This window comes from Streptomyces sp. NPDC038200, from assembly GCF_055600785.1.
Genome location: NZ_JBVJYH010000005.1, coordinates 1 through 57,671, shown reverse-complemented (window position 1 = coordinate 57,671; position 57,671 = coordinate 1). Strand labels below are relative to the sequence as shown.

The 57,671-nt window shown below is 73.2% G+C and carries 41 protein-coding genes and 2 pseudogenes (1 of these 43 running past the window's edge); 19 read left to right on the top strand and 24 right to left on the bottom strand.

Annotation, left to right across the window (positions count from 1 at the left end):
• On the top strand, positions 1-1,067 hold the 3' portion of the coding sequence (locus ACZ7KF_RS12455; RefSeq protein WP_471072387.1) for an SCO1417 family PLP biosynthesis transcription factor. The gene continues 442 nt to the left of window position 1, outside the view; the window shows 1,067 of its 1,509 coding nt (coding positions 443-1,509); the start codon falls outside the window, past its left edge; it ends in the stop codon at positions 1,065-1,067.
• Between the two features lie 61 nt (positions 1,068-1,128).
• Here ACZ7KF_RS12455 and ACZ7KF_RS12450 read toward each other — a convergent pair whose 3' ends face one another.
• Positions 1,129-2,781, bottom strand: a complete 1,653-nt coding sequence (locus ACZ7KF_RS12450; RefSeq protein WP_471072384.1) for a hypothetical protein — start codon at positions 2,779-2,781, stop codon at positions 1,129-1,131.
• A gap of 44 nt (positions 2,782-2,825) precedes the next feature.
• A complete protein-coding gene (locus tag ACZ7KF_RS12445; RefSeq protein ID WP_471072382.1) occupies positions 2,826-3,020 on the bottom strand; it encodes a hypothetical protein in 195 nt (64 codons plus the stop codon).
• 324 nt (positions 3,021-3,344) lie between these two features.
• Between ACZ7KF_RS12445 and ACZ7KF_RS12440 the strand changes: the two genes are divergently transcribed.
• The 5 genes and pseudogenes from ACZ7KF_RS12440 to ACZ7KF_RS12420 form a co-directional block, all read left to right on the top strand.
• A complete protein-coding gene (locus tag ACZ7KF_RS12440; RefSeq protein ID WP_471072379.1) occupies positions 3,345-3,737 on the top strand; it encodes an ankyrin repeat domain-containing protein in 393 nt (130 codons plus the stop codon).
• Positions 3,738-4,037: 300 nt separating this feature from the next.
• Positions 4,038-5,456 carry a HEAT repeat domain-containing protein gene (locus ACZ7KF_RS12435; protein ID WP_471072376.1) on the top strand — a complete coding sequence of 473 codons (1,419 nt, stop codon included), beginning with the start codon at positions 4,038-4,040 and terminating at the stop codon, positions 5,454-5,456.
• A 186-nt stretch (positions 5,457-5,642) separates the two neighbouring features.
• Positions 5,643-6,809: a glycosyltransferase family 4 protein gene (locus ACZ7KF_RS12430; protein ID WP_471072373.1), complete on the top strand. Its 1,167-nt coding sequence runs from the start codon at positions 5,643-5,645 to the stop codon at positions 6,807-6,809.
• Positions 6,806-7,981 (top strand): glycosyltransferase, encoded by a 1,176-nt coding sequence (locus ACZ7KF_RS12425; protein WP_471072370.1) that lies wholly within the window; start codon positions 6,806-6,808, stop codon positions 7,979-7,981. The genes ACZ7KF_RS12430 and ACZ7KF_RS12425 overlap by 4 nt, the downstream gene beginning before the upstream one ends.
• Positions 7,978-8,802 (top strand): annotated as a pseudogene (locus ACZ7KF_RS12420) (SGNH/GDSL hydrolase family protein); the annotation flags it as partial. The gene ACZ7KF_RS12425 and the pseudogene ACZ7KF_RS12420, both read left to right, overlap by 4 nt.
• Positions 8,803-8,960: 158 nt before the next feature.
• Here ACZ7KF_RS12420 and ACZ7KF_RS12415 read toward each other — a convergent pair.
• From ACZ7KF_RS12415 to ACZ7KF_RS12395, 5 genes are all read right to left on the bottom strand, one after another.
• The gene (locus ACZ7KF_RS12415) at positions 8,961-9,830 is read right to left on the bottom strand and encodes a 5-oxoprolinase subunit C family protein (protein WP_471072367.1); all 870 of its coding nucleotides are present in this window, start codon (positions 9,828-9,830) and stop codon (positions 8,961-8,963) included.
• Positions 9,831-9,921: 91 nt separating this feature from the next.
• Positions 9,922-10,539 carry a 5-oxoprolinase subunit B family protein gene (locus ACZ7KF_RS12410; RefSeq protein ID WP_471072364.1) on the bottom strand — a complete coding sequence of 206 codons (618 nt, stop codon included), beginning with the start codon at positions 10,537-10,539 and terminating at the stop codon, positions 9,922-9,924.
• Positions 10,536-11,294, bottom strand: a complete 759-nt coding sequence (locus ACZ7KF_RS12405; RefSeq protein ID WP_471072361.1) for a LamB/YcsF family protein — start codon at positions 11,292-11,294, stop codon at positions 10,536-10,538. The genes ACZ7KF_RS12410 and ACZ7KF_RS12405 overlap by 4 nt, the downstream gene beginning before the upstream one ends.
• 47 nt (positions 11,295-11,341) lie before the next feature.
• The gene (locus ACZ7KF_RS12400; RefSeq protein WP_471073387.1) at positions 11,342-12,172 is read right to left on the bottom strand and encodes a putative hydro-lyase; all 831 of its coding nucleotides are present in this window, start codon (positions 12,170-12,172) and stop codon (positions 11,342-11,344) included.
• Positions 12,173-12,177: 5 nt separating this feature from the next.
• Positions 12,178-13,515 (bottom strand): MFS transporter, encoded by a 1,338-nt coding sequence (locus ACZ7KF_RS12395; protein WP_471072358.1) that lies wholly within the window; start codon positions 13,513-13,515, stop codon positions 12,178-12,180.
• Positions 13,516-13,641: 126 nt separating this feature from the next.
• Here ACZ7KF_RS12395 and ACZ7KF_RS12390 point away from each other — a divergent pair, with 126 nt between their 5' ends.
• From ACZ7KF_RS12390 to ACZ7KF_RS12375, 4 genes are all read left to right on the top strand, one after another.
• On the top strand, positions 13,642-14,349 hold the full coding sequence (locus ACZ7KF_RS12390) for a GntR family transcriptional regulator (protein ID WP_471072356.1): 708 nt from the start codon (positions 13,642-13,644) through the stop codon (positions 14,347-14,349).
• A 69-nt stretch (positions 14,350-14,418) separates the two neighbouring features.
• On the top strand, positions 14,419-15,948 hold the full coding sequence (locus ACZ7KF_RS12385) for a hypothetical protein (protein WP_471072353.1): 1,530 nt from the start codon (positions 14,419-14,421) through the stop codon (positions 15,946-15,948).
• Between the two features lie 169 nt (positions 15,949-16,117).
• Positions 16,118-16,996, top strand: coding sequence for a hypothetical protein (locus tag ACZ7KF_RS12380; protein WP_471072350.1), 879 nt, complete (start codon positions 16,118-16,120; stop codon positions 16,994-16,996).
• 70 nt (positions 16,997-17,066) lie between these two features.
• Positions 17,067-21,719 (top strand): hypothetical protein, encoded by a 4,653-nt coding sequence (locus ACZ7KF_RS12375; RefSeq protein ID WP_471072347.1) that lies wholly within the window; start codon positions 17,067-17,069, stop codon positions 21,717-21,719.
• 67 nt (positions 21,720-21,786) lie between these two features.
• Here ACZ7KF_RS12375 and ACZ7KF_RS12370 read toward each other — a convergent pair whose 3' ends face one another.
• The 7 genes from ACZ7KF_RS12370 to ACZ7KF_RS12340 all read right to left on the bottom strand — a co-directional run bounded on the left by ACZ7KF_RS12370 (position 21,787) and on the right by ACZ7KF_RS12340 (position 32,612).
• The gene (locus ACZ7KF_RS12370; RefSeq protein WP_471072344.1) at positions 21,787-23,340 is read right to left on the bottom strand and encodes a GMC family oxidoreductase; all 1,554 of its coding nucleotides are present in this window, start codon (positions 23,338-23,340) and stop codon (positions 21,787-21,789) included.
• A gap of 32 nt (positions 23,341-23,372) precedes the next feature.
• A complete protein-coding gene (locus tag ACZ7KF_RS12365; protein ID WP_471072341.1) occupies positions 23,373-24,956 on the bottom strand; it encodes an APC family permease in 1,584 nt (527 codons plus the stop codon).
• 19 nt (positions 24,957-24,975) lie between these two features.
• Positions 24,976-26,442 (bottom strand): aldehyde dehydrogenase family protein, encoded by a 1,467-nt coding sequence (locus ACZ7KF_RS12360; RefSeq protein WP_471072338.1) that lies wholly within the window; start codon positions 26,440-26,442, stop codon positions 24,976-24,978.
• Positions 26,435-27,565 carry an aromatic ring-hydroxylating oxygenase subunit alpha gene (locus ACZ7KF_RS12355; protein WP_471072335.1) on the bottom strand — a complete coding sequence of 377 codons (1,131 nt, stop codon included), beginning with the start codon at positions 27,563-27,565 and terminating at the stop codon, positions 26,435-26,437. The genes ACZ7KF_RS12360 and ACZ7KF_RS12355 overlap by 8 nt, the downstream gene beginning before the upstream one ends.
• Before the next feature lie 10 nt (positions 27,566-27,575).
• Positions 27,576-30,164 (bottom strand): GcvT family protein, encoded by a 2,589-nt coding sequence (locus ACZ7KF_RS12350; protein WP_471072332.1) that lies wholly within the window; start codon positions 30,162-30,164, stop codon positions 27,576-27,578.
• Between the two features lie 150 nt (positions 30,165-30,314).
• Positions 30,315-31,400 carry an S-(hydroxymethyl)mycothiol dehydrogenase gene (locus tag ACZ7KF_RS12345; RefSeq protein ID WP_471072329.1) on the bottom strand — a complete coding sequence of 362 codons (1,086 nt, stop codon included), beginning with the start codon at positions 31,398-31,400 and terminating at the stop codon, positions 30,315-30,317.
• 372 nt (positions 31,401-31,772) lie between these two features.
• Positions 31,773-32,612 carry an IclR family transcriptional regulator gene (locus ACZ7KF_RS12340; protein WP_471072326.1) on the bottom strand — a complete coding sequence of 280 codons (840 nt, stop codon included), beginning with the start codon at positions 32,610-32,612 and terminating at the stop codon, positions 31,773-31,775.
• A 301-nt stretch (positions 32,613-32,913) separates the two neighbouring features.
• On the opposite strand from ACZ7KF_RS12340, the gene ACZ7KF_RS12335 reads away from it, so the two are divergent.
• Entirely contained in the window at positions 32,914-33,237 is a 324-nt protein-coding gene (locus tag ACZ7KF_RS12335) for a bifunctional 3-phenylpropionate/cinnamic acid dioxygenase ferredoxin subunit (protein WP_471072323.1), read from the top strand.
• Between the two features lie 384 nt (positions 33,238-33,621).
• On the opposite strand, the gene ACZ7KF_RS12330 is transcribed toward ACZ7KF_RS12335, so the two are convergent.
• A complete protein-coding gene (locus tag ACZ7KF_RS12330; RefSeq protein WP_471072320.1) occupies positions 33,622-34,155 on the bottom strand; it encodes a hypothetical protein in 534 nt (177 codons plus the stop codon).
• Between the two features lie 419 nt (positions 34,156-34,574).
• Between ACZ7KF_RS12330 and ACZ7KF_RS12325 the strand changes: the two genes are divergently transcribed.
• From ACZ7KF_RS12325 to ACZ7KF_RS12305, 5 genes are read left to right on the top strand one after another with little or no spacing between them, the layout of a single operon-like run.
• The gene (locus ACZ7KF_RS12325) at positions 34,575-37,388 is read left to right on the top strand and encodes a nitrate- and nitrite sensing domain-containing protein (RefSeq protein WP_471072317.1); all 2,814 of its coding nucleotides are present in this window, start codon (positions 34,575-34,577) and stop codon (positions 37,386-37,388) included.
• Entirely contained in the window at positions 37,385-37,819 is a 435-nt protein-coding gene (locus ACZ7KF_RS12320) for a roadblock/LC7 domain-containing protein (RefSeq protein ID WP_471072314.1), read from the top strand. The genes ACZ7KF_RS12325 and ACZ7KF_RS12320 overlap by 4 nt, the downstream gene beginning before the upstream one ends.
• Positions 37,820-37,828: 9 nt before the next feature.
• Entirely contained in the window at positions 37,829-38,224 is a 396-nt protein-coding gene (locus tag ACZ7KF_RS12315) for a DUF742 domain-containing protein (protein WP_225821845.1), read from the top strand.
• Positions 38,225-38,248: 24 nt separating this feature from the next.
• Positions 38,249-41,887: a hydantoinase B/oxoprolinase family protein gene (locus tag ACZ7KF_RS12310; RefSeq protein ID WP_471072310.1), complete on the top strand. Its 3,639-nt coding sequence runs from the start codon at positions 38,249-38,251 to the stop codon at positions 41,885-41,887.
• Entirely contained in the window at positions 41,868-42,473 is a 606-nt protein-coding gene (locus ACZ7KF_RS12305) for a GTP-binding protein (protein WP_471072307.1), read from the top strand. Before ACZ7KF_RS12310 ends, ACZ7KF_RS12305 begins: the two co-directional genes overlap by 20 nt.
• Before the next feature lie 242 nt (positions 42,474-42,715).
• Here ACZ7KF_RS12305 and glpK read toward each other — a convergent pair whose 3' ends face one another.
• The 6 genes and pseudogenes from glpK to ACZ7KF_RS12275 all read right to left on the bottom strand — a co-directional run bounded on the left by glpK (position 42,716) and on the right by ACZ7KF_RS12275 (position 48,506).
• A complete protein-coding gene (glpK, locus tag ACZ7KF_RS12300) occupies positions 42,716-44,245 on the bottom strand; it encodes a glycerol kinase GlpK (RefSeq protein WP_471072304.1) in 1,530 nt (509 codons plus the stop codon).
• A 123-nt stretch (positions 44,246-44,368) separates the two neighbouring features.
• Positions 44,369-44,587, bottom strand: a pseudogene (locus ACZ7KF_RS12295) (aquaporin); the annotation flags it as partial.
• Between the two features lie 17 nt (positions 44,588-44,604).
• On the bottom strand, positions 44,605-44,730 hold the full coding sequence (locus tag ACZ7KF_RS12290) for a hypothetical protein (RefSeq protein ID WP_471072301.1): 126 nt from the start codon (positions 44,728-44,730) through the stop codon (positions 44,605-44,607).
• A gap of 349 nt (positions 44,731-45,079) precedes the next feature.
• Positions 45,080-46,732 carry an EAL domain-containing protein gene (locus tag ACZ7KF_RS12285; protein WP_471072298.1) on the bottom strand — a complete coding sequence of 551 codons (1,653 nt, stop codon included), beginning with the start codon at positions 46,730-46,732 and terminating at the stop codon, positions 45,080-45,082.
• Between the two features lie 134 nt (positions 46,733-46,866).
• Positions 46,867-48,057, bottom strand: a complete 1,191-nt coding sequence (locus ACZ7KF_RS12280; RefSeq protein WP_471073384.1) for a lipid-transfer protein — start codon at positions 48,055-48,057, stop codon at positions 46,867-46,869.
• Positions 48,054-48,506, bottom strand: a complete 453-nt coding sequence (locus tag ACZ7KF_RS12275; protein ID WP_471072295.1) for a Zn-ribbon domain-containing OB-fold protein — start codon at positions 48,504-48,506, stop codon at positions 48,054-48,056. Before ACZ7KF_RS12275 ends, ACZ7KF_RS12280 begins: the two co-directional genes overlap by 4 nt.
• 224 nt (positions 48,507-48,730) lie before the next feature.
• On the opposite strand from ACZ7KF_RS12275, the gene ACZ7KF_RS12270 reads away from it, so the two are divergent.
• A complete protein-coding gene (locus tag ACZ7KF_RS12270; protein ID WP_471072292.1) occupies positions 48,731-49,267 on the top strand; it encodes an NUDIX domain-containing protein in 537 nt (178 codons plus the stop codon).
• A 10-nt stretch (positions 49,268-49,277) separates the two neighbouring features.
• Here ACZ7KF_RS12270 and ACZ7KF_RS12265 read toward each other — a convergent pair whose 3' ends face one another.
• Complete coding sequence (locus ACZ7KF_RS12265) at positions 49,278-51,638, bottom strand: glycoside hydrolase family 31 protein (protein WP_471072289.1); 2,361 nt, start codon at positions 51,636-51,638, stop codon at positions 49,278-49,280.
• Between the two features lie 213 nt (positions 51,639-51,851).
• On the opposite strand from ACZ7KF_RS12265, the gene ACZ7KF_RS12260 reads away from it, so the two are divergent.
• Both ACZ7KF_RS12260 and ACZ7KF_RS12255 read left to right on the top strand, forming a co-directional pair.
• Positions 51,852-53,819, top strand: a complete 1,968-nt coding sequence (locus ACZ7KF_RS12260) for an acetoacetate--CoA ligase (protein ID WP_471072286.1) — start codon at positions 51,852-51,854, stop codon at positions 53,817-53,819.
• 200 nt (positions 53,820-54,019) lie between these two features.
• Positions 54,020-54,913: a hypothetical protein gene (locus tag ACZ7KF_RS12255; RefSeq protein WP_471072283.1), complete on the top strand. Its 894-nt coding sequence runs from the start codon at positions 54,020-54,022 to the stop codon at positions 54,911-54,913.
• Between the two features lie 94 nt (positions 54,914-55,007).
• Here the strand turns inward: ACZ7KF_RS12255 and ptsP are convergent, their stop codons facing one another.
• Together ptsP and ACZ7KF_RS12245 are read right to left on the bottom strand one after the other, a co-directional pair.
• On the bottom strand, positions 55,008-56,678 hold the full coding sequence (ptsP, locus tag ACZ7KF_RS12250; protein WP_471072280.1) for a phosphoenolpyruvate--protein phosphotransferase: 1,671 nt from the start codon (positions 56,676-56,678) through the stop codon (positions 55,008-55,010).
• Positions 56,679-56,757: 79 nt separating this feature from the next.
• A complete protein-coding gene (locus tag ACZ7KF_RS12245; protein ID WP_471072277.1) occupies positions 56,758-57,207 on the bottom strand; it encodes a PTS sugar transporter subunit IIA in 450 nt (149 codons plus the stop codon).
• Between the last annotated feature and the right edge of the window lie 464 nt (positions 57,208-57,671).

Sequence of the window (57,671 nt, the reverse complement as noted above, 5' to 3'; positions counted from 1 at the left end):
CGCCGTACGCCCACACCCACGGTGACTATCCGGCGGGCCTCCCCGCCCTGCGCTCGATGATCGCCGAGCGCTACACCGCGCGCGGGATCAACACCATGCCGGAACAGATCATGGTGACCACCGGGGCGATGGGCGCCATCGACGCGATCTGCCATCTCTTCGCGGGCCGCGGCGAGCGGATCGCCGTGGAGTCGCCGTCCTACGCCAACATCCTCCAGCTGATGCGCGAGGCGGGCGCCCGGCTGGTCCCGGTCGCGATGGCCGAGGGCCTGTCCGGCTGGGACATGGACCGCTGGCGCCAGGTCCTGCGTGAGGCCGCGCCGCGCATCGCCTATGTGGTCGCCGACTTCCACAACCCCACCGGGGCGCTCGCCGGCGAGGACCAGCGGCGCCGCCTGGTGGACGCGGCCCGCTCGGCCGGCACGGTCCTCGTCGCCGACGAGACGATGTCCGAACTCTGGCTCGACGAGGACGTCCGGGACGGCGGCATGCCTCGCCCGGTGTGCGGGTTCGACCCGGCCGGCTCCACGGTGATCACGGTCGGCTCGGCCAGCAAGGCGTTCTGGGCGGGGATGCGCATCGGCTGGGTGCGCGCGGCGCCGGACGTCATCCGCAGCCTGGTCGCGGCGCGGGCGTACGCCGACCTGGGCACGCCGGTGCTGGAGCAGCTGGCCGTGAACTGGCTCTTCAGCACGGGTGGCTGGGAGCAGGCGGTGGAGCTGCGCCGCGCGCAGGCCCGGGAGAACCGCGACGCGCTGGTCACGGCCCTCCGCCGGGAGCTGCCCGACTGGGAGTTCGAGGTTCCGCAGGGCGGCCTGACCCTCTGGGTGCGCGCCGGTGGCCTCTCCGGCTCCCGTCTCGCGGAGGCGGGCGAGCGTGTCGGCGTCCGCGTCCCGTCCGGCCCCCGCTTCGGCGTCGACGGCGCGTTCGAGGGCTACGTGCGCCTTCCGTTCACCGTCGGGGGAGCGGTGGCGGAGGAGGCGGCGACCCGCCTCGCCGCCGCGGCCCGGCTGGTGGAGTCGGGCGCGACGGGGGCGGGGGAGTCTCCGCGGACGTTCGTGGCGTAGGGGGGCGGCGGGGCCGGGGCGTCCCGGCTGCCGTTCCGGAAGGGGTGCGCGGTCGCCGTGGCTAGGAACTCTCGGCGGCCACGGCCTCCACGGCCACCGGTGCCCTCTCCACCGCCGGCTTCGTCAGATCCGCCGAGGGCGCCGGTTCCGCGGGCTGTTCCGGGTCCGCCGGCCGGGCGGCGTCCGCGGGCGTGCTCCTGGCCGGCAGCAGCTCCAGCACCGCCTGCCGGTCGGCGTCACTCGTGGCGTCGTCGTAGGGATCAGGCGTACGCGGCACCTGGAGCCGGTGCACCGGACCGGACCCCAGCCGGGCGTACCCCCGACCGGGCGGCACGTGCGCCGGCGGTGTCGTGTGCGGCGGCACCCCCAGCACCGCCGCCACCTGCTGCGGCGCCGCGGTTCCGAGGACCACACGCGCGCGCGTGTGCTGCCGTACCGCGTCGCTCAGCGTCTCCATGCTGTCGAAGTGCTCGGCCAGCACCACGGTGACGTTCGCCGCGCGGCCGTGCCGCAACGGCACCTGGAGCAGCGACTGGGGGTCCCTGCGGCCGTCCGCCGTCGCGAGGTGCGTGAAGACGCCGGGCCGGTCCAGCAGGATCCACAGCGGGCGCCGGGTGTCCTCGGGCGGCGGGTCGCCGGCCTGCCGGGCCAGGTTGACCGCGATGAGCCGGCGCTCGGTCTCCTGCGCGGTCCACTCCATGCTGGCCAGCGCCCCGGGCAGGGCGCACTCCACGGCCAGGACGCCGTCCCGGCCGGTCAGGCAGGCGTACTCGCCGGTGCCGCCGCCGTCCACGATCAGTACATCGCCGTACTGCAGCGCCTGCAGGGCGATGGAGCGCAGCAGGGTGGACGTGCCGCCGCCCGGGTGGCCCACGGCCAGCAGGTGCGGCTCGGTGGAGCGGATGCCGGTGCGCCAGACGACCGGTGGGACGTCGATCCGTTCCTCGCCGTAGGAGAGGGGGAGCGTGCGCTGGACCTCGCTCGGGTCGGTGAAGCCGAGGACGGTCTCGCCCGGCGCGGTGACGAAGCGCTGGGCGGGGACGTCGGCGGGCAGCGGGGGGAGGACGGTGACGGTGAGCTGGTTGCCCGCCTCCTCCCAAGCGAAGTGGTACTCACGGCCGCGCCCCGCCTTCGCGGCGAGCAGCTGCTCGATCCGCGCGCGGGTCTCCGGTTCGCCGTCCGGGAAGTACGCGGGGTAGCGGAGCACGAGGTGCCCGACGCGCCCGGCGTCGTCGAACTCGTGCGCCGTGAAGGCCTTCTCCCACTCCCCGCCGTGCGCGTACAGCGGCGCCGGGTCCTCGGAGCTGGAGAAGTACGGCACCAGGGCCTCGTACAGGGTCTGGAGCCGTTCGGTCTGGGACTCGTCGGGCCCTTCGGGCGCCGACGGGGTGCGGTCGCGGCCCTGCCAGGCCGCTGCCGCCATCACCGCGATGACGGCGAGCAGCGGCCCGTACGGCACAAGGGCCACGACCAGGACCATGGAGGCCACCAGGAACAGCAGTGGCCCGCGCTTGTCCTTGGGTGTGTCCGCCCACTTGCGCCGGCCGGCCGAGGCCAGCAGGCGCAGTCCGCGCGTCACGGTGATCAGCGGGTGGAGGATGTCGGTGGCGCTGTCGGCCGCCGTCCGGGCCAGCTCCCTGCTCCGGGCGATCTGCGTCCGGGCGATCTGGGCGCTGTCCTTGCTCAGGATGCGGGGGAGAGGGCGCCGGGCCACTGCTGTCTCCTGGTGGTGCGTACGGGCGGGACGGACGGACGGGGTCAGAACTTGATGCCGCCGAGGAGGCCGGCCAGGCTCTCGCCGCCGGCCTTGATGCTGGGGGCGATGCCCGTGCTGGCGAGATAGAAGCCGAACAGCGCCGAGGTGCATGCGTGCGAGCCCTTGAGTCCGTCCTTCCGGAAGAAGAGGAAGACGATGATGCCGAGCAGCAGGACGCCTGAGAGGGAGAGGATCATTTCGGGTCTCCTGGTGTCGAAGGTGGGGGACAGTCACCATGAGTTCTTCCAGGATCACAGCATGTATCCATACGATTAAAGGTGCAACTGGGTGAAAAACGATACTTTTCCTCCACCCGGAGGAACCGGCATCGGCCCGGTTGACCAGGCGTGTTGCCTCCGACGTGGCCTGTCGCTGATCTTTACCTCGGGCACATCGGGTCATGTGCCGCAGGAGCCAGTACGCTGGCGATTCACTCGTACGGCCGCGCACCGAACGCTGCCGTACGCTCGCTCAGTTCCCGAAGCAGTCCCCCGAACGTGCAAGGAGAGGCGGTCCGGCCGATGAGTGAAGCCCCCGACCCCGAGGTCGTGGAGCTGGCGACCAAGATCTTCGATCTGGCCCGGCAGGGGCAGACCGAGGCGCTCGTGGCGTATGTCGACGCGGGTGTTCCGGCCAACCTCACCAACGACCGCGGCGACTCCCTGGTGATGCTCGCCGCCTATCACGGCCACGCCGACGCGGTGCGCGCGCTGCTCGCCCGCGGCGCGGCGGCGGACCATGTCAACGACCGGGGTCAGACCCCGCTCGCGGGTGCCGTCTTCAAGGGGGAGACGGACGTGATCAAGGCCCTCCTGGAGGGCGGAGCCGACCCTTCCGCGGGTACGCCGTCGGCCGTCGACACGGCCCGCATGTTCGCCAAGACGGAACTCCTGGAACTGTTCGGCGCACACTGAAGCGAGTGTCCTGACCAGGTACGACACGGAAAACGGGGGAGGCGGTAAAGGGCCGCCGGAAATACGGTCGCGGCAGCACACACCGCGGGTCATCATGACGTCGTGATTCACGGACGCGATGGCTGGGCAGGTGTTGCCGCACCGCGCGGACCGTGATGCGGTCCGCATGGGCCACCGACGAGAGGCAGAGAGAGATGGTCTACAGCAAGCAAGAGACGGCGGGCGCTCCGACGTTGTGTCACGTGGCCAGGTAATGCGTGTTCCCCGGTTGCGTCGACGCTTGATGTGAGGCTGTTTCCCATGTTCGATCCGGTCATAGCGCCCAGCGGTACGCTGCTCGGGCTGCTCCAGCGCGGCCGTGGCGACGGCACGCTGCACGCGCTCACGGCCCCGCGCGCCGAAGCGCTCGCGGCGCTGAACCACTGTGTGCTGCGCGACCCCCGCCACGACTGGCAGGTGGAGAACCGCTCCCTGTACTACGCCCGGCTCTACCTCGATCTGAACGGCGAGCTGGACGCCGTCCGGGCGCACCTCTTCGACCCCGAGGACATCGTCGACACCGACGAGTCCCGCACCGGCCTGGCCCTGGCCGTCCTCGGGCACCTCGCCTCCTACGGCAGGCGGGACGCCCTCGAACTGCTGCGCAGGTACGCCGCGCACGGCTCCAACTGGGCATGGGCGCTGGACGAGCTGGCCCTGCGGGACGACGACGCGGGCCTGCGTGCCCTCGCCGCCCCCGTCCTGGCCCGCTTCGCCACCGATCCCGAGGGCGAGGCCGAGCTGGCCGCCGCCGTGCGCGACGCCTTCGAGCCACGGCCCTGGCGGCTGTGGGCCGAGGATCCGCGCGAATCGATCGCCACGCGTGTGCGTGCCGCCCAGGAGGCAGGCTGCTTCGACCGCTGGCAACGACAGATGCGCCCCACCGGCCCGCGCCCCGGCTGGAGCGTGCGCGCCGTCTTCGAGTGGGCCCAGCAGGGCATGGAGCGCGGTGCCGCCCTCCATGTGCCCGCCGCCCGCTGCCTGGCCGCCGTGGCCGGCCCCGAGGACCGGCCGGAGATCCTCCAGGCCGCCCGGAACGGCACCGACGGAGCCCGCTGCACCGCCCTGCGCTACCTCGCCGACAGCAACGACCCCGACGCGCTCGACCTGGTCGAGGCCGCGGTCGTCGACGGCACGGCACCCGTGGTGGAGGCCGCCGTCGACGCCTTCGAACGGATGCGCAGCGTCGCCGCCGTCGACCGCGCCCGCCGCTGGGCCCAGCGCCCCGACGCGCTCGGCGCCGCCGCCGGCCGCGTGCTCGCCTGCCGCGGCGGCACCCGGGACCGCGACCTCGTCCTCGGCGCCCTCCGTGAAGCCGTGCGCGGCGAGGGACCGGACGCGCCCACCCTGTGGACCCTCGTCGACGGCGCCGGGCGCCTCGGCATCGCCTGCGCGGCTCCCGTCCTGCGGCACATCTACCGGGAGACGGCCTCCTCCCACCTCCGCGGTCGCGCCGCCCGCGCACTGGCCGCCACCGATCCCTCCTACGCCGCCGGCTTCGCCGTCGAATGCCTGTGGGACTGCGAGGAGACCACCCGCGAGATCGCCGCCCGGCACGCCGAGACCGGTGACGCCCGCGTCGTGGAGCGCCTGCGCCGCCTGGCCGCCGATCCGGCCGAGGAGGCCGAGGTGCAGACCGCGGTACGCAGCCGCTTCGGACCCGACGCGGCCCTCGGCTGACCCCCCCGCGCGCCATCCGCCCGGGCGGACGCCCGCCCGCCGCGTGAACACCCGGTGACTCGCAGATCAGGCGGCCATGACGGCCGCCTGACCTGCTCGGGTGTGCAGCCCAACGCTCATGGGACGTTCCCCGGGCGGAAAGATCGAAGTTGACGCGGGCACGTCCGGCGCGGCGACAACACCCGTATGCGTGTCGTCATCGTGACCGAATCCTTTCCCCCCGATGTGAACGGCGTGGCCCACTGCGCGCTCCAGACCGCCCGGCACCTCGTAGATCGCGGTCACCACCCGCTCGTCGTCGCCCCCGCCCCCTCCCCCCTGTTCTCGGCCTCGCTCGAACAGGGCGGAACCCCCACCGGCAGCGGCCCGGACACGGACGCCCCGTGCCCGGTCGTCCGGATCCCCTCCCTCCCGCTCCCCGGCTACCCCCAGGTCCGCGTCGCGCTGCCCAGCAGGCGCCTCGCCGCGGCCCTCGTCGCGCACCGTCCCGACGTGGTCCACCTGGCCAGCCCCTTCGTCCTCGGCGTCCGCGGCATGGCCGCCGCCGCCCGGCTCGGTGTCCCCGCCGTCGCCGTCTACCAGACCGACCTGGCCGGCTACGCCCGTACCTACATGGGCGCCGGTGAGGCCGCCGCCTGGCGCCGCATCCGCTCCGTGCACGGCGCCGCCGACCGCACCCTGGCTCCCTCCAGCGCCGCCCTGTCCGATCTGGAGGCGCACGGTGTTCCGCGGGTACGGCTGTGGCCGCGCGGCGTGGACACCGTACGTTTTCGGCCGGAGCGCCGTGACGAGGAGCTGCGCCGCGCACTCGCCCCGAACGGCGAACTGATCGTCGGCTACGTGGGCCGGCTCGCTCCCGAGAAGCACGTCGAACTGCTCTCCGGGGTCTGCTCGCTGCCCGGCGTCCGGCTCGTGGTCGTCGGCGACGGCCCCAGCCGGCCGCACCTCAGCGAGGCCCTGCCCGGAGCGGTCTTCCTGGGCCGCCGCACCGGCGACGAGCTGGCCCGGATCTTCGCCTCACTGGACCTGTTCGTGCACACCGGCCCCTTCGAGACCTTCTGCCAGACCGTCCAGGAGGCCATGGCCAGCGGTGTCCCGGTCGTCGCGCCCGCCGCCGGCGGACCGCTCGACCTGGTCGCCCACGGCCGCACCGGCCTGCTCGTGCCGCCGCGCGACGCCGACGCCGTGCGGAAGGCCGTCCGCGCCCTCGCCGCCGCTCCCACGCAGCGGGCCGTGTACGGCGCCACCGCCCGCTCGACGGTCGAGGGCCGCACCTGGGCCGCCGTCGGCGACCGGCTCCTCGCCCACTACGACGAGGTCCTCGCGGCCCGCAGGACGGCGGTGGCGGCATGACCGGACCGTCCCTGCGCATCGTCCGCCTCGCCAACTTCGTCGCACCCGCCTCCGGCGGCCTGCGCACCGCCCTGCGCGAACTGGGCAAGGGCTTCCGGGCCGCGGGCCACGAGCCCGTCCTGATCGTCCCCGGCGAGCGGCACACCGACCGCGACACCGAGCAGGGCCGCGTCCTCACCCTGCCCGGCCCGCTGCTGCCCGGCACCGGCGGCTACCGCGTCCTCACCGACAAGCGCCGCGTGGCCGCCCTTCTGGAGGAGCTGGCCCCGGACCGCCTGGAGATCTCGGACCGGACCACCCTGCGCTGGACCGGCCGCTGGGCCCGCCGTGCGCGCGTGCCCGCCGTGATGGTCTCCCACGAGACCGCCGACGGCGTCCTGCGCACCTGGGGCCTGCCCGATCATCTCGCCCGGCGCGCCGCCGACTCCCTCAACACCCGGACCGCGCACGTCTACTCGCGGGTGGTGTGCACCACCGAGTTCGCCGAGCGCGAGTTCGCGCGCATCGGCGCGCGCAACGTCGTACGCGCCCCCCTGGGCGTCGACCTGATGGAACGCCACCCCGCCCTGCGCGACCCCGGGCTGCGCGCCCGCCACGCGCGCGCGGACCAGGCACTGCTGGTGATGGCCTCCCGGCTCTCCGTCGAGAAGCGCCCCGGCACCGCCCTCGACGCCCTGGAGTCGCTGCTGCGCCGCGGGCGGCGCACGGCGCTCGTGGTGGCCGGGGACGGGCCGCTGCGGGCCCGGCTGGAACAGCGCGCGCGGGACCGCGGCCTCCCGGTGACCTTCCTGGGGCACGTCTCCGACCGGGCCGCCCTCGGCGCGCTCCAGGCGTCCGCCGACCTGTGCCTCGCGCCCGGACCCGCCGAGACCTTCGGCCTGGCCGCCCTGGAGGCCATGGCGTGCGGCACGCCCGTGGTGGCCAGCGCCTCCTCCGCGCTGTCCGAGGTCATCGGCTCCGCCGGGGCCACCGCGGCCGGCAGCGGGGAGGCGTTCGCGGACGCCGTGGAGCTGCTCCTGGAACGCGGCGAGCCCGAGCGCCGGGAAGCGGCACGCGCGCGTGCGGAGTGCTTCGGCTGGGGAGCGGCCGTCGAGGCCTTCCTGGCGGCCCACGACGCGGAAGTGCTGCGCCGCGCCGGCTCCCGGCCCGCCGTGCCGGAGGCCGCGGCATGAGACCCGTCCGCTTCGTCGCCCTCGGGGACTCGCTGACCGAGGGCGTGGGCGACCCGGCCGACGGCGGATGGCGGGGCTGGGCCGCCCTGCTCGCCGCCGCGCTCGCCGAGAACAGCGAGGACGTGCGGTTCACCAACCTCGCGGTCAGCGGGGCGCAGACCCGGGACGTGCTGGAGCGGCAGACGCCGGCCGCCCTGGAGCTGCGCCCCGACCTGGTGTCCGTGATCATCGGCGTCAACGACACGCTGCGCCGCACCTTCGACATCCACGCCGTGGCCGCCCGCCTCGACCAGGTCTACGCGGCCTTCACCCGCCAGGGCGCCACCGTGCTCACCGCCTGCCTGCCCGACCCCGGCGCGATGCTCCGGCTCCCGGGCGCCCTGGCCCGCCCGCTGGCCCGCCGGCAGCGGGCGGTCAACGCGGTCGTCCACGCGCTGTCCGACCGCCACGGCGCCGTCCACCTGCACGCGGCGGACGGTGGCTGGATCAGCGACCGGTCCCTGTGGAGCGCGGACCGGCTGCACCCGGGCGAGCGGGGCCACCGGCAGCTCGCCGTCCGCTGCCACGCCCTGCTCGCCGAGGCGGGCCGGGCGACCGGCGAACCGCCCTCCCCGGAGCCGGAGTCCCCCGCGCCGACCCGCACGGCCGGACTGTGGTGGCTGGCCACGGCCGGGACCGGCTGGGTCGTCCGGCGCTGCGACGACCTGCTGCCGCAGCTGCTGCGCCTCGCCGCCGACGAACTGCGCCACCGCGCCCGGGGCACCGGCGCCCGCCTGGACCTGCGCGCGTCCGCGGAGGTCTCCGCCGCCCTCGCCGCCCTGAAGGAGACCACCGGCGCCGAGGCCCGGCGGCCCCGCACCGACGCGCGCGCCGCCCTGCCGGAGGGCGCCGTGGAGGCGGTTCCGGTGCAGCGGCCCGGTACCGATGAGCGGGCGGTCCGGCCGGACGGCGCCGGCGAGACCGTCCCGGGCGGGGAGGCTCAGCGGCGCCGCACCGCCACGAACCGGACCGGGGTCCCTGGCAGCGCCTGCGCGGCGGCCGGCAGGTCGGCGGAGCGGACCACCGCGATCACCGGGTAGCCGCCGGTGGTCGGATGGTCCGCGAGGAAGACCACCGGGCGCCCGTCCGGCGGCACCTGGACCGCGCCGAGGACCATGCCCTCGCTGGGGAGTTCACCGGACCGGGCCCGCTCCAGCGCGGGCCCCTCGGTGCGCAGGCCGATGCGGTTGCTGGCCGCGGCGACCCGGTACGCGCGCGTGGTGAGGCCCCGGACCGACCCCGCCGTGAACCAGTCGGCGCGCGGACCCGGGGTCACCCGGAGCACGAGTTCGGCCGGGGGACGCGGCTGCGGCGCGCCGTCCACGCGCGCGGGCGGGCCCGCGGCGGCGCCCAGCGGCAGCACCACGCCGTCCGCGAGCGGCGCCGGGCCCAGCCCGGACAGCAGGTCGGTGGCGCGGCTGCCGAGGACCAGCTCCGTGGCGACGCCGCCGGAGACGGCCACATAGCTGCGGACGCCGGCCGTGGCCGCGCCCACCTCCAGCAGCGCGCCGGCCGGCAGCACGACCGGGGCGCCCCAGGCGGCCGGACGGCCGTCCACCGCCACCGGGCAGGGCGCGCCGCCCACCGCCACGGTCACCGCCGCACGAGGGCGCAGCGCACAGCCGTCGAGGGTGGTCTCCAGGACGGCGGCGTCCGGCGGATTGCCGACGAGCCGGTTCACCAGGGCCGCCGCGGGCGGGTCGAGCGCTCCGGAGCGCGGCACACCGAGATGCGCGTACCCCGGCCGCCCACGGTCCTGCACGGTGGTGAGTGCCCCGGCGCGCACCACGACGAGCGCACGATCGCTCATGCGCCCTCCCCGGCCCGGGCCGCCGGCCCGGCGACGCCGTCCCGTGCCGCTCCGGCGTTCCCGCGCGCGGGGGCGGGTGGCCACTCCCCGGTCACGCGTCCTCCACCGGGACGAACCGCACGCGCGTCCCCGGTGCCAGCAGAGCGGCCGGCACGCGCGCGTGGTCCCAGAGCACCGCGTCCGTCGTACCGATCAGCTGCCAGCCGCCCGGCGAGGGGCGCGGGTACACGCCCGTGTACGGCCCGGCCAGCGCCACCGCACCGGCGGGGACCGCCGTGCGCGGGGTGGCGCGGCGCGGGACGTCGTAGCGGTCCGGGAGACCGGTGAGATAGCCGAAGCCGGGGGCGAACCCGCAGAAGGCCACCGTGAACTCGGTCCCGGCGTGGATGCGGGCCGCCTCCCGCTCGGTCACCCCCCAGTGCCCGGCGACCGCCGCGAGGTCCGGGCCGTCGTAGCGGACGGGCAGTTCGATCAGCTCGCGCGCGCGTGCGGGCGCCTTCGGCACCTGCGCGACGGACAGTTCCGCCGCCCGGCGGGCCGGGTCGTCCAGCCCGTCGAGCAGGACCGTACGGGCCGCCGGGACGATCTCGCGGACGGTGAGCGTGCCCTCCGCGCGGCGGCGCAGCAGCTCCGCGTGCAGGGCCTGCGCCTCCGCCCCGGAGGACACCTCGACGAGGAGGGCGTCGTCGCCGACGGGCAGTGCCCTCACGCGAACGCCTCCACCCGCACGCCCGCCGCGACCAGGCGCTCACGCACCCGGCGGGCCAGGCCGACCGCGCCGGGCGTGTCCCCGTGCAGGCACAAGGAGCGGGCGCGCACCTGGATGCGCGTGCCGGAGTGCGCGACCACCACGCCGGAGCGTGCGAGGCTCACCGAGCGCTCCACGACGGCCTCCGGGTCGGTGACCACGGCGCCCTCCCGGCCGCGCGGCACCAGCGTGCCCTCGTCGGTGTACGCGCGGTCCGCGAACGCCTCCGTGACGGCCGGCAGCCCCGCCTCCGCGGCCAGCTCCAGCAGCCGCGAGCCGGGCAGTCCCAGCACCGGCAGCGAGGCGTCGGCCAGGTGGACGCCCTCGATCACCGCGCGGGCCTGTTCCTCGTCGCGCACGACCCGGTTGTAGAGCGCGCCGTGCGGCTTGACGTACGCCACGCGTGCGCCCGCCGCCCGCGCGAACACCTCCAGGGCGCCGATCTGGTAGGCCACTTCGGCCGCCAGTTCGGCGGGCGGCACATCCATCGCGCGCCGCCCGAAACCGGCGAGGTCCCGGTAGGAGACCTGCGCGCCGATCGTCACGCCGCGCTCGGCCGCCAGTTCGCACACCCGGCGCATGGTGGCCGCGTCCCCGGCGTGGAAGCCGCAGGCCACGTTGGCGCTGCTGACGACGGACAGCAGCTCCTCGTCGTCGGTCAGCCGCCAGCGGCCGAAGCCCTCGCCGAGGTCGGCGTTCAGATCGATCGCGGTCATGGTGTTCTCGTGTCTCCGGTTCTCGTGGGGGCGGGGGAAGGCCGGTCTCAGTCGACGCCGACCAGCCGGTACTGCTCGTCTCGGGCGTCGGTCAGGAACATCTGCCCCGGCGCGTGCGTGATCGCGAACGGCGGCCTGGAGGCCGTCACGGCGGCCTGCGGAGTCACCCCGCAGGCCCAGAACACCGGGATGTCCCCGTCGGCGGCGGTCACCGGCTCGCCGAAGTCCGGCCGGCCGAGGTCCTCGATGCCCAGGGCCGACGGATCGCCGCAGTGGACCGGACCGCCGTGCACGGCCGGCAGCAGGCTGCTCTCCCGGATCGCGGCCGCCAGGTGCTCCGGCGGCACGGGCCGCATGGACACCACCATCGGTCCGCGCAGCCGCCCCGCCTCCCGGCAGGCCCGGCCGGTCACGTACATCGGCACGTTCCGGCCCTGTTCGACGTGCCGGATGGGCACGCCCGCGCGGGCCAGCGCCCACTCGAAGGTGAAACTGCACCCGAGCAGGAACGACACCAGGTCCTCGCGCCAGTACGCGCGCACGTCCGTGGGTTCGTCGACCAGCTCGCCGTCCTGCCACACCCGGTAGCGCGGCAGATCCGTGCGCAGGTCGGCGCCCTCGGCGAGGACGGTCGCCGGGGAGCCGGCGTCCGTGACGTCGAGCACGGGACACGGCTTGGGATTGCGCTGGCAGAACAGCAGCATGTCGTAGGCCCAGTCGGCGGGCACCGCGATCAGGTTGGCCTGCGTGTGGCCCGCCGCCACGCCGGCGGTGGGGCCGGTCAGGCCCGCGCGGAAGCGCTCCCGCGCGGCTTGGGGGCTCCACGCGTGCGCGTGGGCGTCGACCGTGGTGACGGGACGGTCCTCGGTACGGTCCACCCGCCTCACGCCAGCTCCTCCCCGCGCGTCTCCGGCAGCCCCAGCAGCGCCAGCGCGGCGAGTCCGTAGCCGATCGCGCCGAAGACCAGCGCGCCGCCGACGCCCCAGCTGTCCGCCAGGAAGCCCACCAGGGTCGGGAACACCGCGCCCACCGCGCGGCCCGTGTTGTAGGTGAAGCCCTGCCCGGTGCCGCGCACCGCCGTCGGGTACAGCTCGCTCAGATAGGAGCCGAAGCCGCTGAAGATGGCCGACATGCAGAAGCCGAGCGGGAATCCGAGCACCAGCAGCAGGGTGTCGGCGCCGTGCGGGATGTTCGCGTACGCCAGGACGCACAGCGCCGACAGCAGCGCGAACAGCCAGATGTTGGTGCGCCGGCCGAGCCGGTCGGTGAGGTGGCCGCCGGTCAGGTAGCCGAGGAAGGCGCCGGAGATCAGGAACGTCAGATAGCCGCCGGTGCCGACCACCGACAGACCGCGCTCGGACTTCAGGTACGTGGGCACCCAGGTCGCCAGCGTGTAGTAGCCGCCCTGCACGCCCGTGGACAGCAGGCTCGCGAAGACCGTGGTGCGCAGCAGGCCCGGGGCGCCGTCCCGGCCGGGCCGGAAGATCGCCGCGAACGAGCCCCGCCGCGGGTCCTGCTCGCGGGCCGCGGTCGCCGTGGGGGCGTCGTGCACCCGGCGGCGCAGCCACACCACGAGCAGCGCCGGCAGCGCACCGGTCCAGAACATCACCCGCCAGGCCAGGTCGTCGTCGGCGAACGAGAAGACCAGCGTGTAGACGATCGCCGCCAGTCCCCAGCCGACCGCCCAGGAGCTCTGGACCGCGCCGAGCGTACGGCCCCGGTGGCGCGCGCTCGCGTACTCGGCGACCAGGATCGCGCCGACCGCCCACTCGCCGCCGAAGCCGAGCCCCTGGAGGGCGCGGAAGACCAGCAGGGTCTCGTAGGTGGGCGCGAAACCGCAGGCGACGGTGAACACGGCGTACGTGATCACCGTGATCATCAGGGCCCGGACCCGGCCCACCCGGTCCGCGACCACGCCCGCGGCGGCGCCGCCGACCGCCGAGACCACCAGGGTGACGGTGGTGAACAGGCCCGTCTGGCCGCTGTCGAGACGGAAGTACGCCGCGAGCGCCACCATGCTCAGCGGCAGTGTGAAGTAGTCGTAGGAATCCAGGGCATATCCGCCGAAAGCTCCGGCGAACGCGCGCCGGCCGCGCGGACCGAGGGCGTGCAGCCAGCCGAACGCGCCGTCCTCGGCGGCGTGTTCGCCGGTGCCTTCGCCGGGCGTCGGCCGAGCGGCGCCGGCAGGGGCGGCGGGCCGGGGCGGTGGTGTCGTGCTCATGGGCACCTCGCAGAGGGGGACGGAGGGTGCGGGGAAGTGAGCCGTGCGGAGCACCGTAGGGGATCGTTCAACGATCCTTCAATACCCACGTTGTTTCGTTCTGGTGTCTGCGATTGAATTCCGGGCATGGCAGAGCAGCTGACGGGACTGGCCGGCGACCGCGTCCTTCTGGGCCGCACCAGCACCGCGGAACGGGTTTCGGACATCCTCAGAAGCCGCATCGCCGAGGGGTACTTCCCGCCCGGCACCCGCCTCTCGGAGGACGGCATCGGAGGGGCGCTCGGCGTCTCCCGCAACACCCTGCGCGAGGCGTTCCGCCTGCTCACCCACGAGCGCCTGCTGATCCACGAACTCAACCGGGGCGTGTTCGTCCGGGTCCTGACCGTCGAGGACGTCGAGGACATCTACCGCACGCGCTCCCTCGTCGAGTGCGCCGTCGTCCGCGGCCTGGGCTCGCCGCCGTACCGGCTGGGAGGGCTGGTCGCGGCGGTCGAGGAAGGGCGGACGGCGGCCACGGAGCATGACTGGAAAGGGCTGGGTACGGCCAACATCCACTTCCACCGGGAACTGGTCGCCCTGGCCGGCAGCGAACGCACCGACGAACTGATGCGCAGCGTCTTCGCCGAGCTGCGCCTGGCCTTCCACGTCGTGGACGACCCGCGCCGGCTGCACGAGCCGTACCTCGCCCGCAACGGGCAGATCCTCCAGGCGCTCCAGGCCGGGAACCGGCGCGGCGCGGAACGGCTGCTGGAGACCTACCTGGCGGACTCGCTGGAGCGGGTGGTGGAGGTGTACCGGCGCCGGGTGGGCGAGGACGGCACCGGCGCGTCTTGAGGGTCTGTGACGGCCGTCGCTTCTGCGTCGTTTGGGTTGTTGTCAGACCGAGGACCTAGTCTGTGCACCGTGACTTCGCCTGCATCGACGGACAGCGTTCCGCCCCAGCTCAGCGCGGGGCCGCGCCCGGCTCCGGGTCCGGCCGCCGACGAGGGGCTGGCGCGTCGGCTGCGCGCGCTCGCCTGCACCGCGCCGCTGCACGACCTGGACGCGCGCAAGGCCAACCTGGCCGGCGAGTACTCGGTGTACGGGATGGCCGAGGTGGCGCTGGCCGCCATCGACCTGGTCACGCTGAACATGGACTTCGACACGGGCGCCGACCACGAGCAGATCGTGGCCCGGCTGGTCCCGCGCATCGCCGCCCAGGCCCCGCACCGGTCCGCCGCCGAGCACGAGCGGGTGGCCCGCTGGGTCCTGGAGAACCTGATCAACGTCGGCAGCGCGGACCGCGGCTTCCGCGCGGTCTACGGCACCTTCGCGCCGGACGGCACGTACGTCCGGCGCGACTACGACTTCAAGCTGATCGAGGAGGTCCCCGGCCCCGGCGGCACGGTGTACCTGCGGACGACGGACGAGGCGGTCAACGTCCTGGTCGGTGCCCTCGACACCGACGTCACCAGCGCCCAGATCGCCGCCGAGGTCAAGCTGGAGGTGCTGATCAACCGCGGCCGGCTCGCCGACGCCCAGCTCGCCGCCGAACAGGCCCGCTACCGCACGGTGCAGTACTCCGAGACGCTCCGCCGGGCCCTGGACGCCACCCGGCGCAACGTCCGCGCGGTCGACTGGCTCAACGCCGTCCCCGACATGATCGCCGAGGCCCTGGACCACGTGGCCGAGCGCTACCGCCACGAGAACGCCATCCTCACCAACATCCGCAAGGCACGCGACGAGACCGAGGACGTCGAGCACAAGCGCCGCGCCGCCGACCTCGTGGACATCGTCAAGGACTGCATCCGGCGCCACACCCAGCTCCAGTCGCGTCTGCTGGAGGCGGGCCCGCTGTTCCGCGCGGAACAGGACCGGCAGGCCTTCGCCACGCCGGCGTCGACGTCCGGGATAGACCTCTACGGCCACCTCGTCGCCCCGGTCCTGCCGCTGCCCCTGGAGCAGGCGATCCGGGTCACGGACGCGTTCTTCGCACGCGGCACGGGTCTGCGCACGCCGGTGTCGGTGCGGGTCGGCGACCTCGTCGACATACTGCTGACCCCGCCCGTGGAGCGGGAGCACCTGGGCGCGGAGATGCCCGAACCCGACCTGATCGCGACGCCGGACGACAGCCGGTTCAGCGAGGAGCAGCTGGCCGCGGCGACGGAGCTGCTGGATCTGCCGGCGGACGCGCCGCGCAGACTGTCGGGACTGCTCACCGAGGCCCGGCGCACCGGTGACCCGGATCTGGCGTATCTGGTGGCTCTGCTGGCCGTCCACGCGGCCAGCCCCGCCGTCGGCACCGCCTACCGGCAGGGCGAGGAGAAGCTGCTGTTCGCCGTGGACGACGGGACCGAGCTGGACGATCCCGAGTTCGGCGGGGCGGACCTGATCGTGGGGACCGCGTTGCTGGACGCGGCGGGGATGGCGGCGGACCGGACGGAGGCGGCGTGAACGCACCGCCGGGAGTGCCCGGAGCACGGGAAGCACCGGGAGTACCGGAGGCGCCGGGAGACCGTGGGGCGGCTCTCGCGTGCGGACCGTCCGTGACCGGCCGCGCGGTCACCCGCGCCCCTGGGCAGGTCGTGCCCGCCCTCAGTGTCGAGAACAAGGAGTTGCAGTCGTGAGCGAGCCCGTCGAGTGGAGCGAGGCGGAGCCGTCCGCCCCGTCGGCGTCCGCCGCCGTCACCCCCGCCGACGCCGCCGACGCGGCGCGGCTCGTCGCCTTCGGACTGCAGCCCAAGCTGGTGCCCGCGCGCGACCAGGAGTACACCGAGCTGCTGCGCCGCTACCGCGAGGACCCGGCGTTCGCCCGGCTCGCGGACGCCGTCGCCGCCGGACTGGGGCTCGTCGTGCTGGAGGTGTCCCCACGCGCGGGGATGGCGGTGACCGCCGCCGAGGACTCCGTCTTCGCCGTTCGCATGGGGGACTACGCGCGTCGCACCACCGCGGACTCCGGCGACCGGTTCCTGCACGGTCTCGCCCATCTCGCCGTCGCCGCGCTGGCGTTCCCGCGCCCCGAGGACCTGGCCGACGACTCCTACATCGGCCGGGTCACCGTCAACGGCGTCGACGCCTTCGTCCGGCAGGCCTGCCGCCGTCTGGAGGAGCGCGCCGAGGAGCAGGGCGAGAACACCGACCCGGCGACGGACGCGCCCGGCCTCGAAGCCGCCTGGCGGATCTGGGCCAGACGCAGCGCCACCGGCGCCACCAAGGACGCCCGCCGGCCGGCCGCCTCCACCACCGGCATCGTCGCGAAGGCCCTGGCCTTCCTCACCGACTCGGGTTTCCTGCAGCGCACCGGCGACGACAACGGCGGGACGTACCGCACCACCGCCCGCTACCAGCTCCAGGTCCGCGACATGGCCGGCAGCGCCGCCATGGCCGAACTGCTGGAACTGGGCGTCGTCCCGGTCACCGACGGCACGGCCAGCCTGCTGCCCGCCGAGGACACCGACGACCTGGACCTGGTGGCCGACGCCGGGCTGCCGTTCCACTCCTGACGCCGAAGCTCCCGTAGCTCCGGACACTCCCGAACCACCGCACCTTTCACCAGACTTACGAGAGTCCGCCATGTACGAGCTGTCCCGGGTCCGCCTCTACTCCATCGGTCCCGCCGGTGCGCGCTACGCCGACACCGTGCTTGACCTGCGGGGGGTCGGCGAGCCCGTGCCCGACCCGGCGCCCATGCAGGCGGAGTTCTTCGAGGAGGAGCCGTCCGGCCCGCCGCGCCGTCCCGCGCCCGCGGGCGTGCTGTTCCTGGAGAACGGCGGCGGCAAGTCCGTCCTGCTCAAGCTGATCTTCTCGGTGATGCTGCCGGGCCACCGCAACACCCTCGGCGGCGCCAGCTCCGGTGTGCTGCGCAAGTTCCTGCTCGCCGACGACTGCGGCCATGTGGCCCTGGAGTGGCAGCACGTGCAGACCGGCGAGTGCGTGGTGGTCGGCAAGGTCAGCGAGTGGCGCGGGCGCCAGGTCTCCAACGACCCGCGCAGGTTCGCCGAGGCCTGGTACTCCTTCCGGCCCGGCCCCGGCCTCAGCCTGGACAACCTGCCCGTCGCCGAGGCCACCTCCGTACGCCCGCCCGCCGAGGGCGCCTCGGGCGCGCACGGCCGCCGCCGCACCATGAAGGGCTTCCGCGACGCCCTCATGGACGCCGGCAAGGCCTACCCGCACTTGGAGGTGCACTGGGAGGAGATCCACGAGCGCTGGACCGAGCACCTCGGCGACCTCGGCCTCGACCCCGAACTCTTCCGCTACCAGCGCGAGATGAACGCCGACGAAGGCGAGGCGGCCGGTCTCTTCGCGGTCAAGAAGGACTCCGACTTCACCGACCTGCTGCTGCGCGCCGTCACCGACACCCGCGACACCGACGGCCTCGCCGACCTCGTCAGCGGCTTCGGCAACAAACTCGGCCGGCGCGCCGAACTGATCGCCGAACGGGACTTCACCGCGGGCTCGGCCGATCTCCTCGGCCGGATCGTGGAGGCGGCCGGGACACGTGCACGCGCGCGTGACGTCCACGCGGGCGCCGAGCGCCGCACCCGCACCCTGGCCCGGCGGCTGTCCGCGCGGGCCGTGCGGGAGCGGGTCCGCGCCGCCGACCTCGCCCAGCGGGTCACGGCCGCCGCGTACGCCGTCACACACTCCGAGGGCGCCCGCGAGCGCAGCTCTCTCGTCGCCGCCGAACTCGCCTACCGGCACGCCTCGCTGGCGCTGGCCGCCGCGGAGAAGTCCGCCGCCGCGCAGAAGCGCGAGCTGGCCGACGCCCGCACCCTGCACTCCGCATGGCAGGCCGCCGAAGCCGTGCTGCGCCACCGGGCCGCCGCCGACCGCGTCGCGCGGGTGTCCGCCGCCATCCAGGAGGCCGAACGGGACGCGGCCCCCGCGCTCGCCGCCCGCGCCAAGGCCGCCGTGGACCTCGTACGGGCCCTGCACACCGCCGCCGGGAGCGCCGAGGCCCTCGCCAACGAGGAGGAGGAGCGCTCCGCCGCCCTCCAGGAGGTCAGCGACTGCGCCTACCGGGACTCCACCGCCGCCGCCACCGAGGCGCAGCGGGCCCGCAGCGAGACCGGGCACCTGCGCCAGCGCCTCGCCGAGGTCGAGCAGGAGACCGCCGAGGCGGTCCGCGCGGGCTGGCTGGACGACAGTGCCCCGGACGCCGACCCGGCGCGGGCCGCGCTCGCCGCCAGCGACGCCGAGAAGACCGCCGTGGCCGCCTGGGACGCGGCCCGCGAGGCCGCCCGCAAGGTCACCGAGCACGCGCGCGAGGCGGCCTCCGCCGAGTCCCGCGCCGAGCTGACGGCGGCCCGCGCGGCGGACGCGGCGACCGCGGCCGAGCGGGCCTACGAGGCCGAGCGGCGCCTGGCCGAGTCGCTGGCCGCCGAGGAGCGGCTCGCGGAGCTGCTGAGCCTGCCGGGCGCGCCGGGTACCGCACGCGTGCCCGGTCCGCGGACGGGAGCGGACGACGGCGTGCCGGCCCCCGAGAGCAGCCCCCGCGCCCTCGCCGAAGGACCCTTCGGACCCGAGGAACTCGACCGGTACGCCGACGAGTTGCGCGAACTCCTCGACGACGCCGTGTCGAGCGCCGAACGGCACCTGTTCGACCTGCGTACGGCCGCCGCCGACGACGCCCGGATCCTCGGCGCCCTCGGTGACGGCGGCCTGCTGCCGCCAGGCCCGGACGTGCTGGCCACCGTCGAGTTCCTCGGCGAGCACGGCATTCCGGCGCTGCCCGGCTGGCGCTACCTCGCCCAGGCCGTCGACCCGGCCGACCACGCGCGCGTGCTCGCCGCCCGCCCCGAACTGGTCGACGGCGTGATCATCACCGACCCGGACACGCACGCGCGTGCCCGCGAGGCCCTCGGCGACGCCGCCCTGCTGCCCCGCTCCGCGGTCGCCGTCGGTACCGCCGCCGCCCTGCTCGCCCCGCCCCCCGCCCAGGGCGCCGCTTCCGGTGACGTCTTCCTCGTGCCGCCGAACCCGGCCATGCACGACGAGCTGGCGGCCGACGAGGAACGCCAGGCGCTGCGCGCCCGCGCCACCGAACGCGACGAGGGGATCCGCACCCTGGCCGCCCGCCTCGGCAAGGACCGCGAACTGGCCGCACGGCTCGCCTCCTGGCGTACCGGCTGCCCGGCGGGACGCCTCACCGAGCTGGCCCGGGCCGCCCAGGACGCCCGCGCGTTCGCCGAGGAGGCCGAGGGCGAACTCGCCGAGGCACGGACCGCGCGCGCGGAGGCGGACGAGACCGCCGCCGAGGCCGTGCACGTCCGTGACGAGCGGCAGGAGGCCGCGCAGAAGGCCCGGCGCGCCGCCGACGCCCTCGCCGGCCTCGCCTTCCGCCTTCGCGAGCGGGCCGGCTGGCAGGTGAAACTGCGCGAACTCGCGGACGAGGCGGCCGAGTCGGAGACCCGCGCCCAGGTCTGCCTGGAGCGCGCCCGAGCCGCCGACGAGGACCGCCGGGCCGCCCAGCGCGCCGCCGACGACGCCCGCCGTACCGCGCGCGCCCTGCGTGCCGAGCGCGCCGAGATCGCCGGCGCCCCCGACGACGTACCCGTCGAGGACAAGGACGCCCCGAAGTCGTCCCTGCCCGCCCTCCGCGAGGCCTACCGGGCCGCGTCCCAGGTGTACGAGAAGGTCGGCGTCGGCGCCGACCTGCGCGCCGAGCAGGCCCGCGCGGAGAGCGACGAGAGCGCCGCCCGCGCCGAACTGGACCGGCTCAGCAACAAGGTCCGCACCCGCGCCGAGCAGCTGCTCCAGTCGCCCGACGGTTCCGACGGGCCGTCCCGGCAGGCCGCCGCCGCACGCGCGGAGGAGCTGGTGCAGCTCCTGGAGACCCGTATGTCGACCGCGAGCGAGCAGCTCGGCCGGCTGCGCGGTGAGACGGAGAGGCTCGCGCCCGAGGACGGCGAGGCGCACACCGAGCTGCCCGGGGAACTCGTCCCGCGCGACGCCGAGCACGCCCAGGCGCTGCTGCGCACCGCCACGGCCGAACTCGCCGCCCGCACCGAGGCGCTGGCCGAGGCCCGCGAGGCGCACGCGGAGCTGCTGGACGCCCATCGCGCCGCCGAGGACGCGGCCGGCGGTTTCGACGAGATCGCCGCCATGCTCCGCGACCTGCTGCGCGAACACGTCCCCGACGAGGACCAGGAGGAACCGGAGCCGTACCCGGGCAGCCCGGAGGAGGCCCGGCACTCCGCAGCCGAGGCCCGCCGTTCGCTGCGCGGCTGCGCCGCCGACCTGTCCGCCGCCGAGGCGGCCGTGCGCGAGGCGAGCGACGTCCTCGTCCGGCACGCCAACTCCACGCGGTACGAGCAGGTCCGCACCCCCGCCCGGCAGCAGATCCGCGAACTCCCCGCCTCCGCGCTGCCCGAGCACGCCCAGAAGTGGGCGGACGCGTTCGCGCCCCGGCTGCGCGTCCTGACCGACGAGCTGGCCCAGCTGGAGCGCAACCGCGACTCGATCGTGGACCGGCTGCGGGGCCTCGTGGAGTCGGCCCTGGCGACCCTGAGGTCCGCACAGCGGCTCTCCCGGCTGCCCGAAGGGCTGGGCGAGTGGTCCGGGCAGGAGTTCCTGCGCATCCGCTTCGAGGAGCCGGACCACGCCACGCTCGTCGAACGGCTCGGCGAGGTCATCGACGACGCCACGCGCGCGGCCGTCAAGAAGAACTCCGACCTGCGCCGCGACGGCATGTCCCTGCTGCTGCGGGGTGTCGCGGCGGCCCTGCAGCCGAAGGGCGTGGCCGTCGAGATCCTCAAGCCCGACGCCGTACTGCGCGCCGAGCGCGTCCCCGTCGGCCAGATGGGCGACGTGTTCTCGGGCGGCCAGCTGCTCACCGCCGCCATCGCCCTGTACTGCACGATGGCCGCGCTGCGGTCGAACGACCGGGGCCGGGACAAGCACCGGCACGCCGGCACGCTGTTCCTGGACAACCCGATCGGCCGCGCCAACGCGACCTATCTGCTGGAGCTCCAGCGCGCCGTGTCCGATGCGCTGGGCGTCCAGCTGCTGTACACCACGGGCTTGTTCGACACGACCGCTCTGGCCGAGTTCCCGCTGGTCATCCGGCTGCGCAACGACGCCGACCTCAGGGCGGGCCTGAAGTACATCAGCGTGGAGGAACACCTCCGGCCCGGGTTGCCCCAGCAGCCCCGGGCCGGAGAAGCGGTGCACAGCGAGATCACGGCGACACGGATGTTCAAGAAGCCCGCCGGCAGCGCCCCGTGAGGGGCGCGGCGACCTGCGCGACCGGCCGCAGGCGTCCCGCGGCCGCCCCACGACCTGGGCCGGCGGGTCAGTAGGCGTCGGCTTTCAGAAGGTCCGCACACTTCTCCCCGATCATCATCGTCGTGATGCACGGGTTGACGGTGATCAGGTCCGGCATCACCGAGCCGTCCGCGACCCGCAGCCCCTCGACCCCCTTGACCCGCAGCCGCGCGTCGAGCGGGGCCGAGGGGTCGCCGTCGGCGCCCATCCTCACCGTGCAGGACGGGTGGTAGACGGTGTTGTGCGTCTTGTGGATGTAGTCGAGGAGTTCGTCGTCCGAGCGCACGTCCGGACCGGGCGCCAGTTCCGCGCCCGCCCACCCGCTCAACGCCGGCTGCGCGGCGATACGACGCGCCAGCCTCAGCCCGTACGTCATCACGCGCACGTCGTGCTCGTGCGTGAAGTACCGGGGGTCCACCCTGGGCTTGTCCCGGTAGTCCCGTGTCCGCAGGCGCACCGTGCCGCGCGACCGGGCCCTGGTCACATTGGGGGTGAGGCAGAACGCGTTCTCCGAGGTCGGATAGCCCCAGCGCGCGGTGTTCAGGTCGAAGGGCACCGAACCGTAGTGGAACATCAGGTCGGGCCGGTCCAGGCCGGGCTCGGTGTCGTAGAAGACGCCCGCCTCCCACCACTGACTGGAGGTGGTGGGCATCGGCCGCCCGGCCTCCCACATGATGACGCCCTCGGGGTGGTCCTGGAGGTTCTCGCCGACGCCCCGGGCGTCCACCACCACCTCGATCCCGACCTCGCGCAGATGCCCGGCCGGGCCGATGCCGGACAGCATCAGCAGCTTGGGGGAGTCGATCGAGCCGCACGAGACGATCACCTCGCGCCGGGCCCGAACCGTGCGGGTGTGCACCAGGTCGGGGTCCAGGTACTCCACGCCCACGCAGCGTCGCCCCTCCAGCACGAGCTTCTTGGCCCGCACTCCCGTCCGGACGTCGAGATGGGGACGCTTGCCCAGCACCGGATGGAGATAGGCCACGGACGAGGACTGGCGGATGTTGTTCTCGTCGGAGTTGATCTGGAACCAGTTCGCTCCCCGCACCACCGTCTTCCCGGTGTTGAACGCGACCGTCGGTATGCCGGCCTGCGCGCAGGCTTCCAGCAGGGCGGCGCCGCACGGGTCCCCGCCCTTCAGCGTGCGCAGCCTCACCGGGCCGGTGCGGCCGTGGTGGTCGCCGGGCGCGTCGTTGTTCTCCAGCCGCCGGTAGAGGGGGAACAGGTCGGCCGCGCTCCAGCCCGTACAGCCCTGGGCCGCCCAGTCGTCGAGGTCCTCCGCGGGCGCCCAGAAGGCGATGCAGGAGTTGTGCGACGAACAGCCGCCCAGCACCTTCGCGCGCGCGTGCCGCAGCAAGCTGTTGCCGCTGGTCTGCGGCTCCACCGGGTAGTCCCAGTCGTAGCCGGACTCCAGCAGCCCCATCCAGCGCTCCAGTCTGAGGACGTCGTCGTCGCCGACGTCGCTGGGGCCCGCCTCCAGCACGCACACCGTCACCGAGGGGTCCTCGGAGAGCCGGGCGGCCACGACGTTGCCCGCGGTGCCGCCGCCGACCACGACGTAGTCGAACTCATCGATGCTCATGTGACCTCCTGGTCAGCCGGGATCGGGCGGGATCAGTCGGCCGCCGGGGCGGCGAGGGGATCGGCGGGGGGATCGGTGGGGGCGGCGGGCGCGGCATCCAGACGGTGCTCGGCGAGCACGCCGGTGCGGTGCCGCTGGACGGACCAGTAGTAGGCGAAGCCGCCGCCCGTGATGACGGCGACGAAGAGGACCGCGCCCCAGCGCAGGTACCAGTGGTACGGGGCGGAGGCGTTGTAGACCGAGGCACGCGGCCAGATCAGGTTGACCGTCATGGCAGCGCCCCACACCACCGCGACGATGTTGACGAGCAGCCCCCAGCGGCCCAGCGAGAACCTGCCGCCCTCGGCGGGCCGCCACCTGCCGCGCAGCCGGGCCACCAGCATCGGCGCGGTCACGCCCAGATAGGCGAGGTAGATCATGACGATGCCGATGCTCGTGACGACCGTGAAGATCTGCGGCTGGCGGATGTTGACCACGAGGATCGCCAGCGCCAGCACACCGATGATCACGGCCGGCAGCACCGGAGTCCGGAAGCGGGGGCTGACCCGGGCCATCAGCGAGGAGGCGGGCAGGTTGTTGTCCCGGGCCATCGCGAACGCCAGCCGGATCGCCGCCGTGTGCACGGCCAGTGCGCACACCGTGACCGCGATCAGCACGCACCACAGCATCGCCTTGCCGGCCGTCGGGCCCAGCACGTCGAGCACGACGTACTGCAGGCCGTCGGTGGACAGCTTGTCGCCCTTGAGGCTGGAGACGCTCATCAGCGCGAGCAGGAGCACGAGTCCGCCCAGGACGAACGAGGCGACGATCGCGCGGACGATCGCACGAGGGGCGTTCCGGGACGGGTCCAGGGACTCCTCGCCGAGCGAGGCGGCGGTGTCGAAGCCGTACATGACGTACGCGGACGCCAGCGAGGCCACGAGGAAGGCACCCAGGTAACCCGTCGAGTAGCCCGATCCCGTGTGATTCGTCTGCATGACGACGTCAGGGCCCCGGGTGATGTGGACGGCGAAGAGGATGATCAGTACAACGGTCGCGATCAACTCGATGAACACGCCCGCCGTGTTGATCGTCGCCATCAGCTTGACGCCGAACGCATTGACCAGCGTCGTGAACAGGATCAACACGGCCGCCAGGACGACCGCGTTGGTCGCCACGTCGTACGTGCCGGTGCCGTCCCCGATGAACTGGAACGTGGACGAGATCTGGGGCAGCGTCAGCTGGTAGGCCAGCGCGACCGCCGAGATGGACACGATGGACGCGATCAACATCATCCACCCGGCCAGCCAGCCGAGATGCGGATTGCCGATCTTCTTCGACCAGTTGTAGACCGAGCCGGCCACCGGGTGGCGGGCGGCCAGTTCGGCGAAGCACAGGGCCACCGTGAACTGGCCGGCGAACACCATCGGCCACGACCACCAGTAGGCCGGACCGCCGCTGCCGTAGCCGAAGTAGAACAGCTGGAAGGTGCCGGTCAGGATGGAGATGTAGCTGATCCCGGCGGCGAACGTGTGGAAGTTGCCCAGCGTGCGCTTGAGCTCGGGCCTGTACCCGAACTCGGCGAGTTCGGTGTCGTCGTGGTGATGGGGGCCTGGCGATTGCTCGGTGGTCGTCATGAGCGGACTCCTCTGGCTGTCAGTCGAACCAGCCCTGCGGTGCCGGCGCCGTGTTGCGCCAGATGTGTTTCGTCTCGCGGTACTCCGCGAGCCCCGCCGGTCCGAGTTCGCGCCCGGACCCGGACTGCTTGTAGCCACCCCACTCGGCCTGCGGCACGTACGGGTGGTAGTCGTTGATCCAGACCGTGCCGAGCCGCAGCCGCCCCGCTACCCGGGCGGCCCTGGCCTCGTCACCGGTCCACACGGCGCCCGCGAGGCCGTAGACCGTGTCGTCGGCGAGCCGGACGGCCTCCTCCTCGGCGGTGAACCGTTCGACGGTCAGCACCGGCCCGAAGGACTCCTCCCGGACGACCGACATGCCGCTCGTGCACGCGTCCAGGACCGTCGGCAGGTAGTAGAAGCCCGCGTCGTGACCGGGGCCGGCGGGCCGGGCGCCGCCGCAGCGCAGCACCGCGCCCTCCGCGAGCCCGCGGGCCACGTACGCCTCGACTTTCGCCCGGTGCTCCGCCGAGATCAGCGGCCCGGTCTGCGCCCGCTCGTCGAACGGCCCGCCCAGCCGGATCCGCCCGGCCCGCCGCACGACCTCGTCCACGAACCGGTCGTGCAGCGCGTCCTCGACCAGCAGCCGGGCCCCGGCCGAGCAGACCTGCCCGGAGTGCAGGAACACCGCCGTCACCGCCATGTCGACGGCCGCGTCGAAGTCGGCGTCCGCGAACACGATGTTCGGGTTCTTCCCGCCGAGTTCGAGCGCGACCCTCTTCACCGTGCCGGCCGCCGCCGCCATCAGCCGGCGGCCGGTCCGCAGACCGCCGGTGAAGGAGACCAGGTCGACGTCCGGATGGTCGCCGAGCGGGGCCCCCGCCTCCGGACCGGCGCCCAGCACCAGATTGGCCACGCCCGGCGGCAGCCCCGCCTCCGCCAGCAGCCGTACCAGGTGGATGGCGCTGTGCGGGGTCAGCTCGCTGGGCTTCAGCACGAAGGTGTTGCCGGCCGCGAGCGCGGGGGCGACCTTCCACGCGGTCTGCAGCAGCGGGTAGTTCCAGGGCGTGATCAGGGCGCAGACCCCGACCGGCTCGTACACCACCCGGCTGTCGACGTCCGGCCGCCCGGTGTCGATCACGCGCCCGGTCTCGCTCGCGACCAGCCGCCCGAAGTAGCGGAAGCAGGCGACGACATCGTCGATGTCGTACGCACTCTCCACCAGCCGCTTGCCCGTGTCCAAGGACTCGGCGCGGGCCAGGGCCTCCCTGTCCCGGGCGAGCAGGCCGGCGACCCGCAGGAGCAGGTCACCGCGCTCGGCGGCCGGCGTGCGCGGCCAGGGGCCGGTGTCGAAGGCGCGCCGGGCCGCCGCGACGGCCTCCACGGTGTCCTTCCCGCCGGCCTCGTCCACGACCCCGACCAGGGAGCCGTCGGCGGGACAGCGGATCTCCCGGGTGCGCTCGTCCAGGGCGCCCCGCCAGCTGCCGTCGATGAAAAGGTCAGGCATGAGTGCCTCCCAGCCGGGTCAGCAGCCACTCGTGGAAGATGCCGATGTGGTGCTCGTTCGGAACCAGCACTCCGCCCCCGCGGTACGCGCGGGAGGACATCGCCGGCTGAGTGCGCTCGCATGCCTCGAAGTCCTGGACGTTCACGCGGTGGAACAGCTCCACGGACTTCGACACGTCCGCGCCCGAGGCCACCACCTCCGGCGCGTACAGCCAGTCGCACTCCACCCTCGTGCGATCCTCGGCCAGCGGGAACATGCGGTGCAGGATCACGTGGTCGGGGACGAGGTTGACGAACACGGTCGGCTTGACCGTGATCGCGTAGTAGCGGCGGTCCTGGTCGGCCGTCACCTCGGGGAGCCTGGCGAACCCGGCGCTGCCGTCCACCGTGAACCCCTTGATCCCCGCGCCGAACTCCGCGCCGTGCCCGACGTAGTACTGGGCCGCGTAACCGTCGGCGAACTCGGGCAGCACTTCGGTGAGTTCGGGGTGGATCGTCGCGCAGTGGTAGCACTCCATGAAGTTCTCGACGATCAGTTTCCAGTTGGCCCGCACGTCGTAGGTGACGCGCTTGCCGAGGGCCAGCCCCTCGGTGCCGTAGTGCCCGATGGCGGCGGCGTCACCGAGCCGTTCCACGGCCGCGTGCACGACCGTGTCCTCGAAGGAGGGCGGCGTCTCGGCGAGGCACACCCAGGCGTAGCCCAGCCACTCGCGCAGAGCCACCCTGATCAACCCGTACGCGACTCGATCAACGTCGGGCATCTTGATCAAGTTGGGGGCGGCGATCAATGTGCCGTCAAGGTCGTACGTCCACGCGTGATACGGGCACTGGAGGTTGCGCCGCGCCTGGCCGGACGCCTCGGTGCACAGCCGCGCCCCGCGGTGCCGGCACACGTTGAGGAAGGCGCGCAGCTCGCCCGTGCGGGTCCGGGTGACGATGACGTTCTCGCGGCCCACCTGGACGGTGCGGAAGGCGCCCGGCTTGTCCAGGTCGGCACCGCGCACCGCGCAGAACCACAGGGACTCGAAGACCGACTCCTGCTCCTGCCGGAAGATGTCCGGGTCGGTGTAGTAGTGGCCCGGAAGCGTCGCGATGAGGCTGGGGGAGATCTGGCTCGGGGACATCGGGCGCCTCCTATCGGCGGATGCGGGTCATCTCCGGGTCGAACAGCGGCTCGTCGGCGACCGTGGCCGGAACCTTTTCGCCGAAGTACTCGATGTGCACACCGGTGCCGGTGGCGAGACCGGCCGGCAGCCAGGCGTAGGCGACACAGCGGCCCAGCGTGTAGCCGTAGGAGGCGCTGGTCACGTAACCGGCCGGGATGCCGTCGGCATAGACCGGTTCCTTGCCGAGGACGACGGCGGAGGGGTCGTCGAGGAGCAGCGGGGTGAGCCGGCGGGAGGGTTCCCCGGCCCGCTGGAGCGCCGCTCTGCCCACGAAGTCCTCCTTGCTCATGCGGACGGCGAAGCCGAGGCCCGCCTCGAAGGGGGTGTGCTCGTCGGTCATGTCGGTGCCCCAGGCCCGGTACCCCTTCTCCAGCCGCAGGGAGTTGAAGGCGGAGCGCCCGGCGGCGACGACACCGAGGTGCTGTCCGGCCTCCCACAGCGTGTCCCAGAGCCTGAGGCCCAGGTCGGCGGTGGTGTACAGCTCCCAGCCCAGTTCGCCGACGTAGCTCAGTCGCATCGCCGTCACCGGGACGTGTCCGAGGTACGTCTGCTTCGCCCGGAAGTAGCCGAAACCCTCGTGGGAGAAGTCGTCCGAGGCCAGGGGCTGGACGAGGGCGCGGGCGAGGGGCCCCCAGACGCCGACGCAGCAGGTGCCGGAGGTGATGTCGCGGACGTGCACACCGTCCGGGGCGTGACGGAGCAGCCAGTCCAGGTCGGCGGGGGAGTTGGCGCCGACCTGGAAGAGGTCGGGGGCGAGCCGGGCGACGGTGAGGTCGGAGCGGATCCCCCCGGTCTCGTCGAGGAGCAGGGTGTAGGTGACCGCACCGGGCTTCTTGCGGAGGTTGTTGCTGGTCATGCGGTCGAGGAAGGTGAGCGCCCCGGGGCCGGCCACTTCCAGGCGGCGCAGCGGGGTCATGTCGTACAGGGCGACCTTCTCACGGGTGGCCCGCGCCTCGGCGGCGGCGACGGGGGACCAGTAGCGGGCCGACCAGGCGTCGCGCCGGGGCAGCTCGCCGAGGGCGTCGACGAGGGGGGCGTTCGCCTCGTACCAGTGAGGGCGCTCCCAGCCGGTGCCCTCCAGGAAGAAGGCCCCGAGCCGCTCCTGACGGGCGTGGAACGGGCTGATGCGCAGCGGGCGGGGCTGTTCCACGGGCTGCAGCGGGTGCAGGACGTCGTACACCTCGACGAACTGCCGTGAGCCGCGTTCGCGGACGTACGACGGTGAGCGCTGCGCCTCCTCGAACCGCGTGAGGTCGCATTCGTGCACATCGACGGACGGCCGCCCGTCCACCATCCACTCGGCCACCGCCCTCGCCACCCCGGCCGAGTGGGTCACCCAGACCGCCTCGGCCAGCCAGAACCCCCGCAGCCGCCGGGCCTCCCCGAGCACCGGCATACCGTCCGGCGTGAAGGAGAAGACCCCGTTGAACCCGGTCTCGATCTCCGTCTCCCGCAGCGCGGGCAGCAGCCTGCGGCAGTCCTCCCAGCTCGGCGCCCAGTCCTCGGCGGTGAACGGGTACGAGGACGGCATCTCCATGTCCCGGGCGCGCGCCTCGTCGTACGCCGGGACCGCGAACGGATCCACCGGCAGCGGCCGGTGCGCGTACGAACCGATCCCGATGCGGTCGGTGTGCTCCCGGAAGTACAGGTCACGGTCCTGGAAGCGCAGGATGGGCCGCGTGGCCTCGGCCGTTGCGCCGCTCAGCCCGGCCAGCGGGCCGGTCGTCGCGTACTGGTGGGCGAGGGGCTGGAGCGGTACGTCGACACCGGCCATGCGGCCGATGACAGGCCCCCAGAAGCCGGCCGCCGAGACGACGTGGTCGGCCGGGAAGGCGCCCCGGTCCGTGACGACCGCGGTGACCCGGCCGTCCCGTTGCTCGATGCCGGTGACCGTGTGCCGGTCCAGGAAGCGGGCACCGCGCGCGGTGGCGCGGTCCCCTTGGGCACGGCACGCGAGGAGGGCCCGGGCCAGGCCGTCGTCCGGGGTGTGGAAGCCGCCGAGCACCACCGACTCGTCCAGCAGCGGCCAGAGTTCCTTGCAGCGAGCCGTGCTCACGACCGCGCCCCGGACGCCCCAGGAGGCCGCGTAGCCGGCCCTGCGGTGCAGCTCGGCGAGGCGTTCGGGGGTGGTCGCGAGTTCCAGGCCGCCGACCCGGTCGAAGCAGGGGACGCCGTCGACTTCGAGGGAGCGGAACTTCTCGACGGTGTACCGGGCGAACTCCGTGAGGGTCTTGGAGGGGCTGGTCCGGAAGACGAGCCCCGGGGCGTGCGAGGTGGAACCGCCTGGCGCGGGCAGGGGGCCCTGTTCGAGGACGGTGACGTCCGTCCAGCCGCGGGCCGTCAGCTCGTCGGCGAGGGAGCAGCCGACGATGCCGGCGCCGATGACGACGACGCGGGGCCCTCCAGGGCCGTTCGCGGGCGGGCGGGGGCGGTCCGCGGGGACGCTGTGACGGTCCGCGGGGACGCGGTGACGGTCCTCGGGGGAGCGGGGCCGCTCTTCGGGCCGGCGAGGACGGTCGTCGGGTGGGCGACGGTGGTTCTCTGGCGTGCTGGACATGCCCCTCCTCGTGGTGGCGGGGATGGCAGGTGCGGGGAGTCGCTCAGGCGGCGGGGGCGTTCGCGGCGCGTGGTCGGCAGGGGGCGGCGGGACGGGTGCCGCGGGCGCCGGAGGTGACAGTCCGTTCGGCGGCTGCGGCCCCGCGCGCGTTCACAGGACCACCACCGAGCGCAGCACCTCACCGCGGTGCATCGCGCCGAAGGCCTCCTCCACCCGGTCCAGGGCGATCGTCTCGGACACGAACGCGTTGAGGTCGAGCAGGCCGTAGAGGTACTGGTCGATCAGGAACGGGAAGTCCCGGCTCGGCAGACAGTCGCCGTACCAGGACGACTTGACGGCGCCGCCGCGCGAGAAGACGTCGATCAGCGGGAGTTCGACCTTCATGTCGGGCGCGGGGACACCGACCTGGACCAGCAGCCCCGCGTGATCGCGCATGTAGAAGGCCTGCAGGAACGTCTCGGGGCGGCCCACCGCGTCGATCGCGAGGTCCACGCCGTGGCCGTCGGTCAGTTCCCGCACCGCCTCGACGGGGTCGGTGCCCCGGGAGTTGACGGTGTGCGTGGCGCCGAACCTCTCCGCCTGGTCCAGCTTCTTGTCGTCGATGTCGATGGCGATCACCTTCATGGCGCCGTTCAGACAGGCGCCCGCGACGGCCGCGTTGCCGACACCGCCGCAGCCGATGACGGCCACCGAGTCACCGCGTCCGACGTTTCCGGTGTTGACCGCCGCGCCGTAACCGGCCATCACCCCGCAGCCGATGAGGCCGGCCGCCTCGGGCCGCGCGGCCGGGTCGATCTTCACCGCCTGCCCCGCCGCGACCAGCGTCTTCTCGGCGAAGGCGCCGATGCCGAGGGCGTTGGTGAGAGGAGTGCCGTCCAGCAGCGTCAGGGGCTGCGCGGCGTTGCGGGAGTCGAAGCAGTACCAGGGCCGGCCGCGGCGGCAGGACCGGCAGTCGCCGCAGGGGGCGCGCCAGGCCAGGACGACGTAGTCGCCGGGCTTCAGGTCGGTGACCCCCGGGCCGACCGCCTCGATCGTGCCGGCCGCCTCGTGGCCCAGCAGGAACGGGAAGTCGTCGGTGATCGCGCCCTCCCGGTAGTGGAGATCCGTGTGGCACACCCCGCAGGCCTGCACATCGACGAGCACCTCACCAGGACCCGGATCGGGGACGACGATCGTCCGCACCTCCACGGGTGCGCCCTTCTTCACTGCGACTACGGCACGGACCTCGTGTGGCACGACAAGCTCCTCTGCTGTTGCGCATTACACGATGGGTTGCGCGATGGGGAACATAGTGAGAACGGCGTCATGGGGCCGTCAAGGGGCGCGCGTTAACCCTTGGCAAAGGGAACCCGCGGGGCGAAACCTCTCGGACACACGACGACACGCGACACACGACGACACGCGACTACATGCGACACACGCCTACACGCGGCACACGACGACACAGGACGACGCAGGAGGACACACGACGACACACGACGGCGCGGGACCGGCGGAGCCGCCGGTCCCGCGCCGTGGTCCGGACCGTGTCGCGGGCCGGGGTCTCCTCCGGGGCGGGTGTGCCGGAGGAACGAAGGGTCCGGCGCTCCGCTGGCGCGCGCCCCTCGGTCAGAAGCCGTACCCCATGCGCCGGGACAGCTCCGCGCCCGCCGCGACCGTCCGCTTGGCCACCTCGGGCAGCCGGTCGGTGTTGAGCCGGTACACCGGCCCCGAGACGCTGATCGCCGCGATCACCTTGCCGTCGTGCGCGCGCACCGGTGCCGCCACGGCCGCGAGCCCCAGTTCCAGCTCCTCGACGGTGACGCCGTACCCCTGCCCGACCACGGCCTCCAGCTCGGCCCGGAGCATTCCGGCGGCGGTGATCGTACGGTCCGTGAACCGCGGCAGCGGGCGTGCCAGCAGGCCCTCGCGCAGCGTCGGCGGCATGTGCGCGAGGAGGACCTTGCCGCTGGACGTGGCATGCAGGGGCGTGCGCCTGCCCAGCCAGTTCTGCGCGGTCACGGACGCGGTGCCACGGGCCTGCATGATGTTGACCGCCGCGTCGTCGTCGAGCACGGCGATGTTGACCGTCTCGCCCAGCTCGTCGGCGACCTCCCGGCAGACCGGGACGCCCTCCTGGGAGATGTCGAGACGTACTGCCGCCGCCCCCGCCAGGCGCAGGACGCCGGCCCCCAGGTAGTACTTTCCGCGGTCCTTGGCCTGCGCCACCAGGCCGCGGTTCTCCAGGACGCCGAGCAGCCGGAACGCCGTGGACTTGTGGACCTCCAGCTCGTCGGCGATCTCGGTGACACCCGCTTCGCCGTGCCGGGCGAGGATCTCCAGCACGCTCACGGCGCGGTCCACCGACTGCACCGCACTGACCGCTCCGCGGCCGTTCTGCCTCTCCGGGGTCCTTGGGGTCGGCGTGGTCTCCTCGCCGCGGTCGGACTGCTTCTGCGTGCGGGGCATGGCTCAACTCTCACCACCTGTGGCCCGGTTCGGGCCGCATCTGCGGGAAGCCCTTGACGCGACGGTCGTCCCGCCCGGATTCTGTTGCGCATAGCGCTGGATCGTGCGCCATGCGAAACATCATGTTACCGAAGTGTCCGCATCCCGTAAGGGTGCCGGACCACCCGGACCGTCGACCGGTCCGACGCTCCCGTGCCACTTCACCGGGCCGGACCGACGTGGGTCCGGGCGCCCGGCAGCATCCCTGACGCCTGCACCGAGCAGGTCCCGGACCGAGTGTCCCGGACCGAGAGGGGGGCCCGTGATTCCCGTCTGCCGCCTCGAAGACCTCCCCGAGGGCGAGTCCGTCCGCCTCGCGACCACGCCGCCGATCGCCGTGTTCCGCACCGAGGACGGCGAGCTGTACGCCATCGACGACACCTGCACCCACCAGGACGCGTCCCTCTCCGAGGGCTGGCTGGAGGGCTGCCTGGTCGAGTGCCCGCTGCACGCGGCCGCCTTCGACCTGCGCACCGGTGAGCCGACCTGTCTGCCGGCCCGGCACCCCGTGCGCACCCACCGCGTCACCGTCGAGGACGGCGTCGTGCACGTCCACCTCGGCGCGCAGGAAGGTACGGCCGCATGAACGCCGCCGGGCACCGGAGCCCGGCCGCCGCCGGCACCGGCCGCCCCTCCCCCGCCCCGCCTGGCCGGCGGGCTCGGCACTCGCTCCGCACGACGGCGTGCTGTGCGACGAGGGCTGCGTGACGGCCCTGCCCCGGGTGGTCGCGGTCGGCGACCTGGCCCGCGCCGGCGGCACCCGGGCCGAGCACTGGCCCTCCGCCACCGAGCAGCCCCGCCCCGCCGTGACCACCCTGCTCACCGGCCGCACCCTCGCGACCGCCCGCACGGTGCCGTATGCCCGGTCCGACCGGTACGGCTCCCGGATCCACTTCGCGGGCCGGTGCCCGGCGGCCCGGGCGCCCGCTCCGGGCAGCCCTCGGCCCGAGTGTCGTGCGCCGGATCAGGGTCAGGAGTGGGACAGCTGCCCGGTGCCGCCGCTCCGGCGTATCCGCTCCTGTTCCCGCACGGCCGCCCGCTCCTGACGGCGCCGGGCGCGCCGCTCCCGCCGCAGGGCCCGGGCCGTGCTGCTCGGTTCGGAGACCACGCCGTTCCGCTGGTTCCACACCTGACGGGTCACCCACACGTCGACCACGGCCCAGGTGGCCACCACCGTGCTCGCCACACCGCTGATCACCATCGGGAACGCCAGCCACGACCCGGCCAGCGTGCACAGGAACGCCACCATCGCCTGAATCAGCGTCACCGCTATGACCAGCACCGCCCGGACCGCCGCCGTACGCACCGGATCGGGCATCGGGTGCCGGCGCGCGGGCTCCTCCACCCACAAGGTCCGGTAACGCTGCCGCAGTTCGTCGTCGGCGGGCTCCATGACGCGCACAGGCGCCCGGGTGCCCCGATCCGGCGCCTCCTGGCCCCGCCGCGCCTGCGAGCGCTCCGCCACGCTCTCGTCGGGCGCCTCGCGCCGCTCCGCCGTGCCCATCACCGTGTCACTCCCCACCGCCAGCAGACCGCTCGCCCCGGCGTCCGAAGACCCCGACTCCCCAGTGGCTGCCCGGCTTGCGCTGTTCTACGCCGCCGGGGTGCGGGATGCGGCTCCTGTGGCCCATTCCGCTCCCAATTCCCATAGAGAAGGACGAACGAGATGGCTCGAAGATTCCCCACCGGCGAAAAAATTCGGCCAACCGCCCGTCGATGACGCAGCCGTAGGCCGGGCCCGGGTCCCCGGATCGCGGTGGCAATCTCCCGCAATGCCCGGACAACTCGGTATCTCTCGCCGCCGGTGCGGAAGTTCACCCTCCGGACATGTCTTCGAGTTAACTGTGAGGCGGTAGTAGGCTCGCGCCGTTTGCTGACGGACATGAACACCCCCGGCCGGCGGGGGTCGAGCTGGGGGAGGCCATGCGCTTTCGCGGGAAGTCGATCCGCCGGAAGATCGTGGTGCTGCTTCTCGTGCCGCTGCTGTCCCTGATCGCCGTGTGGGGTTTCGCCACGGTACTCACCGGGCGCGAAGTGGCCCAGCTCTTCCACGTGTCCGACGTCGTCGAGGAGATCGGCTACCCCACCGAGGACACCGTCCGCGTCCTCCAGCAGGAGCGCCGCCAGACCCTCGTCTACCTCGCCGACCCGCGGGCCTCCGAGGCGCTCTCGGCGCTGCACCGCACCCGCACCGCCACCGACCGGGCGATCTCCGAGATCCGCAAGAACGCCAAGGACCATGACCTTCGGTCCGGCATGGACGCGGACGACAGCGAACGCCTGACCACCGTCCTGGACGCCTTCGCCGGGGTCGACTCCCTGCGCCGCGGCGTCGAGGAGGGCACCGTCACCCGTGCCCAGGCGTACGGCCTCTACAACCGCCTCGTGGACCCCTGCTTCGCGCTGCTCGCCTCTCTGGACGGCATCGACGACGTCGAAGCCGACAAGGAGGCCCGCGCCCTGGTCAACCTCAGCCGCGCCCGCGAGCTGCTCTCCCGTGAGGACGCCCTGCTCGGCTCCTCCCTCGTCGTCGGCCGGCTCACCCGGGAAGAGTCCCAGGAGATCTCCGACCTCGCCGCCCAGCGCACCCTCCTCTACGACATCAGCCTCCCGCTGCTGCCCGCCGGCGAACGCGATCGCTACGAACGCTTCTGGAACAACGCCACCACGGCCCCGCTGCGCGTCGCCGAACGGAGCGCCATCGCCACGCGCTCCGGCACCCCCCGCGGTGTCAGCGCCAAGGGCTGGGACTCCACCGCGGCGACCGTCCTGGACGAACTCGGCTCCCTCGACGACCACGCCGGCGACCGCTTCCAGGACCGGATGCGCCCCGTGGCGATCGGCGTCATCGTCCAGGCGGCCGTCGCGGGCGTTCTCGGACTGGTCGCACTGCTCCTCTCCGTCGTCCTCTCGATCCGGGTCGGCCGTACCCTCGTCCGTGACCTGCGTCAGCTGCGCCTGGAGGCGCACGAGGCGTCCGGTGTCCGGCTGCCCAGCGTGATGCGCCGGCTCTCCGCGGGGGAACAGGTCGACGTCGAGACCGAGGTGCCCCGGCTGGAGTACGACAAGAACGAGATCGGCGAGGTCGGACAGGCCCTCAACACGCTGCAGCGCGCGGCCGTCGAGGCCGCCGTCAAACAGGCCGAGCTGCGGGCCGGCGTCTCCGAGGTCTTCGTCAACCTCGCCCGCCGCAGCCAGGTGCTGCTGCACAAGCAGCTCACGCTGCTCGACAGCATGGAGCGCCGGACCGAGGACACCGACGAACTCGCCGACCTGTTCCGCCTGGACCATCTCACCACCCGCATGCGCCGGCACGCCGAGGGCCTGGTGATCCTCTCCGGGGCCGCGCCCTCCCGGCAGTGGCGCCGGCCCGTGCAGCTGATGGACGTCGTCCGTGCCGCCGTCGCCGAGGTGGAGGACTACGAGCGCATCGAGGTCCGGCGCCTGCCGCGTGTCGCCGTCACCGGGCCCGCCGTCGCCGACCTCACCCATCTCGTGGCCGAGCTCCTGGAGAACGCCACCGTCTTCTCGCCCCCGCACACCGCCGTCCAGGTCATCGGCGAGCGGGTCGCCAACGGCTTCACCCTGGAGATCCACGACCGCGGTCTCGGCATGACGGCCGAGGCACTCCTGGACGCCAATCTGCGCCTGGCCGAAACCCCCGAGTTCGAGCTCTCCGACACCGACCGGCTGGGCCTGTTCGTGGTCAGCCGCCTCGCCCAGCGCCAGAACGTCCGGGTCTCCCTCCAGCCGTCGCCGTACGGCGGCACCACCGCCGTGGTGTTCATCCCCGACGCGCTGCTCACCGACGACGTCCCGGACACCAACGGCATCGGCTTCCGGCTCGACCGGGAACGGCCCGCGCAGGGCGGCGACCAGGCGCTGGGCCGGACCGCCGGCCGGTCCTCGGCCCCCCTGCAACTGCCCGGCCTGCCGACCTCCCTGCTGGACGGCCCGGTCGAGCTGGAGGCCCCCGTCGATCTCGACGCGCTGGACGGCTTCCCCGGTGCTCTCCCGGACGACGACAGCGAGCGCGGCGGTCTGTTCCGCCCCCGTCGAGCCCGGCCGGACGACGAGCGGTCGGCCACCGCGCCGGCCGACCGGCTGCCGCCCGAGGAGAGCGGTGGCCGCGAGCCCCTGTCACTGCCCCGGCGGCAGACGCCCAAGCTGGTCAGCTCGCACGGCAAGCCCGTCACCGAGCCGCGGCCCCGCCGCGGCGAACCGGACCCCGCGAGCTCCGCCGCTCCGCACCGCGCCGACACCGGCGGACTGGCCCCGCTGCCCGCGCGCCGTCGCGGTAGCGCCGCCCGGCGCCCCACGGGACCGGTCGACCGCGCCGAAGACCGCGCCGCGACCCCCGCCGAAACCGACGCCGCGACCCCCGAGGCCCCGGCACTGCCCAGGCGCACCCGGCCCCAGGCGTCCTCCGGCGGCCCGGCGGACACGGCACCCTCCCGCCACGGCACGACCGGATCGGCCGGCGACACGGCCCCCGAGCCGGGTACCGGGCCGCTGCCCCGGCGCGTACGCCAGGCCAGCCTGGCTCCCCAGCTCAAGCAGGACACCGAACGGCACGCCGAACGCGCGGCGCAGCCCGCCGACCGCGATGCCGAAGAGGTCCGCAGCCGGATGGCCTCGCTCCAGCGCGGCTGGCAGCGCGGCCGTGAGGAGAACGCCGCGGGCGACGGGGCCCAGAACGGCACAGCACAAGGAACGACTAAGGGGGACGGTCGATGACCGCACCGAAGGCGACCGGCCACTCGGCGACCAACAAGGGGGAGCTGAACTGGCTCCTGGACGACCTCGTCGATCGGGTCGCCAGCATCCGCAAGGCCGTCATCCTGTCCGGCGACGGCCTGGCCACCGGCGCGTCCACGGACCTGACCAGGGAGGACAGCGAGCATCTGGCCGCCGTGGCGTCCGGCTTCCACAGCCTCGCCAAGGGAGTGGGCCGCCACTTCGAGGCGGGCAGCGTCCGGCAGACGGTGGTCGAGCTGGACGACGCCTTCCTCTTCGTCACCGCCGCCGGGGACGGCAGCTGTCTCGCCGTCCTCTCCGACGCCGACTCCGACGTCGGGCAGGTCGCCTACGAGATGACGCTCCTGGTCAAGCGGGTCGGCGTCCATCTGGGCACCGCCCCGCGCACCGATCTGCCCGCAGGCGGGTAGTGGGATGACATGAGCGGAGACGGTCAAGGAAGAAGCCACTGGTTCGACGACGAGGCCGGGCCGGTTGTCCGTCCGTACGCGATGACGCGGGGCCGCACCACCAGTGCGGCCCAGCACCGCCTCGATCTGATCGCGGTGGTCGTCACGGAGCACGACGCCGGCGACCCGGAATCGGACCCGACGCTGTCCCCCGAACACGTGGACATCGTCGGCCTCTGCCGGGACGAGCCGCAGTCGGTCGCCGAACTCGCCGCGGAACTCGACCTGCCCATCGGCGTGGTCCGGGTGCTCATCGGCGATCTGGTGCACGCCGAACTCGTCCACGTGAACCGCCCGGTGCCCCCGGCCGAGCTGCCGGACGAGAGTATTCTGCGCGACGTGATCAACGGCCTCCGGGCGCTGTGACCGGCGCGGAAGCGGGGTAGTGACGTGACTGGCTGGCAGTTCTGGGTCGACCGAGGCGGCACCTTCACCGACATCGTCGCGCGTCGCCCCGACGGCCGGCTGCTCACGCACAAACTGCTGTCCGACAACCCGGCACGGTACGCCGACGCCGCCGTGGCCGGGGTGCGGGAACTCCTCGGCGGCTCCCAGGAGCCCGTCGAAGCCGTCCGCATGGGTACCACGGTCGCCACCAACGCCCTGCTGGAACGCAAGGGCGAGCGCACCCTCCTGGTCGTCACCCGCGGTTTTCGCGACGCCCTGCGCATCGCCTACCAGAACCGCCCCCACATCTTCGCCCGCCACATCGAGCTGCCCGAGCTGCTCCACGAGCGGGTCGTCGAAGTGGACGAACGCGTCGCCGCCGACGGCACCGTCCTGCGCGCCCCCGACCTGCACGCCCTGGCCGCCCCCCTCCAGGAGGCCTACGACGACGGGATCCGCGCGGTCGCCGTCGTCTGCCTGCACAGCCACCTCCACCCCGGCCACGAACACGCCGTCGGTGAACTCGCCGCCCGCATCGGCTTCCCGCAGATCTCGCTGTCCAGCGAGGTCAGCCCCCTGATGAAAATCGTCCCGCGCGGAGACACCGCCGTCGTGGACGCCTACCTCTCGCCCGTGCTGCGCCGCTACGTACGACACGTCGCCGAGGAGCTGCGGGGCGTACGCCTCATGTTCATGCAGTCCAACGGGGGGCTGACCGAAGCCGGACAGTTCCGCGGCAAGGACGCCATCCTCTCCGGGCCCGCCGGCGGCATCGTCGGCATGGCCCGCATGTCGCAGCGCGCCGGCCACCACCGCGTCATCGGCTTCGACATGGGCGGCACCTCCACCGACGTCTCGCACTTCGCCGGCGAGTACGAACGTGTATTCACCACACAGATCGCGGGCGTCCGGCTGCGCGCGCCCATGCTGGACATCCACACCGTCGCCGCGGGCGGCGGCTCCGTCCTGCACTTCGACGGCACCCGCTACCGGGTCGGCCCCGACTCGGCCGGCGCCGCCCCCGGGCCCGCCTGCTACCGCGCGGGCGGTCCGCTGACCGTCACCGACGCCAACGTGATGCTCGGCCGCATCCACCCCGCCCACTTCCCCGCCGTGTTCGGCCCCGACGGCGACCAGCCACTGGACGCCGGCCTGGTCCGCGACCGGTTCACCGCCCTCGCGCGCGAGATCCGCCGGCGCACCGGCGACGACCGCACCCCGGAGCAGGTGGCCGAGGGCTACCTGCAGATCGCGGTCGCCAACATCGCCAACGCCGTGAAGCGGATCTCCGTACAGAAGGGCCATGACGTCACCCGCTACGCCCTGACCACCTTCGGCGGAGCGGGCGGCCAGCACGCGTGCCGCGTCGCCGACTCGCTCGGCATCCGCACCGTCCTCGTGCCTCCCATGGCCGGCGTCCTCTCCGCGCTCGGGATCGGCCTCGCCGACACCACGGCCATGCGCGAACAGTCCGTGGAGGCGCCCCTGGAAGCCGCCGCCATGCCCGGCATCCGCGAGACGGCCGACGGCCTGGAGGCCGCGGCACGCGCCGAACTCCTCGCCGAGGACGTCCCCCGGAACGACATCCGGGTCACCCGTCGCGCCCAGCTCCGCTACGACGGCACCGACACCACCCTCACCGTCGAGCTGGCCGAACCCGACGCCATGCGGCACGCCTTCGAAGAGCGTCATCGCGCCACATACTCCTTCACGCTCGACCGCCCCGTCGTCGTGGAAGCCCTCTCCGTCGAAGCCACCGGCATCACCGCACCCCCCGATCTCTCCGCCCTCGCTCCGTACGAGGGTCGCTCCCAGGCACCCGGTACCGTCCGTCTCCATACCGGCGGTACCTGGCGCGACGTACCCCTCCACCGCCGGGAGGCCCTTCCGCCCGGCGAGACCGTCACCGGCCCCGCGATCATCACGGAGGCCGGTGCCACGACCGTCGTGGACGACGGCTGGCGGGCCGCCGCGACCGATGACGGGCATCTGCTCATGGAACGCACGGCGATTACACAGAGTTCCGATCTCGACACGGAATCCGATCCGGTTCTGCTGGAAGTCTTCAACAACCTCTTCATGTCGATCGCCGAACAGATGGGCGCCCGGCTGGAGTCCACGGCCCAGTCCGTGAACATCAAGGAGCGGCTGGACTTCTCCTGCGCCCTGTTCGACCCGGACGGAAACCTGGTGGCCAACGCCCCCCACATCCCCGTCCACCTGGGCTCCATGGGCACCAGTGTCAAAGAGGTCATCCGCCGCCGCGGCTCCGCCATGCGGCCGGGCGACACCTACGCCGTCAACGACCCGTACCACGGCGGTACACACCTGCCGGACGTCACCGTGATCACCCCCGTCTTCGACACCAGCGGGACCACGGACACGCACAGTGAGCAGCGGATCCTCTTCCACGTCGCCTCACGAGGCCACCACGCCGAGATCGGCGGCATCGCCCCCGGCTCCATGCCGGCCCACAGCCGCACCATCGAGGAGGAGGGCGTCCTCTTCGACAACTGGCTCCTCGCCGAGAACGGCCGCTTCCGCGAGGAGGAGACCCGCCGCCTGCTCACCGAGGCGCCGTACCCGTCCCGGAACCCGCGCACCAACCTCGCCGACCTGCGCGCCCAGATCGCCGCCAACCAGAAGGGCGTCGACGAGGTCCGCCGCATGATCGAGGAGTTCGGCCTCGACGTCGTCCAGGCCTACATGCGGCACGTCCAGGACAACGCCGAGGAAGCCGTCCGCCGCGTCATCGACGCCCTCAACGACGGCGAGTACGCCTACGAGACGGACTCCGGCGCCGTCATCCGGGTCCGCGTGCACGTCGACCGGGCCGAGCGCCGGGCGACGATCGACTTCACCGGCACCTCCGCGCAGCTCGCCGGCAACTTCAACGCGCCCTTCGCGGTCGTCAACGCGGCCGTCCTGTATGTCTTCCGCACCCTGGTCGCCGACGACATCCCGCTCAACGACGGCTGTCTGCGCCCCTTGGACATCGTCGTGCCGCCCGGCTCGATGCTCGCTCCCGAGCCGCCCGCCGCCGTCGTCGCGGGCAATGTCGAGACCTCCCAGGCCATCACCGGTGCCCTCTACGCCGCGCTCGGCGTCCAGGCCGAGGGCTCCGGCACCATGAACAACGTCACCTTCGGCAACGCGCGGCACCAGTACTACGAGACCGTCGCCTCCGGATCCGGTGCCGGCGACGGCTTCCCCGGCGCCGACGTGGTCCAGACCCACATGACCAACTCCCGGCTCACCGACCCGGAGATCCTGGAGTGGCGGCTGCCGGTCAGGCTGGAGGAGTTCGCCGTCCGGCGGGGGAGTGGCGGCGCCGGGCGGTGGCGCGGCGGCGACGGCGCCGTGCGCCGCATCCGGTTCCTCGAACCGATGACCGTCTCCACCCTCTCCCAGCACCGCCGCGTGCCCCCGTACGGCATGGCGGGCGGGGATCCCGGAGCGCTCGGCGCCAACCGGGTGGAGCGTGCCGACGGCACGGTCACCGACCTCGGCGGCAGCGGTTCCGCCGACGTCGGCCCAGGCGACGTACTCGTCATCGAAACCCCAGGTGGCGGCGGCTACGGCCGACCGCTGCCCGATACCCATCAAGCAGGAGAAGAGATCGATGATCCTCGGGCGTACTGAGCGCGGCAAGCCTCCGGTCGAGCCCGTCACGCTCAAGATCCTCGTGGCCGGCGGCTTCGGCGTGGGCAAGACGACCCTCGTCGGCGCGGTCAGCGAGATCAGGCCGCTGCGCACCGAGGAACTGCTCACCGAGGCCGGCCGGCCCGTGGACGACACCAGCGGCGTGGAGGGCAAGCACACCACCACGGTGGCCATGGACTTCGGTCGCATCACCCTGCGCGAGGACCTGGTGCTCTACCTCTTCGGCACGCCCGGGCAGGAACGGTTCTGGTTCATGTGGGACGAGCTGTCCGAGGGCGCGCTGGGCGCCGTCGTCCTCGCCGACACACGCCGCCTGGAGGACTGCTTCGCCGCCGTCGACTACTTCGAGCGGCGTTCCATCCCCTTCCTCGTCGGCGTCAACTGCTTCGAAGGCGCCGCCCGTTACCCCATCGAGTCCGTCCGCCAGGCCCTCGACCTGGACGCCGATGTGCCCGTCCTGCTGTGCGACGCCCGTGACCGGGAGACGGTCAAGGAAGTACTCATCGGGCTCGTCCAGCACGCGATGGAGTACGCGGCCGACCGCCGCCGGGCCGCCATCGGCTGACCCCCGGCACGGCGGCTCCTTCCCGCCGCCGTGCGAACGGCCCCGTCCGTCCGGACGCCCCGCCCCGTCCGTCCGGGCCGCCGTTCCGGCCGCACGGACGCCCCGCCCCGTCGCCGCCCTGCCGCACGCGTCGTCCTCCCGCGGTGCCGGCCGACAGGCACGGCCCGTACCCCCGCCGACTGGGGTACGGGCCGCGGTCCTGTGCGCGGCGCCACGCGCGCGTGCCTGCGGTTCCCGCGCCGCTACGCCCCGTCCGCCCTCTCCTCCGCCAGCCAGCCGAGGCTCTTCTCGACGGCCCTGCGCCAGTTCCGGTACTCGCGGTCGCGGACCGCCGGCTCCATCGACGGTGTCCACTCCGCGTCCTCGCGCCAGTGCGACTTCAGCTCCTCCAGGCCGTTCCACACGCCCGTGGCCAGGCCGGCCGCGTAGGCGGCACCCAGGCACGTCGTCTCCGACACGCGGGGCCGGATCACCGGTGCCCCGAGGACGTCCGCCTGGTGCTGCATGAGCAGGCCGTTCCGGGTCATGCCGCCGTCGACCTTCAACGCGCTGATCCGTACCCCGGAGTCCTGGTACATCGCGTCCACGACCTCTCGGGTCTGCCAGCTCGTCGCCTCCAGCACCGCGCGTGCCAGGTGGGCTTTCGTGACGTACCGGGTGAGTCCCGTGACGACTCCGCGCGCGTCGGAGCGCCAGTAGGGCGCGAACAGGCCGGAGAACGCCGGCACGATGTAGGCGCCGCCGTTGTCGTCGACGCTCGCCGCCAGCGTCTCGATCTCGTCGGCGGTCCGGATGATTCCGAGCTGGTCGCGGAACCACTGGACCAGCGCGCCCGTTATCGCGATGGACCCCTCCAGGCAGTACACCGGCGCCTCCCCGCCGATCTTGTAGCCCATCGTCGTCAGCAGCCCGTTCTTGGACGGCACCGGCCGGTTGCCGGTGTTCAGCAGCAGGAAGCTGCCGGTGCCGTAGGTGTTCTTCGCGGTGCCGACGTCGTAGCAGGCCTGCCCGAACACGGCGGCCTGCTGGTCGCCCAGCGCCGCGGCGACGGGCACCCCGGACAGCTGTCCGACCGCGGTGCCGTACACCTCGGCGGAGGACCTGATCTCGGGCAGCACGGCCTCGGGCACGTTCATCGCGGACAGGATGGAGGGATCCCACTGAAGGGTGTCCAGGTTCATCAGCATGGTGCGGCCGGCGTTCGTGACGTCGGTGACGTGCCGGCCTCCTTCGATGCCGCCCGTGAGGTTCCAGATCAGCCAGGAGTCGATGGTTCCGAACGCGATCTCCCCGCGTTCGGCGCGCCGGCGCAGGCCGGGCACATGGTCCAGCAGCCAGGCGGCCTTGGGCCCGGAGAAATAGCTGGCCAGCGGCAGTCCGGTCCGCTCGCGGAAGCGGTCCTGGCCGTCCGCGCCGCCCAGTTCGGCGCACAAGGCCGCGGTACGGGTGTCCTGCCAGACGATCGCGTTGTGCACGGGCTTGCCCGTGGCCCGGTCCCACAGGACCGTGGTCTCCCGCTGGTTGGTGATGCCGAGAGCGCTCAGCTGGTCGGCGCGCAGCCCCGCCCTGGCCAGCGCCCCCGCCACCACGGCCTGCACCTTGGACCAGATCTCGCCGGCGTCGTGCTCCACCCAGCCGGGCTTGGGGAAGATCTGCCGGTGCTCGCGCTGGTCGACGGCGACGATCGCGCCGCCGTGATCGAAGACGATGCAGCGGCTGGACGTGGTGCCCTGGTCGATGGCGGCGACATACGTGTCGGCGGTGTCCGTCATGGCTGTCCCTGGGTCGCTGGTCGGATCGCTGGCCCGAAGGCCGCGTGGGGGCCGGAAGCCGGCTGGACGCCAGGCTGCCGGGAACCGGAGTTGCGGAAGGAGGGGGCCGGAGCCGGGGTCGGGTCAGAAAGCCGCGTGGTGGACGAGGCCGGCGAGTGCTCCGCCGATCAGCGGGCCGACGACCGGGATCCAGGCGTAACCCCAGTCGGAGGTGCCCTTGCGGGGGATCGGCAGCAGGGTGTGCACGATACGCGGGCCGAGGTCGCGGGCCGGGTTGACGGCGTAGCCGGTGGGACCGCCGAGGCAGAGGCCGATGCCCACGACGAGCAGGGAGACGATCAGCTCGGTGCCGAACGCGATCACGACCCAGCCGGAGGCCCGCGCCTTGGAATACCTGAGGTGACGGCGGCACAGACGCCCGCACCGAACAGGATCAGGATCGCGGTGCCGATGACCTCGCCGACGAAAATGTCTCCGTTGCTCATGGCGGCTCCCTTGGCGCCGGTAGGAGGCGATCGGCCCCGGCCCTGCCGTACGGGACGGTTCCCTGGGCGACTTCAGCCGAAGGCAGGGAGGTCCCCGCGCCCCGCTCGGCGTCCGTGACGAGCGTGCCGTCGCAGCCGGATCGCCCTGGAGAGCCGGGCCGTGGAGCAGGACGGACCCGTGCCGTGGTGCCTGATAACTCCGAGAATGTACGGCGATGTCGACCGACACCGGGAAGTGTTCACCGGCGTCCCGGGGGCGTCAAGGTTGCCGACGGCAACAGTGACACCGACCTGCTCGCCGGCCTCGGCGCGTCGGGCGGGCCGCGACGGACGGTCAAGGGGGAGCGGTTCACCACTGCGGCTCGGCCGCCGCGCTTCCGGCCTGCGCCGGGGCCGGCCCCGGGCCGCCGCGCCGGACCTCGTGGCCGGGGAGCCCGGCCCGCCCGAGCACCCAGCTCGCACCGGTCAGCGCCTTGGCGGCCTTCTTCAGCGGGGCGAGCTGGGCGGCGGCCTGGTGATGGTCGTTCACGCTGCCCGGCCCGCAGACGACGGTCGCCAGGGAGAGCGTGACCGGCCGGCCGGCCACCGACCAGGAGGCGTCCAGCACGGCGGCCGCCAGCGGATCGAGCGCCTCCTCGTCGGCCAGCACCAGGAAGTCGTCCCCGCCGATGTGTCCCACGCGCGTGTGCCCGGCGATCGCCCGCTGGAGAGCATGGCCCACCGCGCGGATCAGCTCGTCGCCCGCGGCGAACCCCGCGCCGTCGTTGACCTGCTTGAAGTGATCGATGTCCAGCCAGCTGAGCGCGAACGTCCGCCCGTCGAGGATCCGCCGGTCCACCTCGCCCACGATCGCGTCCGAACCCGGCAGCCGGGTCAGCGGGTTGAGCCCGGCCGCCTCCTCCACCCGGCTCTCGGCCAGCGCCCGCACCAGATCCGCCAGCCGTACGACCCCCACGCACCGGCCCTGCGCGTCGACCACCGCCACGTCGTCGGAGGTCCGGTCCCGGCCGCCGATCGCCACCACGTCCAGCACCTCCCAGGCGGTGGCGTCGACGCCGACGGCGCGGGGCGCGTCACCCAGTTTGAAAGCCGGCCGGTCGGCGTACAGGGCGTGCCCGTAGGGGCCGGACATCGACAGCAGGAAGCGCGAACGGTGCACCGAGCGGACGGGCCGCCCGGACGGGTCCACCAGGAGCACCCCGGAGACGTCCGGAGAGCCGGTCAGCAGGGCCCGTACCTGCCCCGCCGAAGCGGTCAGGGGGAGAAGGGCGGCGGGCCGCACGAACTCGCGCACCGACGGCCCGGAGCGGGGCACGGCCACGACACCGGCGGCAAGGGGCGGAACGTATACGTCCGCCGCGGGAATCCGGGCCGGTGGTGCGAACAGTTCGCCCTGTGCCAGCTGCGCGCCGGCCGACAGGGCCGCGGCGCACTGAAGTTCCGTCTCCACGCCCTCGACCGCGACCAGGGCGCCCAGCTCCTCGCACAGGGTCCGCATGGCGCGCACCGCGGCCGGTCGCGCCAGCAGCGAGGAGTCGAGCTTGACCAGGTCGGGGGAGAGGTCCGCGAGCAGCCTGAGCGGTACGTCGCCGTCCCCGATGCCGTCCGCGCTGATCCGGAACCCCTGTCGCCGCAGCGAGGCCACCGCCTCCAGGAGGGCGCGCTGCGGCACGTGCGTGTAGGGCGGCACGATGTCGAGCGTCACCTCCCAGGGCATGCGCCCCTCTCCGCGTACGGCGTCGTGCAGCGGAGTCAGGCCCCCGAGGTCGGCGAGCGTGGCGGCGAACACGTTCAGATGCAGCGGCAGCAGGCTCTCCTTGCGGGCGGCCGCGCGGAGCGCCGACACGGCGAGTCTGCCGTCCAGCTCCGGATCCCGGCGGGCCTCGGCCAGGATGTCGCCGGTTTCCGGGCGGGCGAGTGCCTCCAGTGCGGCGACCGCGCCCGTCCTCAGGTTGACCACCGGCTGGAAGGCGAAGCGGAGAGTATCCGTCCAGGAGTGCACGGGAGCATGATGGCGCCGGGCGAGCACCCCCAGGCGCAGTTCATGAGACGTTCACGCAGGATTCCGGGGTGGTGACACAGCGTGGGCGGTCCCGCGCCTCCCGCGCCGCGTACGTCGCTTTCGCCCCGGATCGCTCAGCGCACGGCGATCACCGAGGACCCGTGTCCGAACAGCCCTTGGTTGGCGGTGATGCCCGCCCGTGCCCCGGCGACCTGACGGTCTCCCGCCGTGCCTCTCAACTGCCAGGTCAGCTCGCAGACCTGGGCGATGGCCTGGGCCGGCACCGCCTCCCCGAAGGAGGCCAGTCCGCCGCTGGTGTTCACGGGTGTCCGGCCGCCGGGCCCGGTCGCTCCCTCCCGGAGCAGCTTCGCGCCCTCCCCTTCGCCGCACAGCCCCAGGTCCTCGTACCACTGCAGCTCCAGCGCGGTGGACAGGTCGTACACCTCGGCGAGGGACAGGTCCTCGGGGCCGATGCCCGCCTCCTCGTAGGCGGCCCGGGCGATGGACGCCCGGAAGCTCTCGGCCGGGGCTGCCACCGCGACCGCGCAGTCCGTGGCGATGTCCGGCAGATCCAGCACGGTGTTCGGGAAGCGGGGGGTCACGGTGGACACCGCCCGGATCCGCACCGGCCGGGCGACACCGTGCCGGTGCGCGAAGTCCAGGCTGGACAGGACCAGGGCGGCACCGCCGTCGGAGGTGGCGCAGATGTCCAGCAGGCGCAGCGGATCGGCGACCACCGCGGACGCGGCCACCTCCTCGGCGGTGACCCGCTTGCGGTAGCGGGCGTACGGGTTGAGCGCCCCGAGCGCGGCGTTCTTCACCTTGACCAGCGCGAAGTCCTCCGGTGTGTCCCCGTGCACCGCCATCCGCCGCCGCGCGTACAGCCCGAAGTACGCCGGGTTCGTCGCGCCCAGCAGGCGGAAACGCAGCCAGTCCGGATCGTCGGGGCGATCCCCGCCCGCGGGCCGGAAGAAACCCTTGGGGGCGGCGTCCGCGCCCACCACGAGGACCACGTCCGCGAGACCGGCGAGGATCTGCGCGCGCGCCGCCGCGACGGCCTGGGCCCCGGACGCGCACGCCGCGTACACACTGCTCACCCGGGCTCCCTGCCAGCCCAGGGCCTTGGCGAACGTGGCCCCCGCGACATACCCGGGATAGCCGCCGCGCACCGTGTCCGCGCCCACGACGGAGCCGATGTCCCGCCAGTCCAGACCGGCGTCCGCGAGTGCCGCGCGGGCCGCTGCCGTCCCGTACTCCACGAAGTCGCGGCCCCACTTGCCCCATGGGTGCATCCCCGCGCCGAGCACCGCCACGTCGTCCGTCACGCCGTCACCCCCGTCGGCCGCCAGTGCCAGATCGTCCACGCCGTCTCCGTGTCCTCGTCCTCGTGCAGCACCCCCGGGACGATCTCCACCTCCCCGCCCACCGTCAGATCGGCGACGGTGACCCCGGGAGCGGCCTGGCCCAGCACCACGATCCGCTCGGCCTCCAGCTCCACCGCGATCAACGCGTAGGGCTCCCAGGGAAGTTCCGGGTTGCTCACATAGGGTGACGGTGGACGGTACCGGCTGTCGGTGTAGGACCAGATGCGGCCTCTCCGCGACAGCGAGACCTCCTCCAGGGGGCCGCCGGCGCAGTGCGGGTTGCGGCAGTGGGTGTCCTCGCGAGGGAAGAAGACCGAGGTGCAGGCCGTGCAGCGGGTGCCCAGGAGGCGGAAACCGTCCCCCTCGCCGGTGAACCAGCCGGTGACCGCGGGCTTGCGTGTGTGCGGCAAAGGTCCTCCCCGAGACGTTGTCTGACGAAGCGTCAGAAGTGTGCCATGCGCAATCTGAAATGGGCAGGCCGATTCCGTGAACCGAACGGCTCCCGATGGCGTCGTGGTACACGAGGGGCGGCCGGGACCGACGGGGGTGATTCCGGCCGCCTCTCCTGATTTCGCCCGTTACTGGCGCTTCACCGCCGGAACGAGCCCCTCCCCTGATCGGATACAGTCCGCGCGTGTCCGAAACTCAGCACCCATCTGCCAACTCCGCACCGGGGTCCCACTGTTCGAGCTGTGGAGCACCCTACGGAGAGGGCGTCTCCGGCTGGCCGCGCACCTGCCCGTCCTGCGGGTCCGCCGCCTACCGCAACCCGCTGCCGGTCGCGATCGCGCTGCAGCCCGTGTACGACACCAAGGGCACGGCCCTCGTCGTCATCACCCGCACCGTCGCCCCCGCGCGCGGAGGCACCGCCCTGCCCGGTGGCTACGTCGACGACCGCGAGGACTGGAAGCAGGCCGTCGTACGCGAACTCAGGGAAGAGACCGGTATCGACGCGGCCGCCCGCGATGTACGGCTCGTGGACGCCATGAGCTCACCCGACGGGCACCTGCTGCTGTTCGGAGCGCTGCCGGAACGCCCGGCCGACGGGCTGCCGCCCTCCGGTCCCACCGACGAGACCGAGGGCTGGCAGCTGCTGCGCAGGCCCGAGGAACTCGCCTTCCCGCTGCACACGGTGGCCGTCAAGGCGTGGTTCGAGGGCCGCTACCTGTGAGCCGGGCGGTTCAGCCGAGCCCCCGCACCCGCACCGGATAGGGCGGCTCGGTCACACCCTGCTCGCCATCCCGGGTGACCACCACCCGGCCACCCTGCCGGCGGGCGACATAGCGTTCGACCTCCGGGTCGTCCCACCCGTCGCCCGCGTCCGGCACGACCACTCCGCCCCCGGCGCGTCCCCGCGCGGGCGCCCACACCTCCAGCTCCAGCCCACCGTCACCGCCGCGCACGGGCAGCACCGCGCCCGCGCGCGCGAGCACCGGTATCCGGGACAGCGGCGCCTCGACGACCACCTGCCCCGGCCCCTCGTGGACCTCCTCCGTCACCGTGTCGTACCAGCGGCCCCGCGGCAGCTGCACCGCGCGCCGGTCGGCGCCGGCCTCCAGGACCGGGGCCACCAGCAGGCTGTCGCCCAACAGGAACGTGTCCTCACAGTCGCGCAGAGCACGATCCTCCGGCGCCGACCACCACAGCGGCCGCACATACGGCGCGCCCGTCCGCCGGGCCAGCCGCGCCAGCGTCAGGAAGTACGGCAGCAACCGCCGGCGTTCGAGCAGCGCCCCGCGCGCGTGCTCCAGCACCTCGGCACCGAACTCCCAGGGCTCCCTGCGCCCCGCCCGCAGACTCGCGTGGGTGCGGAACAGCGGCAGATACGCGCCCAGCTGGAACCAGCGCAGATACAGCTCCGGCGACGGACTGCCGTCGAAACCCCCCACATCCGGACCCGAGTACGGCACCCCGCACAGCCCCAGCCCCAGCACCAGCGAGAGCGACGCCCGCAGCCCCGGCCAGCCCGTCGCCACATCTCCCGACCAGGTGCCCCCGTACCGCTGCAGCCCCGCCCAGCCCGAACGGGAGAACAGGAAGGGCCGCTCCCGCGGCGCCAGCTCGCGCAGCCCTCGGTAGGCCGCCTGGGCCATGCACAGCGCATACACGTTGTGTGCTTCCCGATGGTCACCGCCGCGCCCCTCCAGGGCGTGCCGGGCCGAACGCGGCAGCGTCGGCTCACCGAACGCGCTGAACGACGTCGGCTCGTTCATGTCGTGCCAGAAACCCGCGAACCCCTGACCGAGCCGCTCCTCGTAGAGCCCGCCCCACCAGGCACGCACGCGTGCGTCCGTGAAATCGGGGAACACCGACTCGCCGGCCCAGGCGACACCCCGCACCGTCCGGCCCCGCGCGTCCCGCACGAAGGCATCCGCGGCCGAACCGCTCTCGTACACGGCATTCCCCGGTTCCGCCCGCACCGCCGGACCGACGGTCGACACCAGCCGGATCCCGTCCCGGCGCAGCTCCTCGGCCAGCACCGGCAACTTGGGGAAGCGCTCCTGGTCGACGGTGAACACCTGATGGTCGTCGTGGTGATCGATGTCGAGGTGCACGGCGTCCAGCGGCAGCCCGCGCTCCTGGTAGCCCGCGACGATCCGGCGCACCTCCTGCTCGCTGCCGAAGCCCCCCCGGGCGTGCTGGTGCCCCAGCGCCCACGCCGGCGGCAGCGCGGGCGCCCCGGTCAGCGACGCCCACGTGTGCAGCACGCGCGCGGGAGTCCCCGCCATCACCCAGCAGCGCAGCGGACCGCCGTCCATCCGCATCTCGCAGCGCCCCGCCCGGTCGTGCCCGGACCCGGCGCCTTCCTCGCCCTCCTGCAGCACCACCGTGCCGTCCCAGGTGGTGTCGTGGAACACCAGATGCGTACCGGCATCCGCCACCACCACCTGCACCGGCATCGTCAGATACAGCGGATCGTCACCGGGGCCGAACGCGCGGCCCGGATCGGTGTTCCACAGGCGATACCCGCCGTCCCGCAGCCGGGGCCCGGACGCACGCCCGCCCAGGCCGAAGAACCGGGCGTCCGCCGCCACCTCCGACCGCTGCACCCAACGCGCCGCACCCCCGTCGACCGGCTCCCACCAGCGCGGCGGCAGATCGTGCCGCAGCATCACCCCGCCCGGTGTGCACACCCGCACCGCACCGTGCCGCGACACCACGACCGTCACCCGCTCCGCCACCACCCGCCAGCCGCCGTCCTTGTCCGGCTCCAGCACCACCCGCGGATCCGGCTCGGGAGAGGCCCCCGCGAGCGCGTACGACGGCTCCGGGGCCGCCCCGTCCCACCCCCAGAACACCGCCCCGTTCACGGCCACGACGATCCTCAGCTCGGAGCGGCTGAACCGGATCACGCCACCGCCCGGACCCGGCTCCGCGCCCCGCACCTGCCCGGGCACCCGGGCCCGCTCGGGGCCCCGCCGCGGCAGCCCCGCCGCGTCGATACGCCGCCTGCGCCACGCCGCACGCATGGTACGCAACCCCCGAGCCGCCCTTCCCGAACCGACCACACTCACCGAACGCACCAGGTCACGACCGTCCATGCTGCTCACCCTGCCACTGAGCGCCCCACCCGCGCGTGCTGTTCAACTCTCGTTCACCAGTGCCGAGGCCACATCTTCATGACATGGACTATGTGGAGCGCACCCTGGTGTAGAAGTCGATCACATGGCATCGTCCCTGTCAGCCGCGTCACGCGCACACCCCAGCCCGTGCGCGGACCGACGCACACGACGCGCACAGTCCGGGAGCCTCCCATGTCGACCGCGAACCCCCAGCCGCTCTGGCAGCCCGATCCCGAGCGGATCGCCCAGGCCCGCATCACCCAGTTCCAGGCATGGGCCGCCGAACAGCACGGCGCTCCGGCCGACGGCGGCTACCCGGCCCTGCACCGGTGGTCCGTCGAGCAGCTGGACACCTTCTGGAAAGCCGTCACCGAGTGGTTCGACGTACGGTTCTCGACGCCCTGCACGCGCGTGCTCGGCGACCGCGCCATGCCCGGCGCCCAGTGGTTCCCCGGCGCCACCCTCAACTACGCCGAACACGCCCTGCGCGCCGCGGCCGACCGCGCGGACGAACCCGCCCTCCTGTACGTGGACGAGTCCCACGAGCCCCGCCCGGTGACCTGGTCCGAGCTGCGCCGCCAGGTCGGATCCCTCGCCGACCGGCTCCGCGCGCTCGGCGTACGCCCCGGCGACCGCGTCAGCGGCTACCTCCCCAACATCCCCCAGGCCGTCGTCGCCCTGCTCGCCACGGCGGCCGTCGGCGCCGTCTGGACCTCCTGCGCGCCCGACTTCGGCGCCCGCAGCGTCCTCGACCGCTTCCAGCAGGTCGAACCCGTCGTCCTGTTCACCGTCGACGGGTACCGCTACGGCGGCAAGGAACACGACCGCCGCGAGATCGTCGCCGAGCTGCGCCGCGAGCTGCCCACCGTGCGCGCCGTCGTCCACATCCCGCTGCTCGGCACGGAGGCCCCCGAAGGCGCCCTGGAATGGTCGGAGCTGACGGCCGGGGACGCCGAGCCGGTCTTCGAACAGGTCCCGTTCGACCACCCGCTCTGGGTGCTGTACTCCTCCGGCACCACCGGCCTGCCCAAGGCCATCGTCCAGTCGCAGGGCGGCATCCTGGTCGAACACCTCAAGCAGCTCGGCCTGCATTGCGACATCGGCCCCGAGGACCGCTTCTTCTGGTACACCTCGACCGGCTGGATGATGTGGAACTTCCTCGTCTCCGGCCTGCTCACGGGCACCACGATCGTCCTGTACGACGGCAGCCCCGGCTACCCGGACACGGGCGCCCAGTGGCGGGTGGCCGAACGCACCGGAGCCACCCTCTACGGAACGTCCGCCGCCTACGTCATGGCCTGCCGCAAGGCCGGCGTCCACCCGTCCCGCGACCACGACCTCTCCACGGTGCGGTGCGTCGCCACCACCGGCTCCCCCCTGCCCCCCGACGGCTTCCGCTGGCTGCACGACGAGGTCCGCGACGACCTGTGGATCGCCTCCGTCAGCGGCGGCACGGACGTCTGCTCCTGTTTCGCCGGTGCCGTCCCCACCCTCCCCGTGTACACCGGCGAACTCCAGGCGCCCGCCCTCGGCACCGACCTGCAGTCCTGGGACCCGAGCGGCAAGCCCCTCATCGACGAGGTCGGCGAACTGGTCGTCACCAACCCCATGCCGTCCATGCCGGTCCACTTCTGGAACGACCCCGACGGCAGCCGCTACCACGGCAGCTACTTCGACACCTACCCCGGCGTCTGGCGCCACGGCGACTGGATCACCGTCACCTCACGCGGGACCGTGATCATCCACGGCCGCTCCGACTCCACCCTCAACCGGCAGGGCGTGCGGATGGGCTCGGCCGACATCTACGAGGTCGTCGAGCGTCTGCCCGAGATCAGGGAATCCCTGGTCATCGGCATCGAACAGCCCGACGGCGGCTACTGGATGCCGCTGTTCGTGCACCTTGCGCCCGGCGCGGTCCTCGACGAGGCGCTCGTGGACCGCGTCAAGCGGGCCATCCGCGAACACCTCTCACCGCGCCACCTCCCCGACGAGATCATCGAGGTGCCCGGAATCCCGCACACCCTCACCGGCAAGCGCATCGAGGTCCCGGTCAAGCGCCTGCTGCAGGGCACCCCCAGGGAAAAGGCCGTCAATCCCGGATCCATCGACGACCTCACCCTGCTCGGCTTCTACGAGGAACTCGCCCGCAAGCGCGCCTGAACCCCTGGGAAGAACACCCTCCGCACACGGTCCCGACCCGCCGCCCACCCCGGCCGTCCGGGACCCCTCCGTCCCCCAGCGGGGCCCTGAGCTGCGCAGACACCCCCACCACCCGATGCGCGACCGCCGGCGGCACTGCCGTTGTCAGTGCCGCCGGTTACGGTGAGTGAGCATTGATCGACTGCGCACTTGGGGGAAACATGGCGCACACCGACCACCGGACCATGCGACGCGCCCTGCACCGCGAGATCGCGGGCACCATCGGCGTACTCACCGACGACCACGACTTCCGCGCCATGCGGCGCTACCGCAGCTTCACCTTCGACGACCACGCGACCTACCTCCAGCAACTGGAGGCCGTGCTCAAGACCCGAGCCGCGGAGGGCACCCACACCACACTCGCCCTCTTCGACCCCGAGGACTACGCCGCGTACTGCGCGGACACCGGCCTCGACCCCGAGGCAGCGGCCAGCCGCACCCGGTTCACCGCGGAACTCGCGGCCACCGGCCCCACCGTCCCCTACGACGGCCGCCCGCTCACCGACCTCCTGCCCGCACTCGTGGACGAAGCCGTACGCCAGGCCACCTGGGAGTACGCCACCACCCTTCTGAGCCGCCTGGGACCCTGCCCCACCTGCGGCGAGGACATCGGCAGGGCGGCCTTCACCCGCGCCTCCGATCTCGTGGTCCGCATCCTCGACACCGCCCCGCCCGGCGACCGGCACCTCGTGTGCACCGTCTCCGGACCACCGGACACCCTCGTCTCCGTCCTGCACGGCGACCCGGACCCCCACGGCGCAACCCGCCTGGACGAGGCCGAGGCCCTCGAATTCACCAGCGTCCTCGCCCTCGGACTCGCGACCCGCAGCCCCGGCGGACTCGTCATGCGCACCAGCGCCACCGGAACGCCCGACCGTGTCTACGGCTGGCGACTGCGCGGCGGAGCCCTCGAAGCGCTGACGGCCTCCGAAGTGTTCGACGCCTACTGCACCGACGTGGAATCCGGCGACATCATCCCGCCCGAGTCAGGCGTGGACTACCGAGAGCCCCCCGCCCTCGGCGAGGAAGACACGGCACCGGACCACCGTCACTGACCCCACGGCCACGGACAGCGGCCCGCACACGCCAGGGGCGTCCTGCCCGAAAGCAGGACGCCCCTGAACCGACACACCGAAGGCGCCGGTACGGCTACTCGCCGGACAGCACCGCCTGAGCCGCGCTGCGCGCCTCCTCGGCGCTGTCCGCCGCGCGCGCCGCCGCCGCGGCCCGCTCGCACTGCGCCAGCGTGTATTTCGCCAGCGTGGCGCGGACATACGGAAGCGACGCCGCACCCATGGACAGGGAGGTGACACCCAGACCGGTCAGCACACAGGCCAGCAGCGGGTCGGACGCGGCCTCGCCACACACGCCACAGCTCTTGCCCTCGGCCCGGGCCGCCTCGGCGGACAGCGCGACCAGGTCCAGCAGCGCCGGCTGCCACGGGTCCTGCAGCCGGGACACCGCACCCACCTGCCGGTCCGCCGCGAACGTGTACTGCGCGAGGTCGTTGGTCCCGAGCGAGAGGAACTCGACCTCCTGCAGGATCGAACGCGCCCGCAGCGCGGCCGACGGGATCTCGACCATCGCACCGAACTTGGCCCGCAGCCCCGCCTCACGGCAGGCGTCCGCGAAGGCCTTCGCATCCGTGCGGTCCGCCACCATGGGGGCCATGACCTCAAGGTAGACGGGCAGTCCCTCGGCGGCCTTCGCCAGCGCCGTCAGCTGGGTCCGCAGAACGTCGGGGTGGTCGAGCAGCGTCCGCAGCCCCCGCACGCCCAACGCGGGGTTCGGCTCGTCCGCCGGCGTCAGGAAGTCCAGCGGCTTGTCCGCGCCCGCGTCCAGCACGCGCACGACCACACGGCCCTCGGGGAACGCCTCCAGCACCTGCCGGTAGGCCTGTACCTGCTTCTCCTCGGAAGGAGCGTTCTTGCTGTCGTCCAGGAACAGGAACTCGGTACGGAAGAGACCGACACCCTCGGCCCCCGCCTCGACGGCCGCCGGTACGTCGGCGGGCCCTCCCACGTTGGCCAGCAGCGGCACCTTGTGCCCGTCCGCCGTCGCACCGGGACCCGTCGAAGCCGCCAGCGCGGCCTTGCGCTCGGCAGCCGCGCTCTCCAGCTCCGCCTTCTTCTCCTCGCTCGGGTTCACGAAGACATCGCCGGTGCTGCCGTCGACGGCGATCATCGTGCCCTCGGCCAGCTCGCCCGCACCCGGCAGCGCCACGACGGCCGGCACGCCCAGCGCGCGCGCCAGGATGGCGCTGTGGCTGGTCGGACCGCCCTCCTCGGTCACAAAGCCCAGGACCAGCGACGGATCGAGCAGAGCGGTGTCGGCCGGGGCCAGGTCCCGGGCCACGAGTACATAGGGCTCGTCGCTGTCCGGGACACCCGGCATCGGGACGCCCAGCAGCCGGGCGACGATACGGTTCCGCACGTCGTCGAGGTCGGCCACCCGCCCGGCGAGGTACTCACCGGCACCGGCCAGCAGCTCCCGGTATGCCGCGAAGGCGTCGTACACGGCGCGCTCCGCGGTGCTGCCGACCGCGATCCGCCGGTCCACGTCCGCGATCAGCTCGGGGTCCTGGGCCATCATGGCCTGCGCTTCGAGCACGGCCTGGGCTTCGCCTCCCGCCAGGTTGCCGCGCGCCATCAGGTCGGCGGCCACGGCGTCCACGGCCTGACGGGCGCGCCCCTGCTCCCGCTCGGCTTCCTCGGCGGGGATCTGCTTGGCCGGCGGTTCCAGCACCGCCGTACCCATGTGCCGTACTTCGCCGATCGCCACGCCATGGCTCACGCCGACGCCTCGCAGCGTTGTCTCCATCTCACCCGTCTCCGATAGTGCGGCGGGTCCCGCCGCCGCGATGGTTGTCCGGTTCGCCGCCCCTGGGACGGCACTGCTCTCAGTTCCAGGAGAAGAGGCTGTCACCGATCTTCACGTCACCGTCGTCACGGAGGTCGGAGAGGGATTCGGCAGTGGCTTCGAGCGCGACGACCGGGCACACGGGGGACTTGCCGGCCGCTTCGACGGCGGCGGGGTTCCAGCGCACGATGGCCTGGCCGCGGGTCACGGTGTCGCCCTTGTTGACGAGCAGCTCGAAGCCCTCGCCGTTGAGCTGGACGGTGTCGATGCCGAGGTGGGTGAGCACGCCGTGTCCGCTCTCGTCGACCACGACGAACGCGTGCGGGTGCAGGGAAACAATGACGCCGTCCACGGGCGAGACGGCCTCGGAGGCCTCACGCACCGGGTCGATCGCGGTGCCCGGGCCGACCATGGCCCCGGAGAAGACCGGATCCGGCACAGCGGCCAGTCCGATGGCCCGTCCAGCGAGCGGGGACGTCACAGTGGTCATGGGAAGCCTCCCAGGAGTGGAGCTGCAGGTAGGGCCGTCACTGCCTGTCCCTGACGGCACACTGAGCAGCAGGGTATGTCAAAGGAAGTGGCGGTTCCGTATGGAACCTACCAGCAAGTGGTCTAGACCACCAACCCTGTCGATTTGCACGGTCGCCGAGGCCCCGTGTACAGTCGTACTCCTGCTTCGGGCGGAGCGACGCGAAAGTGTCACCGCAGAGCAGCACCCAAACTCGTCAGATCCTATCTCGGGATCGTCTTCTGCGTGTCCGTAGGGAGATGGTCAGGGAGACGGAAAAACCCTGATAGAGTTTGAAACACCGAAGGGAAGCCCGGAGGAAAGCCCGAGAGGGTGAGTACAAAGGAAGCTACCGTTCCTTGAGAACTCAACAGCGTGCCAAAAATCAACGCCAGATTAGTTGATACCCCGTCTCCGGTCGTCACGATCGGGACGAGGTTCCTTTG

Coding starts and splice junctions, on each gene's coding strand:
- ACZ7KF_RS12325 (WP_471072317.1), top strand. CDS start 34,575: ATGCGCTTTCGCGGGAAGTCGATCCGCCGGAAGATCGTGGTGCTGCTT.
- ACZ7KF_RS12320 (WP_471072314.1), top strand. CDS start 37,385: ATGACCGCACCGAAGGCGACCGGCCACTCGGCGACCAACAAGGGGGAG.
- ACZ7KF_RS12435 (WP_471072376.1), top strand. CDS start 4,038: ATGTTCGATCCGGTCATAGCGCCCAGCGGTACGCTGCTCGGGCTGCTC.
- ACZ7KF_RS12355 (WP_471072335.1), bottom strand. CDS start 27,565: ATGTCCCCGAGCCAGATCTCCCCCAGCCTCATCGCGACGCTTCCGGGC.
- ptsP (WP_471072280.1), bottom strand. CDS start 56,678: ATGGAGACAACGCTGCGAGGCGTCGGCGTGAGCCATGGCGTGGCGATC.
- glpK (WP_471072304.1), bottom strand. CDS start 44,245: ATGACGGACACCGCCGACACGTATGTCGCCGCCATCGACCAGGGCACC.
- ACZ7KF_RS12360 (WP_471072338.1), bottom strand. CDS start 26,442: ATGCCTGACCTTTTCATCGACGGCAGCTGGCGGGGCGCCCTGGACGAG.
- ACZ7KF_RS12415 (WP_471072367.1), bottom strand. CDS start 9,830: ATGAGCGATCGTGCGCTCGTCGTGGTGCGCGCCGGGGCACTCACCACC.
- ACZ7KF_RS12255 (WP_471072283.1), top strand. CDS start 54,020: ATGGCGCACACCGACCACCGGACCATGCGACGCGCCCTGCACCGCGAG.
- ACZ7KF_RS12265 (WP_471072289.1), bottom strand. CDS start 51,638: ATGGACGGTCGTGACCTGGTGCGTTCGGTGAGTGTGGTCGGTTCGGGA.
- ACZ7KF_RS12305 (WP_471072307.1), top strand. CDS start 41,868: ATGATCCTCGGGCGTACTGAGCGCGGCAAGCCTCCGGTCGAGCCCGTC.
- ACZ7KF_RS12425 (WP_471072370.1), top strand. CDS start 6,806: ATGACCGGACCGTCCCTGCGCATCGTCCGCCTCGCCAACTTCGTCGCA.
- ACZ7KF_RS12350 (WP_471072332.1), bottom strand. CDS start 30,164: ATGTCCAGCACGCCAGAGAACCACCGTCGCCCACCCGACGACCGTCCT.
- ACZ7KF_RS12405 (WP_471072361.1), bottom strand. CDS start 11,294: ATGACCGCGATCGATCTGAACGCCGACCTCGGCGAGGGCTTCGGCCGC.
- ACZ7KF_RS12330 (WP_471072320.1), bottom strand. CDS start 34,155: ATGGGCACGGCGGAGCGGCGCGAGGCGCCCGACGAGAGCGTGGCGGAG.
- ACZ7KF_RS12365 (WP_471072341.1), bottom strand. CDS start 24,956: ATGACGACCACCGAGCAATCGCCAGGCCCCCATCACCACGACGACACC.
- ACZ7KF_RS12370 (WP_471072344.1), bottom strand. CDS start 23,340: ATGAGCATCGATGAGTTCGACTACGTCGTGGTCGGCGGCGGCACCGCG.
- ACZ7KF_RS12390 (WP_471072356.1), top strand. CDS start 13,642: ATGGCAGAGCAGCTGACGGGACTGGCCGGCGACCGCGTCCTTCTGGGC.
- ACZ7KF_RS12395 (WP_471072358.1), bottom strand. CDS start 13,515: ATGAGCACGACACCACCGCCCCGGCCCGCCGCCCCTGCCGGCGCCGCT.
- ACZ7KF_RS12430 (WP_471072373.1), top strand. CDS start 5,643: ATGCGTGTCGTCATCGTGACCGAATCCTTTCCCCCCGATGTGAACGGC.
- ACZ7KF_RS12290 (WP_471072301.1), bottom strand. CDS start 44,730: ATGAGCAACGGAGACATTTTCGTCGGCGAGGTCATCGGCACCGCGATC.
- ACZ7KF_RS12340 (WP_471072326.1), bottom strand. CDS start 32,612: ATGCCCCGCACGCAGAAGCAGTCCGACCGCGGCGAGGAGACCACGCCG.
- ACZ7KF_RS12445 (WP_471072382.1), bottom strand. CDS start 3,020: ATGATCCTCTCCCTCTCAGGCGTCCTGCTGCTCGGCATCATCGTCTTC.
- ACZ7KF_RS12315 (WP_225821845.1), top strand. CDS start 37,829: ATGAGCGGAGACGGTCAAGGAAGAAGCCACTGGTTCGACGACGAGGCC.
- ACZ7KF_RS12260 (WP_471072286.1), top strand. CDS start 51,852: ATGTCGACCGCGAACCCCCAGCCGCTCTGGCAGCCCGATCCCGAGCGG.
- ACZ7KF_RS12375 (WP_471072347.1), top strand. CDS start 17,067: ATGTACGAGCTGTCCCGGGTCCGCCTCTACTCCATCGGTCCCGCCGGT.
- ACZ7KF_RS12440 (WP_471072379.1), top strand. CDS start 3,345: ATGAGTGAAGCCCCCGACCCCGAGGTCGTGGAGCTGGCGACCAAGATC.
- ACZ7KF_RS12245 (WP_471072277.1), bottom strand. CDS start 57,207: ATGACCACTGTGACGTCCCCGCTCGCTGGACGGGCCATCGGACTGGCC.